Origin of the sequence: Glycomyces sp. MUSA5-2 (assembly GCF_037034145.1) — a bacterium.
Lineage (GTDB): Bacteria > Actinomycetota > Actinomycetes > Mycobacteriales > Micromonosporaceae > Glycomyces > Glycomyces artemisiae.
This window is the reverse complement of record NZ_JBAGKG010000007.1, coordinates 227353-282837: the sequence shown is the minus strand read 5'-3', so window position 1 is coordinate 282837 and position 55485 is coordinate 227353. Positions and strand designations below refer to the sequence as shown.

Genomic DNA, 55485 nt, shown 5'->3' with positions numbered 1-55485 from the left:
CTGGTCGGGCAGGACTGCCTCACCGGGGTCGCCGACGGCCTGTTCGCGGCGGTCCTGGCCGCCCGGGAGGGCCGGATCGTGCCGCCCGGCGGCGACGCCGCGTTCCTCGCCGGGAGGGACATCACCGACCTCCGCTTCACCGGCCTGGTGGAGCCGGAGGACTGCGAGACCTTGCAGCACTTGGGAGTCGACACACTCGGCGCGTTCACCGCGCTGCCCGCCGCGGCCGTCGCCGAGCGCTTCGGCTCCCAGGTGCGCCGCGCCCAGCGGCTCGCCGCCGGGGAACTCGCCCGGCCGCTGGTCCCGCTGCCGGCGGCCCCGGAGTTCAGCGTCGAAGCCGTCCCCGAGACCCCGTTCACCACGGTCGAGCAGGCCGTCGTGGCCGCCCGGCCCCTGGCCGAGCGGCTCACCGCCGTCCTGGACGCGCACCGCCTCACCTGCACCCGGCTCACCGTCACCGCCCGCACCGCCGCGGGCCTCGTCCGGGAGCGGACCTGGCAGGTCGACCCCACCGCGACCGCCGCGGACCTGGCCCGCCGCGTGCGCTGGCAGCTCGAAGGCTGGCACCTCGCCGCGGGCGACGGCAGTGCGGAGGGCGGCAGTGCAGGAGGCGACGGCGCAGAGGGCGACGCCGTCACCGTCCTGGCGCTCGCCCCCGGCGGACTCATCGGCGTCCTCGACGCCGCCCGAGGGCTGTGGGACTTCAAGGACGCGGCCACCGCCCGCGCCGAGGCCGCGCTCCGCCACGCGCAGACCCTGCTCGGCCCCGAAGCCGTCCGCATCGCCGCCCTCACCGACGGCCGCGGCCTCGACGAGCGCGCGGGCACCGCCGCCTGGGAGGCGGAGCCGCCGCCTCCGGCGCCGTCGGGACCGTGGCCGGGGGTCCTCGCCGGGCCGCCCCCGGCGGTCGTCGGCGGGGCCGAGGACGTCGAGGTGCTCGACGCGTCCGGAGCGCGGGTGCGGGCCCTGGCCCGCGGCGACCTGTCCGCCACCCCGGCGGCGGTGTCCCTGGGCGGCAGGCGCTTCCGCGTCAGCGGCTGGGCGGGCCCGTGGCCGGTGTCCGAGCGCTGGTGGGACGGGCGGGCCCGCCGGTACACGCGCCTCCAGGTCGAGCTGGCCGACGGCCGGGCCGCGCTCCTGGCCTGCGAAGGCGGGCAGTGGCGGGCGGTCGGCTGGTATGACTGACTACGCCGAGCTGCACTGCCACTCCCACTACTCCTTCGCCGACGGCGCCGACTCCCCCGCCGCCCTGGTCGGCGAGGCCGTCCGGCTCGGACTGACCGGGCTCGCGATCACCGACCACGACGGCCTCTACGCCGTTTCCCAGTTCGCCACCGCCGCAAGGGAACGACTGCCCACGGTCTTCGGGGCCGAACTCGGCGTCGAGCTGCCGCGGACCCGGCGCGGCCAGGCCGACCCGGCCGGGCGGCACCTCGTCGTCCTCGCCCGCGACGAGCAGGGCTACCGGAACCTCTCGCAGGCCATCACCGAGGCCAAGCTCAAAGGAGAGGAGAAGGATCTCCCCCGGTACGACCTCGCGCGCCTGGCCGAACATGCGGGCGGGCGCTGGCAGATCCTCACCGGCTGCCGCAAGGGCCCGCTCAACGCGGCGTTCCGGGAGGGCGGCCCCGACGCGGCCGAACGGGCCCTGCGCGAGTTGATCGGGCTCTTCGGCGCCGACAGCGTCGCCGTCGAGCTCACCAACCACGGCCTCCCGGGGAACGCCGTGCGCACCGAGGTGCTGGCGGACCTCGCGCGCCGCTGCGGGGTCCCCGTCGTCGCCACCGGCAACGTCCACTACGCCGCGCCCCGGCGCCAGGGCACCGCCGCCGCGCTGGCCGCTATCCGCGCCCGGCGGACCCTCGACGGGATCGACCCGCACCTCCCCGTCGCCGCGACCGCGCACCTGCGCAGCGGCGCCGAGATGGCCCGCCGCTTCCCCGACCACCCCGGGGCGGTCGAGCACGCCGCCGCGATCGCCGCCGAATGCGCCTTCGACCTGAAGCTGCTGGCGCCCCGGCTCCCGCGCTTCCCCGTCCCCGACGGGCACGACGACTTCTCGTACCTCCGCAAGCTGACCGAGGAGGGCGCGGACGGCCGGTACGGCCCGCGGCGCGCGGGCGCGACACGGGCCTGGGGCCAGATCGAGCACGAGCTGGGGGTCATCAGGACGCTGGGGTTCAGCGGCTACTTCCTCATCGTCGCCGATATCGTGCGCTTCTGCCGTGAACAGGGAATCCTCTGCCAGGGACGGGGATCGGCGGCCAACAGCGCGGTCTGCTACGCCCTGGGGATCACCAATGTGGACCCGATCGGGTTCGGACTGCTGTTCGAGCGGTTCCTGTCGGCCGACCGGGACGGGCCGCCGGACATCGACGTGGACATCGAGTCGGGCCGCCGGGAAGAGGTCATCCAGTACGTGTACGAACGGTACGGGCGGGACCGGGCGGCTCTGGTCGCGAACGTGGTCACGTACCGGCCCCGGTCGGCGGTGCGCGACGCGGCGAAGGCCCTCGGGTACGGGCACGACCAGGCGGTGGCGTGGTCGAAGCGGCTGCACCGGTGGGGCGGGATCGACCCCGACGAGGCCGACGGCATCCCCGCCGACGTGCAGGCCCTCGCCGGCGAACTGCGGAACATGCCGCAGCACTTGGGCATCCACCCGGGCGGGATGGTGCTCACCGAGGAGCCGGTGAGCCGGATCGTGCCGGTCGAGCCCGCGCGGATGGAGCGGCGCACGGTCCTCCAGTGGGACAAGGAGGACTGCGCTGACGCCGGGCTCGTCAAATTCGACCTGCTGGGCCTGGGGATGCTGGAGGCCCTGCACCGGATGGTGGACCTGGTGGCGGAGTTTCACAGGGCGCGCGTGGACCTCGCGCACCTGCCGCCCGCGGACAAGGCCGTGTTCAAGATGCTCCGGCGCGCCGACACCGTCGGCGTGTTCCAGGTGGAGTCGCGGGCGCAGATGGCGACGCTGCCGCGGCTGCGGCCGAAGAACTTCCGCGACCTGGTCGCAGAGGTCGCGCTCATCCGTCCCGGACCGATCCAGGGCGGCGCGGTCCACCCGTACCTGCGGCGGCGCAATGGCGAGGCGTGGCGCCACGAAGTGCCGGAGATCCTGCACTCGATCCTGGAGAAGACGTACGGGGTGCCGCTGTTCCAGGAGCAGCTCATGCAGATCGCGATCGTGGCGGCGGGGTTCAACGGCGGGGAAGCCGACCAGTTGCGGCGGGCCATGGGCGCGAAGCGGTCCGCCGAGCGCATGGAGGAGTTGAAGGCGCGCCTGTACGCGGGGATGAAAGAACGCGATATCGAAGGCGCGCAGGCGGATCAGATCTACGACCAGTTGAAGTCGTTCGCGGACTTCGGGTTCCCCGAGTCGCACGCGGCGTCGTTCGCGCACCTGGTGTACGCCTCGGCGTGGCTGAAGTGCCGGTACCCGGCCGCGTTCTACGCGGGGCTGCTGGCGAGCCAGCCGATGGGGTTCTACTCCCCCGCGTCGCTCATCGCCGACGCGCAGCGGCACGGGATCGAGGTGCTGGCCCCGGACGTGAACGCCAGCAAGGAGGTCGCGTCGCTGGTCCCGGCCGAGCGGGCGTGCGAGGCGCCGCTGTACGGGGTCGCGGATCTGCGGCTGGGGCTCGACAACGTCAAGGGGCTCGGCGCGGATGCGGGGAAGCGGATCGCGGCGGCCAGGGAGGAGGGGCCGTTCGCGTCGCTGGCGGACCTGGCGCGGCGGGCGGGGCTGGACCGGGCGCGGATGGAGAAGCTCGCGGTCGCCGGGGCGCTGGGGAGCCTGGAGGCCGACCGGCGCAAGGCCCTGTGGGCGGCGGGCACGGTGGACGAGCGGCCCGGGACGATCCCGGGCACGGGCCCGGCCGCGCCGCCGCCGACGCTGCCGGGGATGAGCGCGGCCGAGCTGGCGCGCGCCGACTACACGGGCCTGGGCCTGTCGGTGGAGACGCACCCGATGGAGCTGGTGCGGGCGGGGCTCGACGCCGACGGCGTGCTCCCGGCGCGGCGGCTCCCGCACATGAAGGACGGCAAGCGGGTCGAGATCGCCGGGATCGTCACCCACCGCCAGCGCCCCTCGACTGCGAAGGGCGTGACGTTCCTGAGTCTGGAGGACGAGACGGGCATCGCGAACGTGGTGTGCTCGCAGGGACTGTGGAAGCGGTGGCAGTCGGTCGCGACCGTGGCGAAGGCGCTGCGCATCAAGGGCACGATCGAGAAGGCCGTCGACGCGCACCGGAGCGCGATGCCGATGGTCGTGGCGTACAAGCTGGTCGAGCTGGACCTGAACAGCCCGTCGGCGCCGTCCCGCGACTTCAGGTGAAGCAGCGTCGGCAGGGGTCAGAAGTGCGTGGCGATGCCGAACCTGTCGCGGAGGCGGGCCATGTCGTGGAGGTCGCGTTCGGCGGGCTCGTACCCCTGGTGGAAGTGGGCCTGCTGCTCGGCGGAGAGGCAGGGGACGGGGGTGCCGCCGATGGCGCCGGTCGTGAAGCATACCGCGGGGTAGCGGAACGGCTCGGCTGGTTCAGGGGCGGCCTGGACAGCGGAGCCGTCGGCGGCGAAGCGGAGCGGGTGGCAGTCGATCTCGATGCCGTCCGGTCCGGTCATGACGAACCGGACCGGACGCCAGTCGAGGGTCTCGGCGTAGCCGAGGGAGCGCAGCAGGTCGAGCAGAGCGGGTTCATGCTCTGCGCGGTGCATGAGGTCGAGGTCTCGGTGGGGGCGCGTCTGCTCGTGCAGGAGGGCGTCGACGCCCCAGCCGCCGCCGATCCACACGTCGACTCCGGCGCCGCCGATCCGGTCGAGGAGGGCGAGCACCTGCTGCAGTCCGATCATGTGCGCGAGGGTACCGGTCAGCCGGCGGCGAGGCGCATGTAGTCGCTGCCGAAGGCGTCGTCGACTTCGGTGGGGTCGAGGCCGTAGCCCATGAGGGAGTGCTCGTGGCGGCGGACGCCGTCGCGGCCGCCGCCTTGGCCGGTGCGGGTGAGGTGCTCGTCGAGGCGGGCCTCGTCGTCGGGGCCCCAGGGGAGGTCGAGCTGGCGGAACAGGTCGGGGACGGCGCTGTGGGGGGAGCCGGTGAGGCGGTGGTACTTGACGTCGATGAAGCGGCCGGGGCGGGCGTTCTCGGCGCGCACGCGGCGGCACTGGTCCATGCCGGAGGCGAGCTCGTGGAGCCACTGGCGGCCGATGGCCCGGGGGTCGACGGCGCCGCGCTTGAGGTGGATGCTGTAGAGGCTCTCCACCATGGAGCACAGCGACGACATGACGGTGTTGGGGTCGCGGTGGGTGAGGACGATCTGGGCGTCGGGGAAGACGCGGAGGATCGAGTCGAGGTTGAAGAGGTTCCCGGGGTGCTTGAGGACCCAGCGCTGGCGGGGGCGCCCGGCCTGGAGGACCTGGAGGGCGTCGCGCACGAACCGGAAGTCGGTGTCGCGGTCGTACTCGGTGCGGTACCAGTCGAGGTAGCCGGGGAGGGGCGCGACGGTGGTGTGGAACGTGGCGTGGAACTTGAGCCAGTAGTCCTCTTCGGGCCATTCGGCGTTGGTGGGGTGGATGTGCTGCCAGGTCTTGGACATGAGGAGGGTCATGTCGAGGCGCTTCTGGGTCTTGCGGATGCGCCGCCGGCGCTCCTCGGCGTCGGGTTCGAGGCCGAGGTAGTACATCTCCCACAGGTACGGGGCGCGGGCGTGGTCCGATCCGGCGATGATGTGCTGGGTGAGCGTGGTGGCGGTGCGGGGCAGGCCGAGGACGAAGATGGGGCGCTCGACGACCTCGTCGCGGACCTGCGGGTGCTGGGCTTGCAGGCGGCGGACGGTGAGCAGGTTGGAGATGCGGGCCTCGACCATGTCCTTCGCGGAGCGCCAGCCGACGCCGGAGAGGGCGGGGGTGGCGGCCCAGCAGTGGAGGAGGAACCGCAGGCTCTCCATGATGGCGGCGTCCTCGTCGGACAGGACCAGATCGGTGGTGCCGGAGTCCTTGCGGGCCTTGGCGGTCAGCTTGTCGAAGACGGCGTCCACTTTGTCGTTGCCGCGGGATTCGCCGCGGCGCTGGCCTTCCATGAGGAGGTTGACGACGCCGAGCATCCTGGTGGTGCGCTGCAAGTGAGGTCTCCTTACGGGGTTCGGGGACATCTGGGCGGGGTGCGACCGGTATGGGCGGGGCGGTGGTGGTTCCTGCCGCCCCTCGGTGCGCCACACGATACGCCGCCGCCCCGGTCCCCCGCGTTCAGGTTCGCCGGGGACCGGCTGCGCCGCAATGCATCAGGAGTCGGCGGCGGCGTGCTCCAGGTCGGCGAGGGCCTGGCGGGCCTCGGCGGCGACCTGCGCGCGGAAGCCGTCGGCGCCGAGGGCGAGGACCGCTTCGAGGGCGAGGCGGTGGGCGGCGGGGAGCGCGTCGGCGGCGGCGACGGGGACGTCGGGGGCGATGCCGGTGCCTTCCCAGTTGCCGCCGGAGATGGGGCTGACGGAGCGGGCGGTGGGGATGGTGACCTCAAGGTGGGTGTCCACTTTGAAGCCCTGGCGGGGGTGGGCGCCGCCCCTGGTGCGCTCGCCGACGACGGCGGCGCGGCCGCGCTCCTGGAGGTCGAAGCTGAGGGCTTCGCCGCCGGAGAACGTGATGGCGCTGGTGAGGACCCACACGGGCTTGTCGGGGCCGAACTTCGGGCCGGGCACGTGGGAGGACCACAGCTGGTGGAGGTCGGCCGGGTCGCGGTGGGCCATGCCGGTGAGCTGCACGGGCTCGGGGCCGGTGAGGAAGCCGTAGGCCCAGGCGACCATGTTCGGGTCGCCGCCGAGGCATTCTCGCAGGTCGAGGATGAGCGCGTCGGTCGAGGCGAGGAGGTGGAAGGCGGCGGTGACCTGGTCGCCCGCGACGGCGGGCGGGAACAGGAGCGGCGCGATCTTGAGGAGGCCGACGTTGCCGGGGAGGCGCTGCGCGGCGGCGACGCCGCCGCAGGCGAGGCCGGCCCATTCGGCCATCTGCCGCAGCTGGGTCTCCTCGTCGTCGTGGGCCTCTTCGAGTTCGGCCTCGCTGTGCTTGAGGCGCAGGTGGAGGTCGCCGTTGACCGATTGCAGGTCGGCGGTGACGAGCTCGGCGAGGCGGGCCTGGCCGGCGCCCTCGTAGCGGCCTTCGGCCGCGCGGGCGGCGAGGAGGTCGCCGAGCTCGGCGGCGACCTCGGGGAACACGTAGTGCTCGTGGAGCAGTTTCGCGATCTGCGGGATGACGGCGTTCATGAGAGGGACCTCCATGCGGGGCGGGTGATACCGAGAAGTGAACCACGCCGTTGACAAAGTGTCCAGTTTTCTGGACACTTGATTTCATGGACGAAGCGCACGCCCCCGACCTGACGGTCTCGACCCCGCAGCAGTACCGCGCACTGGCGCACCCGGTCCGGCACCGGCTGCTCTTCGCCCTCGGGGAGCGGCCCGCGACGCTGAGCGGCCTCGCCGCCGACCTCGGCATCAGCAAGGGCAGCGCCGGGCACCACCTGAAGCTCCTCCGCGAGGCGGGCCTGGTGGTGCTCGACCACGAGCGGCAGGTCCGGGGCGGCACCGAGCAGTACTTCAGGCGCGCCTTCCGCAGGCTGCACTACGAGACCGGCGAGACCACGAGGATCGTCCTCGCGGCCGTCGCCGACGAGATCGTCGCCGACGCCGACGACCCGCTGGTGGTCCTGCGGGGCGTCCGCCTCACCGAGGCCCAGGCCCGGCACGTGCGGGAGACCCTCGAAGCGCTCGTCAACGGCCTTGAGGAGGCCGAGGGCGAGCCCCGCTACGGCGTCCTCGTGGGCCTCTACCGCTCCGGGCAGGCCGGATGACGAACGCCGCCGGGCCCGGCCGCGCGGTGCGGCCGGGCCCGGTGGGCGTCGTCAGGGGCTAGTGCGCGGCGAGCGCGGGCTCCTGGCCGTCGACGGCGGGCTTGCGGACCATGAACGCCGCGGCCACGGCGATCACGGCCATGCCCGCGCCCCACAGGAACGCGGTGTGGATGCCGTCGGCCGTGGCGGTGACCGCCTCGGCCCCGGACTCCAGGCTGGCCTTGGTGCCGGTGGTCATCAGGGTGATGAACACGGCGGTGCCCGCGGCGCCCGCGACCTGCTGGAGGGTGGTGAGGACGGCGCTGCCGTGCGAGTACAGCTCCATCTTCAGCGACCCGAGCGAGGACGTCATGAGCGGCGTCATGAGCAGGCTCAGGCTGAGGCTCATGAGGACGTGGATGACGACGACGAACCACACCGGGCTCGCCTGGTCGAGCAGCGTCAGCAGGGCCAGCGCCCCGAACACGCCGAACGAGCCGGGGATGACGAGCGGGCGCGGGCCGAGCTTGTCGTAGAGGCGCCCGACCGTGGGGCCGGTGAGGCCCATGGCGAGGCCGCCGGGCAGGACCACCAGGCCGGTCTGGAACGTGGTGAGCTCCAGGACGTTCTGGAGGTACATGGGCAGCAGGATGAGCGACCCGAACAGGGCGGCCATGGAGACCAGCAGCATGACGACGCCGACGGTGAACGAGCGGGAGCGGAACACGCGCAGGTCCAGCAGCGCCGAGTCGGTGCGCTGGAGGCGCAGCTGCCGGAGCACGAACAGGGCCAGCGCGACCGCGCCCGCACTGATCGCCGCGTACGGCGGGACCGGGGTGTGGGCCCCGGCCGCGGCCTCGCCGATGGAGGAGAGGCCGTAGATGAGGCCGCCGAAGGCGACCGCCGACAGCAGCGCGGAGAGCAGGTCGAACTTCACCGGGCGGGTCTCGCCGAGGTTCTGGATCTTCAGGGCGCCGAGGACGAGGCCGAGGACGGCGATCGGCAGGACCGACAGGAACATCCAGTGCCAGGTGAGCTGGGAGAGGATGAACCCGGAGAACGTCGGGCCGATCGCGGGGGCGACGGCGATGACGATGGTGATGAAGCCGATGGTGCGCCCGCGCCGGTCGGCGGGGACGAACGTCATGACGGTGGTCATGAGCAGGGGCAGCATGACGGCGGTGCCGCTGGCCTGGATGACGCGGGCGGCGACGAGGACGCCGAAGACCGGCGCCGAGGCGGCCAGGATCGTGCCGACGGTGAACAGGGTCATCGCGGCGATGAAGACGGTGCGCGTGGTGAACCGCTGGAGGATGAGCCCGGTCATGGGGATCACCACGGCCATGGTGAGCATGAACCCGGTGGTGAGCCACTGGACGGTGGCGGCGGTCAGGCTGAACTGCTCCATGAGCTCGGGGAGCGCGACGCCCATGATGGTCTCGTTGAGGATCATCACGAACGCGGCCACGAGGAGCACGCCGAGCACCAGTTTGATCTGGGCCGGGACCCCCTCCGAGGGGGCGGTTTCGGCGGGTTCGGCGGACGGCGGTGTGTCGGCCGGTCGCTGGTCAACGCTCATTGGGGGGATCATCCTTCGGGTGTTGTGGACGTGCCGGTGCCGCGCTGTGGTGACGGCGCTGACGCCCCGGAAGTGTCAGTGACTGTCAATCATTGCAGTTGCTACCATCCGACCATGAGCGCCGGTGGGAGTCTGCGAGAAGTGTCACGCCGGGCCGTGCAGTCGCGCATTGCACGGGCCGCCGAGGAGCTGTTCGTCGACAAGGGCTTCGAGGAGACGACGGTCGACGAGATCGCCGCGGCCGTCGGCATGTCGCAGCGGTCGTTCTTCCGGTACTTCGCCTCGAAGGACGAGGTCGTGCTCGACAGCCTGGAGCGGCTGGGCGAGGACCTCGCGGCCCGGCTGGCGGCGCGGCCCGCGGGCGAGCACGAATGGGACTCGCTGCGGCGCGCGTTCGACCCGGTCGTCGAGCGCTTCGGCGACCCAGTATCGCGCGAGCACGACGCCGCGATCCAGCGAATTATCGACCGGTCCCCGCGGCTGCTCGCCTCCTACCTGTGCCGCCTGGAGCTGCTCCAGCGGATGCTCACCGACGCGCTGCTGGCGCGGTCGGAGGACGCGGACCCGGTGGTGCTGCGGGCGATGGTCGGCGGGGCGTTCGCGTGCCTGCACGCGGCGGCGTTCCCCGCGTGCGACCCCGAGGAGTTCGCGCCGTCCCTGGACCGGACGATGGCGGCGCTGCGGCCGGTCGGCGCGCGCTGACCGCGTTTGCGCGAACGCCCGGTGCCGGGCCCCCGCGCGGTGGAAGATCCACTGTGACGGGTGAGGGGGCGCGGTGGGCGATCGGGCGGAACCGGAGGCAGGGCGGCTGGAGCAGTTGGCGCGCAGCGGCCCGTATCTGCGGGTGCTGCTGCTCGCGGGGCTCGTCGGCGTCCCCGTCTCGGCGGTCGCGTTCGCGTTCCTGGCGCTGCTGCACCGCCTGACGGCCCTCGTGTGGGAGGACCTCCCCGCGGATCTCGGCCTCGACCCGGTGCCGTGGTGGTGGCCGGCCCCGTGGCTGCTGCTCGGCGGCCTGCTCACGGGCGCGGCGATCAAGTGGACGCCCGGCGGCGCCGGGCACCTGCCGATCAACGGCCTCTCGGCCGAACCCGTCAAGCCCGCGTACCTGCCGGGCGTGCTGCTCGCGGCCGTCGGCGGCCTGCCGCTCGGCGTGGTCCTCGGACCCGAGGCGCCGCTCATGGCCGTGGGCGCGGCGACGGCGCTCATGCTGGCGCGCCGCACGCAGGGCACGCCCGCGGCGGGGATCGTCGGCACCTCCGGTTCGGCCGCGGCCGTCGCCGTGATCTTCGGCAGCCCCCTCGTCGCGGCCGTGTTCATCCTGGAGGCCGCCGGGTTCGCGGGGCCGAAGCTCACGAAGCTGCTGCTGCCGTGCCTGCTGTCGGCGGGCGTGGGCGCGCTCATCTTCACCGGGCTCGGCGCGTGGACGGGCCTGCCGGTGTCCTCGCTGGAGCTGCCGGGCCTGCCGGACGCGACGCTGCACGTGACGGACCTGCTGTGGACGGTCCCCGCGGCCGTGGCGATCGCGGTCGGCGTCAGGGAGGTCCACGTGCTCGGCAGGCGCCTCGCGCCGGTCGCGCAGCGGCGGCCGATGGCCATGGCGCTCACCGCGGTCGCGGTGACGGCGGTGTGCGCGGGCGCGTACGCGCTGCTCACGGGCCGCTCCCCCGTCGACGTGCTCCTGTCGGGGCAGGACTCGCTCGCGGACCTGAGCCGGGACCCGGAGGCGTTCGGGATCGGCGTGTTCGTCGCGGTCCTCGTTTTCAAAGGCGTGGCGTACGCGGTGTCGCTGGCGGCGCTGCGCGGCGGCCCGATCTTCCCGGGCGTGTTCCTCGGCGCGGCCGCGGGCGTCCTGCTCAGCGCGCTGCCCGGGTTCGGGGCGGTGCCCGCGCTGGCGGCGGGCATGGCGGCGGCGACGGTGGCGGTCCTGCCGCTGCCGGTGTCGGCGGCGATCCTGGTGACGCTGCTGCTCGGCGCCGACGCCGCGTCGATGACCCCGGTGGTGCTCATCGCCGTCGTCGTCGCATTCGTGACCGGCCGGGCCCTCGACCGGCCCCGGACCGGGGAGGCGGCGTGAAGCGGCTTCCGGCGCCGTGGCGGTACGCGGCCATGTGCCTCGCGCTCGCGGTCGCCTACGCGATCGTCCCCGTCAACGCCGGCGCCGACCCCGGTGTACTGGTCCTGCGGTGGGCCGTGACCGCGGCGATGCTGGCGACGATCGCGGTCTTCGCCTACTGGGAGGCCGAGCGCCAGCTCCGCGACCCGGACGCCCCGCTGGGCGGGCTGCTCGTGGCGATCCTCGGCGGGGTCCTCGTGTTCGCGCTCGCCGACTACGGCGTCGCGGTCCACCGGCCCGACGAGTTCGCCGGGCTCGCGACCCGCATCGACGCGCTCTACTTCGCGCTGAGCACGCTCCTGACCGTGGGCTTCGGCGACGTCCACGCCCAGGGGCAGATCGCGCGGGCGCTGCTGACGGTGCAGATGGCGTTCAACTTCACCGTGATCGCCGCGTCGGCGTCGCTCATGGCCCGCAAGCTGACCGCGCGGGCCCGCCAGCGCGGGGCCCGTCACTCCAGCCGGTAGCCCACGCCCGGGGTCGTCGCGAGGACCGCGGGCGCGCCGAGCTTGCGGCGCAGGCGGCCCACGGTGACGGCGACGGTGTTCGTGAACGGGTCGGCGTGCTCGTCCCACACCTGCTCCAGGAGCCGCTCGGCCGAGAGGAACCCGGGGCTCGCGTGCATGAGCGCCTCCAGGACCGCGAACTCCTTCACCGACAGGGACAGGACCCGGCCGTCGCGGACTACGGTGCGCCGCACCGGGTCCAGTTCGATCCCGGCGACGCGGAGCGTGCGCGGGCGGGCGTCGGGGCGGCGGCGGGCGAGGGCCTGGACGCGCAACACCAGCTCGGGGAAGTGGAACGGCTTCGGCAGGTAGTCGTCGGCGCCGAGGACCAGGCCGGAGACGCGGTCGTCGGGGGCGCCCGCGGCGGTGAGCATGAGGATCATGGGCCGGTCGGGGCGGTCGGCGACGAGGCGGCAGACCGCGTCGCCGTGCAGGCCGGGGAGGTCCCGGTCGAGGACGAGCACGTCGTAGGCGGTGCAGCCGAGCTTCTCGGCGGCGGCGAGGCCGTCGAAGGCGAGGTCGACGGCCATCCCGTTGTCGCGCAGGCCCTCGGCGACGACTTCGGCGAGGGCGCGGGCGTCTTCGACGACGAGGACCCTCATCGCGGGGCCTCCGGGAGCTCGACCGCTGCGGTGAGGCCGCCTTCGGGTGCGGCGGTGAGCGTGAGGGCGCCGCCGTGGGCGGCGGCGACGGCGTGGACGATCGCGAGGCCGAGCCCGGAGCCGCGGTCGGAGCCGGTGCGGTCGGCGCCGAGGCGGTGGAAGGGGCGGACCAGGTCGTCGACGGCGGCCTGGTCGAGGACCGGGCCGGAGGAGCGGACCGTGAGGCGGACTTTGCCGTCCGCGGGCGCGGTGGCGACGGCGATGGCGCCGTCCGGTCCGTTGTGGTCGACGGCGTTGTCGATCAGGTTGCCGGCCATGCGGGCCAGGAGCGCGGTGTCGCCGCGGACGCGCGAGCCGGGTTCGGCAGTGGTCGTGACGGTGAGGCGGGCGGCGGCGATGTCGTCGGCGCGCGCCTCGATCGCGGCGGACGCGACGGCGGCGAGGTCCACGGTGTCGTCGGCGGCGACGGCGCCGTGCTGGGCGCGGGCGAGCGCGAGGAGGCCGTCCAAGAGCCGGTCCACTTGGTCGAGCTGGGGCCGCAGGCGTTCGGCGAGCGCGGTGACGGACGCGGGTGCGGCGGGCTTGGCGGCGGCGACGTCCACGGTGGCGCGCATGGTCGCGAGCGGGGTGCGCAGCTCGTGGGAGGCGTCGGCGGCGAAGCGGCGCTGCGCCGCGAAGGACGCTTCGAGGCGGCCCAGGAGGTCGTCGACGGTGTCGGCGAGGTCGGTGACCTCGTCGCGCGGACCGGGGAGGGCGAGGCGGCGGTCCAGGTGCTCGGCGGTGATCCCGCGGGTGACGGCGGTGATGCGCCGCAGCGGCCGCAGGACCCGCTTGGCGAGGACGCGGCCGACCAGGAGCGACACGACGACCATGAGCGCGAACGCGCTCAGGCACGCGGTGAGGATCTGGCGGGAGTGCAGGTCGTCCAGTTCGGCGAGCTGCCGCTGGAGGGCCGCGACCTGATCCTCGGGGCTCGCGGTCCCCTGGCCGGGCACGGGCTGCGTGTCGGCGAGGTCGCCTCCGGAGAGCGCGAACACGAGCACGAGGAGCCCCGCCCCGCAGATCAGGAACGCGGCGCCGTACAGGACCGTGAACCGCGTCCTCGTCTTCACCATGGTCCAAGGATGCCCGCGCCGGGATAACAGGGGCCTAACGGGTTCGCTGCGGCCCGTGTCATCGACGGGCGCGTAGAACTCCCGGCATGAAGACGCAACTGCACGCCACGTGCGCGGCCGTCGGCCGCACCGTCAGGCACTGCCCGCGGGCCCTGGGGGCGCTGCGCCGCCCCGCCCGGCTCATCGCCCTCGCCGCCGCCGCGGCGGTCCTCGTCGGACTCGCGCTGCTGACGGCCGCGGGCAGCCGGTCCTCGTGCGACGGCCCCTGCCCGCAGACACCCTCCTCAAGCGACGGGACCGCCGTCGCCGACCGGTTCTGGTTCGTCCATAGGGGCCTCGGCCCGGACGGGTCGGTCACGGTGCGGCTGGCCGACATGACCGGCACCATCACCTACCCGCCGCCCGACCACGACGAGATCGTCCCGGGCCTGGTCCCGTGGGCGAAGACCGGGATCATCGTCAAGGACGGGCTCGACCAGGGCTCCGATTACGCCGCGCTCATGCTCACCGGGGAGCACGGGGTCCGGTTCCAGTACGGGTACACCGAGGACGTCGCCGGGCCCGCCGTCGAGCCGGGGACGCCGGTGTGGCTGCGGCTGGACCGGGACGGCGACCGGATCACCGCCTCCACGTCGATGGACGGGCAGGCGTGGGAGGAGGTCGGGACCGCGGTCCTCGACGGCCTCCCCGAGACCGTCCAGGCGGGCATGTTCGCCGCCTCCCCCGGCGACTTGACCGTGCGCGAGACGGCTTGGGGCGCAGGGCTTCCGGAGTCGCGGTTCACGCAGGCCGTCGGCGTGTTCGACAACGTCGCGGTCGAAGGAGGCACGGTCGAGGGCGGCGCAGGCGGGTGGGCCAGCGAGTCGGTCGGACAGATGAACCAGACCGACTGGGAGAAGCTCCACAACCCCTCCGGCGGCGTCGAGGACGGCGGCACCTGGACCGTGAGCGGCACCGGCGACATCGGGCCCGCGGGGGTCGAGGGGATCGCCACGGTGGACCGGCTCCTGGCGGGCCTGCCGTTCACGCTGGCGGTGCTGGTCGTGGCGGCGGCCCGGTTCGGGGCATCTCGGGAGGTGCTGACACGCAACGACCTCGCGGCCCGTGCGACCGTGCTCGGCACGGCGGTGTTCGTCGTCGGACTGGTCGCCGCGGGCGTCGCGATCGGGGCGGGGACCGCGGTGCTGGAGGGCAACGGGGTGCCGGTCGAGCCGCTCCCGGTGCGGGACGCGGCGCGGATCGCGGCCGGGGCCGCGGCGGCGCTCGCGCTGAGTGCGGTGCTGGCGTTCGCGATCGGCGCGTGGCTGCGCCGAAAGTGGACGGCCGCGGTGACGGCGGTGGTGCTCATCGCGGTGCCGCTCGCCGTCGGCGTGCTGCCGCTGCTACCCGACGCGGTCGCGCAGTGGCTGCTGCGGACCACTCCGGCGGCGGTGTTCGCGCTCAAGCAGGCCGTGATCGAGTACCCGCAGGTGACCGGGTACTACGTGCCCTCGGCGGGGTTCTATCCGCTGCCGGGCTGGGCCGGGACGCTCGTCATCCTAGCGTACCTGGCGGTCGCCGGGTGGCTAGCGGTGCGGCGCGCGGTACCGGTCCGCGCGCCGCAGCAGCCGTTCAGCGCCGGAGTGCTCGCACGGTGATCGCGACCGCGACCAGTCCGGCGCTCACCAGCGCCGGCCCGGTCGGCCCGGCGGCGTCGTAGGCGATCCCGGCGAGGACCGGGCCGAGCATCGCGCCGACGTTGAGCGCGGCCGTCGCGTAGGACCCGCCCATGGTGGGCGCGTCCTGCGCGGCGGCCATGATGCGTCCGATGAGCGTGGAGCCCACGGCGAACGCGAGCGCGCCGAGCGCGAACGCCAAGGGCGGCAAGGCGGCCGGGAGGAGTGCGAGCGCGAGCCACCCGGCCAGGAGCAGCGGCGCGCCCCAGGCGAGGAGGGCCCGCCAGTGGCGGTCGGCGAGGCGTCCGGCGGCGAGGACGCCGAGGAACGCGCCGATCCCGAACAGCGCCAGCACGAGCGGGACGCGGCCGGTGGCGAGCGTCCCGAGGTAGGTGTAGGCGCCGAAGGTGGCGCCGTTGACGAGGACGCCGAGCGCGAGGACGTGGAGCACGCCGGGGCGCTTCAGGACCGCCAGTTCGGTGCGCAGGGCGACCGGGCCGGTCGCGGCGGACCGGTCGGGGACGGCCAGCGCGACGGCGACGAGCGCTGGCACGGCGAGGGCCGCGACGGCCCACAGGGTCGCGCGCCAGCCGAGGGCCTCGCCGAGGACGGCCCCGGCCGGGACCCCGGCGACCAGCGCGAGCGTGGTGCCGCCCAGGAGGATCGAGAGGGCCCGGGCGCGGGAGTCGGCGGGGACGAGGAGCGCGACGGTGGCGAGGGCGACGGCGAGGAACCCGGCGTTGGCGAGCGCGGCGACCGCGCGGGTCGCGAGGAGCACCGCGAACGAGTCGGTGAGGGCCCCGGCGACGTGGGCGGCGATGAACAGGGCGAGGAACGCCGCGAGCGAGGCGCGCGGGGGCCAGCGGCGCCCGGCCGCGGCCATGAGCGGCGCGCCGGCGACCATGCCCGCGGCGAACGCGGAGGTCAGGAGCCCGGCGCGGGCGACGGTGATGTGGAGCTCGGCGGCGATGTCGGGCAGGAGCCCGGCGAGCATGAACTCCGAGGAGCCTTGCGCGAACACGGCGACGGCGAGCATGTACAGGACGAACGGCATGAGTGTGTCTCTCCGGAAGAAGCGGACGGTCGGCTGGGGACCGCCGCGGCGCCGGGCGCGCGGAGAGACGGCCCCGCTCGGCGAGCGGGGCTGGAAGTGGTCTCACACGGGCGTCAGGGCCGCCGGCGGTGCGGCGGCCCGGGTCTGGACGCTTCGGGTGAGGACATGGCGCCGAACCTATCACGGGCCCCGGACGGGCCCGCAATGCTTTTTCAGGCGAGTAGGGCGGCGTAGAGGGTGAGGCCGGGTCCGAAGGCGAGCATCACGATCGGGCCGTCCGGGGGCCCGGCCTTGCGGATCTCGTCGAGGACGAGGAGCACTGTCGCCGAGGAGCAGTTGCCGTGCTCGGCGAGGACCTTCCGGGACGGGTCGAGGGCGGTGGGGGCGAGGTCAAGCCCGGCGGCGACGGCGTCGAGGACGCGGGGCCCGCCGGGGTGGACGGCCCACCCGGCGACCTCGGACCGGTCGAGGCCGTGGCGGGCGAGGAGGTCCTTCACGAGCGGGCCGACGTGCTCGCTGAGCGCCTCGGGGACCTCCGGGGAAAGGCCCATGCGGAAGCCGAGGTCGGTGACGCGCCAGGTCATGTGGCCGCGGCGGACGGTGTCGGTGCGGGCGGCGACGTCGACGACGCGCAGGCCCGGCCCGTCCTCGGGGCGCACGACGACCGCGGCGGCGGCGTCGCTGAACAGGGCGTGGACGACCGCCTGGTCGATGTCGCGGGTCGCGGGCTGGACGTGCAGGGAGGTGAGCTCCACGCACAGCAGGACCGCGGGCCGCCGGTGGGCGGCCGTGTAGTCGGCGACGGCGCCGAGCGCGGGGATCGCGGCGTGGCATCCCATGTGCCCCACCAGGAGCCGCCGCGCGTCGGCGCGCAGCGGCAGGGTCCGGGCCAGCTCGATGTCGGTGCCGGGCGTGCCGTAGCCGGTGCAGGTGGCGACGGCGAGGAGGCCGATCTCGTCGGGTTCGGTGCCCGCGGCGGCGAGGGCCTGGCGGACGGCGCGCAGGCCGAGCGCGGGCGCGCGTTCGGCGTAGCGGCGCATCCGCTCCTCAGTGGACCAGTCGGCGGCGTCGGCGAGCTCGAACGGCGCGGTGGCGGAGTGGCGGCGGGCGACCCCGGCGGTGTCGAACATGCGCGCGGCGATGCGGCTGCCGTTACCGTGCTGTCCACTGAAATGTGCGCGGAACACGTTGTCCCACAGCCAGTCCTGCTCGTACTGGGGCGGCAGGGCCATGCCGATTCCGGCCAGGCCCGCGGTCACCATCGCGGCACCGCCGTGTCGTGGTCGGGGTCGGCGCCGAGGGCGGCGGCGCCGAGCCAGTCGGCGCACACGTCCGAGGTGGCGGGCTGGAGGGCGCCGCAGCGGGCGTCCCGGTAGAGCCGTTCGAGCGGGTGCCCGCGGCGGGACGCGGAGGTCCCGGCCGCTTCGAGGAGCGACGACGCGACCTGGAACGCGGTGTCCCCCGCGGTGAGCTTCGCGCGCCACACCCACCGGTTCGTGTCCTCCTCCCCCGGTGCGGCATCGATGCGCCGGGCCGCCTCGGCGACCACGAGTTCGGCCGCGGCGACGGCGGCGTCGGCGCGGCCGATGCGGGCCCGCACGGGCGCGAGCGCGTCGAGGCCGCGGCCCCTGATGTGGGCGGCGGCCGCGTCGACGGCGGCGTGCGCGACCCCGGTGTAGACGGCGGCGTAGGAGGCGACGAGCCACTGCGGCATCGCTTCGGCGAGGAGCAGCGCGAGGCCCTCGACGCCGCCGAGCAGCGCGTCCTCCCCGACTTCGACGTCGAAGTGGACGTCGTGGCTTCCCGTGGCGCGCATGCCGAGCGAGTCCCAGGTCTCCTCGACGCGGATGCCGTCCCCGGCGGGCACTAGGAAGTGCGAGACGAGCGGCTCCTCGGAGTCGGCGTCGCGGGCGGTCACCAGGTAGGCGTCGGCGTGCCCGGCGCCGGACACGAACGCCTTCGCACCGGTGATGCGGAAGCCGTTCGCGCTGCGGCGGTAGGCGGTCGTGGTCTTGGACAGGCGCGAGCCGCCGCCGCGCTCGCTCATCGCGACCCCGTAGAGGGCGCCGTCGGCGGCCGCGGCGAGGGCCTTGTCCCTGGCGGCGAAGAAGCTCTCGGGCGCGCCGAGGGCCCGCACCAGGTGCTCGGGGGTCTGCGCGAGCGCACCCGTGACCGAGGCGTGCATGTTGAAGATGAGCGCCGTCGAGCCCGCGCCCCGCGCCAGCGCCGCCGCGACCGCGGCGTACTCGGCGAACGAGGCCCCGGCGCCGCCGAGCCGCTCGGGCACCATGAGCCCGGTCAGGCCCGCCTCCCGCAGCTCCGCGAAGTCCGCTTCGGGGAAGCGGCCCCGCTCGTCGTGGGCCGCGGCCCGGTCGGCGAACCGCGGGGCGAGTTCGCGCGCCAGCGCCAACGCGCCGCCGCCCTTGGACTCGGTCGGTGCTGGCATGCGCTCACTCCTCAGGCCGAAGGGACCCCAGTATGGAGGAGGAGGACGACGTCGACAAGGGCAACGAGGAGCACGGCGCGGAACGCGGCGCGCGAACCGGCCTTGCGGCCGAGGGCGAGTCCGGCGGCGAGGACGAGCGCGGCGAAGGGGACGGCGGCCAGGACCAGGGCCGAGGGCGGGCCGGGCGGGCCGAACGCGAGCAGCACGGAGGCGGCGAGCACGAGCGCTGCGGCGAGGAGCCGGGTTGCCAAGGGGCCCAAGCGGTGCGGGAGGCCGCGCACGCCGGTGGCGGCGTCGTCGGCGAGGTCGGGCAGGACGTTCACGAAGTGCGCGGCGCAGCCGAGGGCCGCGGCGGCGGCCATGAGCCACAGGGGCGGCCAGGGGGAGCCGGGCTCGCCGAGGGACACGATCGCCGGGAGCATCCCGAAAGAGAACGCGAAGGGGACCACGGAGAACGGGGTGGACTTGACGCCGAGGTCGTAGGCCCACGCGGAGGCGAGGGCCGCGAGGTGTGCGAGCGCGGCGGGCACGCCGGAGACGAGGGTGAGCAGGACCGCGGCGGGCGCCGAGACGGCGATGGCGGCGGAGGCGATGGCGGGGTGGAGCTCGCCGGAGGCGAGTGGCTTCCCGGCGCGTTCGGCCTGGGCGTCGCGGGGCGCGTCGACGAGGTCGTTGAGCCAGCCGACCGACAGCTGGCCGAGGAGGATCGCGACCGCGATGGCGATGATCCCGGGGACGGACCGGCCCGCGGAGGCGGCGAGCCCGGCGGTGACGAGGGTGACGGCGAGGGCCGGAAGCGGATGGGACGCAAGGACGAGCGCTCGGAGCATCGCCGCGGCCGTTGTCATCGGCTCAGTGTGCCACCCTGGCGGTATGCCACGCCAGACCCGCATTGCGAACGACCCCGCGCTGTACGACCGGCTCGCCGGGGAGTGGTGGCGACCGCGGGGCGTGTTCGCGGTGCTGCACTGGCTCGCGGCGGCGCGCGGCGCGCTCGTGCCGGCGCCGGAGCGGCCGGGCGCGGTCCTGGTGGACCTGGGCTGCGGGGCGGGGCTGCTCGCGCCGCACGTGACGGGCTATGTGCATGTGGGCGTGGACGTCTCGCGCGAGTCGCTGGCGCTGGCGCGGGAGCACGGGGTGCTGGCGGTGCGCGCTGATGTGGCGGCGGTGCCGCTGCCCGACGAGTGCGCGGACGTGGTGGTGGCCGGGGAGATCCTGGAGCACGTCCCGGACCTGGCGGCGGTCGTCGCGGAGGCGTGCCGGCTGCTGAAGCCTGGCGGGCTGCTGGTGGTCGACACGCTCGCGGCGACGGCGCTGTGCCGGTTCCTGGCGATCGGTGTGGCCGAACGGATTCCGCGGATCGCGACGCGCGGCGTCCACGACCCGGCCCTGCTGGTGGACCGGCGGGAGCTGGTGCGCGAATGCAGGAGGCACGGCGTCGGGTTGACGCTGCGCGGGATCATGCCGCACCTGGGCGATGCGGCGCTGTGGCTGGCGCGGCGGCGCGAGGCGGTGCGGATGGCGCCGGTGCCGACGACGGCGGTGCTGTTCCAGGCGTGGGGTGTGAAAGGGGCCCGCCCGGAGGCGGGCCCCGGTCGCTAGCTCAGGGTGAAGCTGATGAACCTCGGTTTGTAGATGCTCGGGTCCTGGTAGTGGGAGCCCTCCTCGGTCATGCGGCTGTCGAAGGTGTTCACGTTGTAGGACATGACGAACCGGTTCCCGGAGCTGATCGTCGGATGCAGGTGCGCGTTGTACGCGAAGACCCGCTCGTCGCCGTAGGAGCCGAACAGGCCCGTCTCCGGCATCGAGTAGACGAGGCTCTGGTTCGTGAACGGCCCCGCCGGGGAGCAGGACGTGTACGCGAACACCTGGTTGTTGAACGCGAGCGTCGAGTCCTGGGTGACCAGCACGAACTGGTTGTTCCACTTGGTCACCGAGTACTCGTTGGCGATGCCGTTCAGGCCGATGCCGGTGTCCGACTCGTACGCGGTCCACCCGTCGGCGGTCCAGTACTGCCACTTCGCGGTCGCACCCAGGTCGGAGCCGTGGACGCGGGCGATGCGCTGCTTCTTGTTCGTCGGCGCGTCGGCGATCCCGTAGATGTACGTGTAGCCGTCCCCGGACTGGCTGGCCGGGAGCAGCGCCGAGCCCCACGCGCCCGCCTGCGAGGGCAGGGCCTCGACCCGCAAGGGGTCCTTCAGGTTCGAGAGCGAGAACGTGGCGACGACGTTCTGGTCGAACCGCCAGTCCCAGTCCCCGGTGCCGAACCGCAGGTACTCCTGGAAGATCACCTGCAGGTAGTCGGTCCCGTTCTGGCGGGAGATCATCCCGTCGCCGAGCCAGTACCAGTGGTTCGCCTCCGGCGGCGGCATGATCGCCTCCGGGTTCGCGGCCGTGCCGCCCTGGATGGTGGTCAGACCGCTCCCGTCCTGCCTGACGAACGTGGAGTTGATCAGCGGCGCGGTGACCGGTCTGGTGCCGTCGCTGTTGAGCGGCCCCAGGAACGTGTCGGAGAACAGCCACAGCACGTCCCCGTCGGGCAGGCGCACCGAGTAGGTCGAGTCGCCGCCGGTCCAGCCGTTCGGGGTGGTCGCGGCGTAGTCGAGGAACTGCTGCTCGGGCGCGACGCCGTCGTCCTGGAGGTTCGAGACGTCCAGGTTCGAGAGCGTGCAGGAGGGGTGGTCGAGCGGCACGAGGGCCCTGGCGCGGAAGCGGTACTCGCGGCCGTCGCCGTCCGCCTCCACCGAGTTCGTGTTCAGGTCGGTGCGGGTCGCGACGAGCGTGACCACCATCGGGTAGGCGAAGTCGGTGATCGTGATGACGTTGCTCGCGTCGGGGTAGACCGCCCTTGCGGCCGTTGGGTATTCAGAGAGGCTCCCCGGGCTGCCCTGCGCGGACCAGACCATCGCCACGTATTCGAGGTCGTCCCGGTCCTCAGTGGAGATCGTGAGGCGGGACCGGTAGTCGTTCGTCGGGTCGCCGGAGTTCTGGACCGCCGCGAAGTCGAAGTACGCGGACCCGCCGGGCTCCATCTCGGCCGTGTACGTCTCCTGCGTGCCCATCGGGACGGCGCGGGTGGTCCGGTTCGGCCGGTACTCGCCCAGCAGGTGGTCGTCGGTGCGCGAGTCCCCGGCCAGGTAAGAGCGCCACAGGTCGCGCTCCTCGTCGTCGTAGCCGTACCCGGCCATCGGGTTCGGCGGGGCGCCGCCCTGCTCCTCGGCGAGCCGGTAGTTCGCCACCGAGAAGCCCAGGAGCGTCGAGGGGATGTCGAGGCCGTACCCGGTGAGCACGGCCTTGAACGCGGTGATCGGCGTCGAGTCGTGGTCGCGGATGTGCTCCCAGGTCTTGCGGACCGCCGCGGTGCTCCCGGTCTGCTCGTTCAGGTAGAACGCCAGGATGAACGTGCTGTACTGCCTTGAACTCCCCAGGGCCTCGGCGGCGTTGAGGGCGCGGCCGGGGTCGCCGAGGAACTCCGGGAGCGCGCGGGCGTACATCATCGCGGCGGTGGGGTTGCGCGGGTCGTACGGCTGGAGCCGGTAGGACATGAGCGCGGCCCACTCGGCCGTGGACTCCATCCACCAGTTCATGGTCTTGAAGTCGCTGCCGCCCATCCAGTCCCGCACGTAGGCCCAGCCGATGTCGCCGGTGTCGTCCCAGTACTGGTACTGCACGACGTGGAAGAACTCGTGCCGGGGCAGGTAGTCGTAGTTGTCGTCGTCGTTCAGGCCCGGGTCGGAGGGCAGGATGATCATCGGCTGGCTGTTCGCCCCGAACGGGAGCGTGAACGCCCCGCCGTCGAACCAGCCCTCCTGGGTGTCGTTGAGCCCCACCACGACCGCCCAGGGGCCGGAGCCGGGGTCGACGTCGTAGCCCATGCTCCGGTAGGCCGACTGGGCCTCGTCGATCGCGTTGATCATGTCGACGACGGCGTAGGGGCGGCCGTTGGCGCCCGCGTCGGCCGGGACGCCGCGCGTGTCGCCGGGGCTGTCCTTGATGTCGTAGAGGAACACGAAGTCCCCGGCGAACGCCTGGCACTCGTAGTCGTGGAAGTTGTAGTTGTACGAGGAGGCGCAGTCGTCGGCCGCCGCGGTCGCGGCGTCCTCCATCGCGAACGGCTCGGCGCCGAGCGACTCGGCCGTGATCGCCTGGCGGACGGGGCTGTTGCCGGGCGCGAGCGCGGCGGCGAACCCCTCATCCGGTCCCGCGAACTCGGAGTCGCCGGGGTCGGTGAACGCGTCGAACGCGTCCTGGTCCCACGGCTCGGGCTCGGCGACGCCCTGCTGCTGCAGGTCGGGAGTCTCCTCTGGGGGTGCGGCGGCCGGCGGGGCCGCCTGGGCGGGCTGGATGACCAGCAAACTGACGAATACCGCTGCGGTGCAAGCGATCGGAAGCCTTCTCAAGACTGCCCTCCGTCCCGTTGGTATCGATACCAGCGAGTATCGACATCAGTGAGTATGGCAGTGTGGAGGGTCTTCCCGATAGACCTCAATGGAGGCGATTTCGGGACGCACGGGACCGGTCCCGCCGCGCCCCGACTACAGTGGCGGCGAACGGGAGGAGCGTGCCGTGCGCGAGCTGCGCGAACAGTCGGGGATCGTCGTCGGGCACCTGGTCGACACCAGCTTCTTCACCGTGATCGTCTACTCGCGCGAGACGAAGCGCTTCGCGACCACCCCGGTCCCCTACCGGCGGCCCGCCGCGGGCGAGGAGGTCGGCGAGGTCCGCTGCGGGACCTGCGGGGAGGAGCTGCTGCTGCGCGTCCGCAGCACCGCGGAGACGAAGCGCATTCGCAAGCGGCACTTGACGGTGGCGCTGGCGGGGCTCGCGCTGTCGGCCGTGGCGGCGGTGTTCGGGTCGCTGGTGTACCTGCCGCTGGCCGAGCCGCTGGGGAAGCTCGTGCTCGTCGCGTTCCTGGCAGGGCTGCCCGTCATGGGGATCGCGGGATGGCTGTGGTGGAAGGAGGACGGCGTGCGCCTGCACTCGGCGGGCGCGTCGACCGACCGGACGCACTGGCGCCTCGACGGGGCGCTCCCCTACCGGGCCGCTCCCTGACCGGGGTCCCACAGGCCCCGGGCGGTGCCCTCCTCGACGTGCCGCTCGTAGACGACGACCTTGCGGTGCACCACGTCGAGGCAGGCCTCCAGCTCGGCGATCTTCGCCCGCACGTCGGCCTCGTGCTGCTTGAGGAGCTTCAGCCGCTCCGCCTCGTTGCCGGGCCCGGCGCCGACGAGCGCCGCGAACTCGCGGATGCCCGCGATCGGCATCCCCGAGTCCCGCAGCCGGTTCAAGAGCACCAGCCACTCGACGTCGGCGGCGTCGAAGACCCGGCGGCCGCCGCCGGAGCGCGGGATGTCGCGCAGGAACAGGCCCTCGCGCTCGAAGTACCGGAGCGCGTGCACGCTCAGACCGGTCGCCTCCGCGACCTCGCCGATCGAGAGCCCCTCGTCCATGCGGGCCATCCTAGCGTGACCTCGGCATTCGCCGTACTTTAGCGATCCACCGGCGTTCACCTGTCGAAATGGTTTGTCGAACCGGCCGATCGGATGCAAGCTGGTCCGGTGCCCGGTCCGCCGCGGGCACCCCTGTGCCCACGATCCGATTGGACCGCCGTGACCGAGACCCCCCTGCGCGAGCGCTTCGGGCGCACCGACCCGGTGCTGGCCCACTGGCGCAACGCCGTGTTCACGATCTTCGCCCTCTCGGGCTTCGTGTTCGCGAACTGGGCGGCCCGGGTGCCGAACATCCGCGACATCCTCGGCGCCTCCACGCAGGAGATGGGCTTCCTCATCCTCGGCATGGCGGGCGGCGCGATCCTCGGGCTCGTCGCCTCCAGCCACGTCATCACCCACGTCGGCGTCAACCGGGCGATCCGCTGGTTCCTCGCCGCCGCCGCGGTCGGCCTCATCGCCGCCGGGCTCATCGCCGGGTTCGTCCCCGGCTTCTGGCTCCTGTTCGCGGCCCTGATGGTCGCAGGCGCGGGCAACTCGGTCCTCGACGTGGCGATGAACGTCGCCGGGGCCGCCAACGAGCGGCGCATCGGCAAGACCCTGATGCCGATGTTCCACGCCGGGTTCAGCGTCGGCACCATGCTCGGCGCCGGGTGCGGCGCGCTCACCGAGCAGCTCGGCGTCCCCGTCGCCGCCCACCTCGGCGTCGTCGGCGCGCTCGTCATCGCCGTCGACCTGTGGGTGGTGCGCTACCTCCAGCCCGCCGAGGAGCCGCACGAGACCGAAGGGGAGCCCGCGGGCTGGCGGACCCGCCTGTCCGCGTGGACCGACCCGCGGATCATCCTCATCGGCCTCATCATCCTCGGCATGGCCTTCACCGAGGGCACCGCGAACGACTGGCTCGGCCTCGCGATGGTCGACGGCTACGGCCTGACCAACCCCGGCGGCGCCGCGGTCTTCGCCGTCTTCGTCACCGCCATGACGGCCGGGCGCCTCTTCGGCGGCGCCGCCCTCGACCGATTCGGCCGCGTCCCGGTCCTGGCCGGGTCCGCGCTCCTCGCGTTCGCCGGGCTCCTCCTCGTCATCATCGGCCCCACCGCCCCGATCGCCATCGCCGGAGCCGTCCTGTGGGGCGTCGGCGCCTCCCTCGGCTTCCCCGTCGGCATGTCGGCCGCCGCCGACGACCCCCGCCGCGCCACCGCCAACGTCGCCGCCGTCGCCACCATCGGCTACATGGCCTTCCTCGTCGGCCCGCCCCTCATCGGCCTCCTCGGCGACGAAGTGGGCCTGCGCAACGCCTTCCTCGTCGTCCTCGTCCTCGTCGCAGTGGCCCTCATCTGCTCCCCCGCCGCCCGCAAACCCAAGCACCTCACCGAGAACTGACCGAGAACTGACAATGCATTGAACAGGCGGACGAATCGAATCGTCCGCATCTGCCGCCCCACTCTGCTCACGCATGTGAGAAAGAGTCCGATCAGCGTGCGTTTATGATTCCGGAACGAGTTCCTTTCCGCGGGACTGGAAGCTCGGGTCCACACGTTCCGCCGAAACGTGGGAATATCGATTTGTCCCTTCGGCGTGTTCTATGCGAATACGCAAGCACGAACACAAGGAACACCAGTCATGAAGCGCCCCGATGCTCCGTTCATTCCTCCCCGCCAACGCCGGTCGCCGGAGTCGATGCCGATCACGTGCGACGTGGTGGTGATCGGCGCCGGACCGGCCGGACTCGCCGCCGCTGCTCTGGGGCCCACCGGATCCCGCACAGTGGTCCTCGATCAGGGAAGACCGCTGCATGAGCGGGATCCGGCGGAGCCGGACGACCTGACTTCGGGAGCGGGCGGCGCCGGGCTCTATTCGGACGGGAAATTCTCGTTCTTTCCCTCTGCCACGGCGCTGTGGAACCTCGGCCCCGAATCCGCGCTCCGCACCGCTTATCTCGCATTCGCCGAGGCGCTGGCGTCGCTCGGCATCGGGACGCCCGGATTCCCGACGCTGACGGACAGGAATCGCCACCGAACCGTCGCGCGGAGTGAATTCAAGAAGGCGTATCCGTCATTCTATGTCTCACCGGAACACCGGGCATCACTGGTCGAATCGCTGCAATCGCGCAGCGGAGCGGAATTCCGGTTCGGCACCAAAGTGAATCGGATCTCGGTGCTGCCCGACGATGCCGTCGAGGTCGCGGCGAGGGACCGCGGCAGGGCCGAAACGGTGCTGCGCGCGAAGTTCGCGGTCCTCGCGACGGGGCGGTTCGGGTCGCTGTCCTGCGCGTTCGACGCCCCCGGGCACCGGCCGGTGTTCAGACGAGTCGAGCTGGGATTCCGCATCGAGCAGCCCGCCGACCGGTTCTTCCTCCGCCACGAGAACGGACTCGACCCCAAGCACATCATCCACGGCGCCCCCGGATACAGCTGGCGGACCTTCTGCTGCTGCCGCGACGGCGCGGTGGTGACCACGAGGTTCGACCGCATCACCTCCGTGTCCGGCCGCGCCGACTGCCCGCCGACCGGGAGCTCCAGCGTGGGGTTCAACCTCAGGATCCACGACCGCGCCAAGGCGGAAGCGGCACTGGAGCTCGTCCACGGCAGGGCCGGGCACCTGGACGCGGTCCGTTCGAGCCCCGTCGAGGAGTTCACCGCGAACCGCGGGCCGCTCGCCGAGTTCTACGGCGGCGACCTGAACGGCCTCCTCACCGAGGGCCTCGGCCGCCTGAGCGACGCGGTCCGGCCGCACTCGCTGGAAGGCGCGACGCTCACCGGACCCACGGTGGAAGGCGTCGGGTTCTACCCGTTAGTGAACGGGCGGCTCAACATCCCGTCGTTCCCGGTCTGGGTCGCAGGCGACCATACCGGGATCTTCAGAGGGATCACCGCGGCCCTGGTGAGCGGCGCGTTCGTCGGCTCCCAGATAGCGGAGGCCCTGCCGTCCCAACGCCGATCGATCCAAGGACAACGAACATGGACCTAGTCTCGCAGCTTCCCGTCGTCTACACGGCGCACTCGAAGCTGAGCTTCTACTGCCGCGACGTCATCTGCGAATTCGTCCTGCGCAGCGGCGCCGTTCCGCTCAACCCGTTCCGCATGTTCGAGTACTTCCTGAACGACCGCGTCGAACGCGACCTCGTCAGGCGGGGCAACAACAACATCGTGCGGATCGCCGACGAGACCTGGGTGTTCGGCGATATCTCGGACGGCGTCCTCTTCGAGATCGAGTACGCCCTCCGGCTGGAGAAGCCCGTCAGGTACTTCAGCCTGGGCACCGAACTGCGGGACATCAAGGAGATCGACGTGGACGAAGCCGCATTCGAGGCGGGCGCCCTGGAGGGCGGCCGCAGGTCCGAGGACGAGCTGCGGCGGATGATGCGGTCGGCATCGCATCCGCAGACCTGCCTCGCCGAATTACCCCCGAGCAGAGCGGAGGAGCGTTCCATGATCGGCCGGATGGTGGAGCGACCGGTGTACCTGAACTTCCTGGACCGCGAACTCGGCGAGGCCGTGCGGTTCCGGCTCAGCCACCCGGTCATGGAGCACGCTCTGAAATGCCTGCTGCTCGGCACCGCGTCCCCGCTCTACTGCGGCATATCGCTGGTCTGGGAGAACACCGGCCTCGCCGAGTCCTCCAGGCGGATCCTCGCGTCCGCCACCCAGGCCGGGGCCCTGCACCCGGTGAGCTACAAGGCGAGCGTCGAGGAGTTCTACGAGTCCCGCAGGCTCCTCTACGCCCACGACGAGGACCGCTACCCCATGTACTTCCGGGGGAACCTCCAGGCGCTGGACGCGATCCGGCCCGCCGTCATCAAGGAGGACGGCACGACTGAGAAGATCTCAGAGCAGATGCTGCTCTGGTCGATGAACAGGGGGCAGGCCGCCGACGAGGCGGAGCGGATCGCGAAGGAGTCGTCGCTCCAGTCGCTGCTCACCCGCGAGGAGGAGGCGATCACCATCGCCTACTTCAACCGGCACCTCCGGCGCATCTCGGCGCCGCCCACCGCGGCGGCGGTGGTCCGCAGGCAGATCTCCACGGCGTACTCGACGCACTACCTCGACTTCTACAACGGGGTCGTCCCCACCGGGCTCCGCGGCCTGGAGGTCTTCGACATGATGCTCTCCGAGGACTTCCCCTTATACGACGTCCAGCTCCTCGAACTGCTCCTCGCCAAGTTCGGGCTCGGCGCCCTCGTCAGCGCTCCTTGGGAGGCCGCCGAGGACGACTGGGACGCCTTCCTGGCGATGCGCGGCAGCGAATCGCACCTGCGGCTCTGCGGTCTCATCCGCCTCATCCTGCGGACCCTCGCCACGACCGCGCAGGGCTTCGGCGGCTCGCAGTTCAGCCTGCGGTCGTACGTCCAGTCGGTGATCCGGAGGATCGACGTCGAACCGGACCCCCGGCCCGAGCGTCCCGACCTCCGGATCGCCTCCGCGGAGATCGCGGCCGAGGCGATGGCGCAGACGATCGAGCACAACCCCTACTACGGAGCGATCATGGCGCAGCACCGACGCGAGCTGATGGACGAGCGGGCCGACATCCTCCTGGTCACCGCGACCCGGACAGAGACGCGGGCCGTCCTGGACGCCTTCGGCATCCGCTCGGGCGACCGGCTGCGGCGCCGCTTCATCGGCGACAACACCTATCTCGACCTCAACATCCTCTCCGGCGCCCACGTCTACCTGGTCGAGACCGAGATGGGCAGCGGCGGCGCCTCCGGGTCGGCCCTCACGATCGCGGAGGGCATCCAGGCGCTGCGCCCCAAGTCCCTGGTCATGGTCGGCATCGCGTTCGGGCTCGATCCGGCCCGCCAGCGCATCGGCGACGTGCTCGTGTCGAAGCAGGTCCTGTCGTACGAGCTCCAGCGGCGCTCGGGGTCGCAGGACCGCCGGACGGTGCTGCGGGGCGACCGGATCAGCGCCTCGCCGAGGCTGCTCGGCAGGTGCCGGTCCGCGGCCGTGGACTGGGACCAGGGGTCGGTCGACTTCGGGCTGGTCATGTCCGGGGACAAGCTCGTGGACGACGTCGACTTCCGGGACGAGCTCGCAGCGCTGACCGACGGCCAGGCGATCGGCGGCGAGATGGAGGGGGCCGGGTTGTGCGCCGCCGCGTACCGGGGCAAGACCGACTGGATCCTCATCAAGGCGGTCTGCGACTGGGCGGACGGGAGGAAGGGGTATCGCAAGGAGAGCCGGCAGAAGGAGGCCGCTCGCAAGGCGGCCTCGTTCGCGCATCACATGATCGAGGCCGGCGGCATGGTCTAGACCCGCGAATCCTGGACGGCGGCCGCGGAGACGACCATCTGGTACGCCTCCCAGAGGTCGCCGCCCTCGTAGCGGTGGGAGGCGAACTCCTGGATGTGGAGGTCGCCGTTGACGGAGACGGAGGTCCGCGCCTCTCTGAACATGGCGATGTCGGACCGGGAGTCCCCATAGGCCACGACCTGTTCGAATTCGATGGCGTGGTCCATGCAGAATTCACGGGCGAGTCGGGGTTTGTCCTCCGGCGAGAGGATGGATTCGATGTCGAGGAGTTCCCGGTGGTCCCGCGGGAAGTCGGAGGCGCAGATCGCATCGAAGCCGTATTCCTCGAATAGTTCGGCGAAGAACCGCGGCGCCATGGTGATGAGCATGGCCTTGTGGTTGCGCCGGTGGATGTCCTGGACGGTCTCTTTGATGCGCTTGAGCTTCGGGGCGGCTTCGAACGCTTCGCGGATGGTGCTGTACTCAAGGACCTTCCACAAGCCTCTGAGTCGCAAGGCGTATTCCTGTGTGGACATGTCACTGGTGGCGAACTCGTGGTCGAGCATGCGGACTTCGTGATGGATGTCGAGGCGCCTGCCGATTTCGGCATTGGCGGTAGTGGATCGCAGCAGTGTCCCGTCCATGTCAAACACGTGAAGCATTCTTCTACCCCATAGCCGAAGTCATTCGGGCCAGTCTAACTCGACACAGGGAGAATGGGATCCGACACGCATGACACGGTAGTGGGGTCCGCTGTTGAGCCGGGTGATCCGGACGGGACTGAGCGGATCAGGGAGCCAGAGGCGCACAGCGCCTTCCGTGCGCCCGGAAGGCGTGGCACTATCGCCTGATGCTGAAACTCACCGACTTCATCATCGACTGTCCGGACCCGATGGCGCTTGCGGCGTTCTATGCGGGGGTGACGGGCAGGGAGGTGGCGGCTTCGAGCCATGAGAGCTGGGCGAGTCTCGTGTTCGGCGAGATCGAGCTGGCGTTCTACAAGGTGGACGACTACACGGCGCCGAGCTGGCCCGGGGACGAGCACCCGAAGCAGTTCCACCTGGACTTCGAGGTGGACGAGTTCGCGCCCGAGCGGGCGCGGATCGAGGGGCTCGGGGCGGTGCACCTGAAGGACTTCGTCAACGACGAGGGCTACGGCTGGCAGGTGTACACCGACCCGGTCGGCCACCCGTTCTGCCTGTGCCGCAACCCCGGGTACGACTGGTCCGAGTGACAGGGCGGGCGATTCGCTCCTGATCGTCCCGCTCGTCCCTAGAATAGGCCCGGTGCACGGGTCGGGACGGGTGGGACGAGGCACACCGACCCCCATTTAGACTCTGTCTAAACTAGGAGTAGGTTTAGGGCCTGTGGGGGCCGCCCTGGCAGGGGTACGGGGCTCCCCGGCGATACAGGAGGGATAGCCATGTCTGACGACCACGAAGCCATCATTCACGACCCGGAGGCCGGAGCCGAGTCGAAGTGCCCGGTCGCGCACGGCCGCGCACCCGTCCCGGCGCAGGGCGGCGGCAACCGCGGCTGGTGGCCCGACCGGCTCAACCTGCGGCTCCTGGCGAAGAACCCGGCCGAGACCAACCCGCTCGGCGAGGACTTCGACTACGGGAAGGCGTTCCTGACCCTGGACCTCCCCGCGGTCAAGCGCGACATCGAGCAGGTCCTGACGACCTCCCAGGACTGGTGGCCCGCCGACTTCGGCCACTACGGCCCGCTCATCATCCGCATGGCCTGGCACTCCGCGGGCACCTACCGCATCCACGACGGCCGCGGCGGCGCCGGCGCGGGCCAGCAGCGCTTCGCGCCCCTGAACTCCTGGCCCGACAACGGCAACCTCGACAAGGCCCGCCGCCTGCTGTGGCCGGTCAAGCAGAAGTACGGCCAGAGCCTGTCCTGGGCCGACCTGATGATCCTCGCCGGGAACGTGGCGCTGGAGTCCATGGGCTTCCGGACGTTCGGGTTCGCGGGCGGCCGCGCCGACGTGTGGGAGCCGGACGAGGACGTCTACTGGGGCCCCGAGACCACCTGGCTGGGCGACGCCCGCTACTCCGGCGACCGCGAGCTGGAGAACCCGCTCGCCGCCGTGCAGATGGGCCTGATCTACGTGAACCCGGAGGGCCCCAACGGGAACCCGGACCCGATCGCCGCGGCCCGCGACATCCGCGAGACGTTCGCGCGCATGGCGATGAACGACGAGGAGACCGTGGCGCTCATCGCGGGCGGCCACACCTTCGGCAAGACCCACGGCGCCGGCCCGGCCGAGAACGTCGGCCCCGAGCCCGAGGGCGCCCCGATCGAGGAGCTGGGCCTGGGCTGGAAGAACGCCTACGGCACAGGCAAGGGCGGCGACGCCATCACCTCGGGCCTCGAAGGCATCTGGACCGACACGCCGACCCAGTGGGACAACAGCTTCTTCCAGATCCTGTTCGGCTACGAGTGGGAGCTGTTCCAGTCCCCCGCGGGCGCGCACCAGTGGCGGCCGAAGGACGGCGCGGGCGCCGGGACCGTCCCCGACGCGCACGACCCGTCGAAGACCCACCAGCCGACCATGCTCACCACGGACCTGTCGCTGCGCTTCGACCCGGTCTACGAGCCGATCTCGCGCCGCTTCGCCGAGAACCCGCAGGAGTTCGCCGACGCGTTCGCCCGCGCCTGGTTCAAGCTGACGCACCGCGACATGGGCCCGAAGGTCCGCTACCTGGGCCCCGAGGTCCCCGCCGAGGACCTCATCTGGCAGGACCCGCTCCCGCAGGCCGAGGGCGAGCCGCTCACCGACGCCGACGTCGCCGACCTCGAAGCGCGCATCCTCGACTCAGGGCTCACGGTGCAGCAGCTCGTGTCGACCGCGTGGGCCTCCGCGTCCACCTTCCGCGGCAGCGACAAGCGCGGCGGCGCCAACGGCGCCCGCATCCGCCTCCAGCCGCAGCGCGGCTGGACCGTGAACGAGCCCGACAAGCTCGGGGTCGTCCTCGACAGGCTCGAAGCGGTCAAGGACGCGTTCAACGCGGGCGGCAAGCACGTCTCGCTGGCCGACGTGATCGTCCTCGGCGGCACCGCCGCGGTGAAGAAGGCCGCGAAGGACGCCGGGTTCGACGTCGAGGCGCCGTTCGCGCCCGGCCGCGTCGACGCGACCGAGGAGCAGACCGACGCCGACTCGTTCGCGCCGCTGGAGCCCACGGCCGACGGCTTCCGCAACTACCTCGGGAAGGGCCACCGCATCCCCGCGGAGTTCCTCCTGGTGGACAAGGCGAACCTGCTGACGCTGACCGCCCCGGAGATGACCGTCCTCGTCGGCGGCCTGCGCGTCCTCGGCGCGAACTTCGAGGACGCCAAGCACGGCGTGTTCACCGACCGCCCCGGGCAGCTGACCAACGACTTCTTCCGGAACCTCCTGGCGCCGGGCGTCACGTGGAAGGCCGGCGACGACTCGGCCACGTACGAGGCCCACGACGACGCCACCGGCGAGGTCAAGTGGACCGGTACCCGAGTGGACCTGCTGTTCGGCTCCAACTCCGAGCTGCGGGCCCTCGCCGAGGTCTACGGCAGCGACGACGCCGCCGAGAAGTTCGCGAAGGACTTCGCGGCCGCGTGGGTGAAGGTCATGAACCTCGACCGGTTCGACCTGCGCTAAGACGCAAGCGACGGGAGAGCCGCCGGGCCCAGGGCCCGGCGGCTTTCGCGTCGCCTCACATGGATTCGCAGCGCTCCCGGAGGATCGGGACGCCGTCGCCTTCGAGTTCGTCGCAGTAGGCGCCGCGGCCGGTCATCGCCATGATGAGGGCGATGGTGCGGCCCTTGACGAGTGGGCCCGCTCCGGCCGTGAACGGGCCGTCGGACGCTTCGAGGCGCAGGCCCTTGGCGCGCTTGCCCGCGACGACGACGAAGTTCGAGCGCCGGTAGTACTCGGCCAGCGCGGTGACCGTGGCGACGGCGTAGTCGTGCCGGATGCCGAGGGGGCGCCGGATGTCCTCGCCGTGGACGACGGTCTCGCCGAGCAGCGCTTTCAACGGGATCGGCTTGGTCGTGCTGCCGTCGACGCGGTCGAACCCCTCCAGGGTCTCCTCCCAGGTCGCCCCGAGGTGCCGGCGCAGTTGCAGGTGGACCTGCGCGTCGAAGTCGAAGCGGCATTCGATGACGCCGCGCATCCACTGCCGCAGGTTGAGGCTCGCGCCGGCGGTGAGGTGGGCGAGCACCTCGCGCACCGTGAGGCCCTCGCACAGCGAGGGCGTCTCCCACGCCTCGGGGGCGATGCGGGCGAGGTCCGCGGCCAGGGCCATGCGTTCGAAGAAGATCATGTTCCAGATCCTCGTGCGCGGCAGCCGGTCGTATCGTTCGGTCATCTCCGGGGCTCCGTTCTCTCCGTCCGGTGGTGACTCGTCGGCGCTCCGGGATTCATCGGTCTCAGCCGAATTCGGCGAACGGCGGCGCGTACGCGAACGTGCCTTTCAGGCTGTCGTCCCAAGCGGTGAGGGTGCGGATCTGGAAGTAGTAGCCCCATTCGGGGTGCTCGGGCTCGATGCCGTGGTCGGCGGCGGGGACGAAGCCGAAGCGGCCGTAGAAGCCGGGGTCGCCGAGGAGGATGACGGCGGGCTCGTCGCGGGCGTCGGCGGCGGCGAGCGCGGCGTGCATGAGCGCGGAGCCGATGCCCTGGCCGTGGCGGTCGGGGTGGACGCCGATGGGGCCGAGGCCGAGGACGCGGGTTCCGGCGACGGTCCCGTAGCTGGAGACGACGTGGCCGACGACCGCGCCGTCGATCTCGGCGACGAGGGAGTGGGGCGGGGCCCACGCGTCGGTGCCGCGGAGGGCGTCGACGAGGTCGGCCTCGTGGCCGGAGGCGTGGGCGGCGCCCTTGAAGGCGGCGTCCTGGACGGCGTGGACGGCGGCGTGGTCGCGATCGGTCTCGCGTCGGATGAGTGTCACCGCACGAGTATGCCTGCTATTTCCCGAGAATGCTCCGGGCGCGGCCGAGCATGGCGGGGTCGACCATCTCGCCGCCGGGGAGGGTCGCCACTCCTCCGTGCTCCAGGGCGGCCACCACCGCTTCGGCCCAGGCGGTCTCCTCGGGGGTGGGGGCGAAGACCTCGCGGATGACCGGGATCTGCTTGGGGTGGACGGCGGTGCGGCCGCGCAGGCCGAGGGCCTTGCCGCGCTCGGTGTCGGCGCGCAGGCCGTCGAGGTCCTGGATGCGCGGGTAGACCGAGAGCATCGGGGCGGGCAGTCCGGCGGCGCGGGCGGCGACGAGGACCTGGATGCGGGCGTGGTCGAGGACGGCTTCGGCGGTGGCGCCGAGGTCGGAGCGCAGGTCGGCCTCGCCGAGGGCGAGGGCGGCGACGGCGGGGTGGGCGGCGATGGCGGCGGCGTTCTGGAGGCCGCGCGCGGACTCGATGAGCGCGGTCAGCGGCAGGCCCTGCGCGAGGTGGGCGATGACGCCGAGGTCTTCGGGCGCTTCGACTTTGGGGATGCGCAGGCCGACGCGGGCGCCCGTGGCGCGGACGGCGCGGATCTCGTGGTCGGCGCCCCAATTGACTCGGACCTGCACGTCGACGGTGCCGCTTTCGGTCCCGGGTTCGCGGTCGGCGAGCCAGGCGGTGACGTGGTCGAGGGCGGCGGCCTTCGCGGCGTCGGCGACGGCGTCCTCCAGGTCGAGGATGACGGTGTCGGCGCCGGAGGCGGCGGCCTTGCCGAAGCGGTCCGGGCGGTCGCCCGGGACGTACAGCGCGCTGACCGGGTTCATACGATCCCCTTCTCCCGCAGTCGTTCCAGTTGCTCACGGGTCACGCCGACCTCGGCGAGGACCTCGTCGGTGTCCTGGCCGTGGCGGCGGCCGGGGAAGCGGATCGCGCCGGGGGTCTCGGAGAGGCGGAACAGGACGTTCTGCATCTTGACGGGGCCGAGCTCCTCGTCCTGGACGGTCTGGACGGTGCCGATCGCCCGGTACTGCGGGTCGGCGAGGACGCCGCGTACATCGTAGACCGGGGCGACGGCCGCTTGGGCCTCCTCGAACGCGGCGACGACCTCGGCGGTGGGGCGCGCCTTGATCCAGGCTCCGACGGCGTCGTCGAGTTCGTCGGCGTGCTCGGCGCGGGTGTGGCCGGAGGCGAACCAGGGTTCGGCGACGAGGTCGCCGCGGCCGACGAGGCGCATGACGCGTTCGGCGATGGACTGGGAGGAGGTGGAGACGGCGACCCATTCGCCGTCGCCGGTCCTGTAGACGTTGCGGGGCGCGTTGTTGACCGAGCGGTTCCCGCTGCGGGCCTGGAGGGTCCCGAGCTGGTCGTAGGCGGTGATCTGGCCGCCGAGGAGCATGAGGATCGGTTCGATGATGGCGAGGTCGATGACCTGGCCGCGGCCGTCGCGGCCTGCGGCGCGGAGGGCGACCATGACGGCGTAGGCGGTGGCGAGCGCGGCGATGCCGTCGGCGAGGCCGAACGGCGGGAGCGTCGGGGGCCCGTCGGGCTGGCCGGTGAGGGCCGCGAAGCCGCTCATGGCCTCGGCGAGGCTGCCGAAGCCGGGGCGCTTCGCGTAGGGGCCGGTCTGGCCGAACGCGGTGACGCGGGCGATGACGAGCCGCGGGTTGGCCTCGCGGAGGCGCTCGGGGGCGAGGCCCCAGCGTTCGAGGGTGCCGGGCCGGAAGTTCTCGATGAGCACGTCGGCGTCGGCGGCGAGGCGCAGCAGCAGGTCGGCGCCTTCGGGCGTGCCGAGGTTGACGGTGGCGGTCCGCTTGTTGCGGCCCAGGGTCTTCCACCACAGGTTGACGCCGTCCTTGGAGGGCCCGTGGCCGCGGGAGGCGTCCGGTTTCGCCGGGTGCTCGATCTTGACGACGTCGGCGCCGAAGTCGCCGAGGAAGGTGGCGGCGATGGGCCCGGCGAACAGGGTCGAGACGTCGAGGACGCGCAGGCCCTCCAGCGGCGCGGTCATGCGGTCTCCTCTCGGGTCAGGTCCCAGGCGATGCGGAAGCCGATGCTGCTGGACCGCTCCAGGCCCAGGCCCGGGAGCAGGAACTTGAGGCTGAACGACGGGTCCCGGAGGCCGCCGTCGGTGTACCAGTCGGAGCCTTCGGAGCGGTGGGCGCTGCCGCCCTTGAGCATCGCGAAGCGGGTGATCCCGTCGGTGTGCTCGCTCTCGGTCCAGTTCCACACGGCCGGTTCGCGGCGGGTGAAGCCTGGTTCGGCGGCGGCGAGCTGCCATTCGAACTCGTCGGGCAGGCGGGCCCCGGCCCACGCGGCGTAGGCGCGGGCGTCGGCGAGGGAGACGCCGGTGACGGGCGCGGCCGGGTCGGCGTCCTCGGTGCCGCACAGGAACCGGTGGGGCGTCGGCGGCCGGTAGCCGGAGCGTTCGAGGAACTGGCGGTACTGGCGGACGCTGACCTCGTTGGCGGCCACGGCGACCGGGCCGGTCTCGCACGAGACGACCTCTTCGCGGGGGTCGTGGAGGCGCGGGGGCAGCGGCTTCCACTCCTCGACGTAGGGCGCGCCCTGGTAGAAGCCGGTCTCGCGGCGCCGGAACGTGACGGTGAGGCGGTGGGTCCCGGGGGCGGGCCGGACGGCGGTGTTCGGCGGCAGGTGGAGCGCGGACCGGCCCGGGCGCACGCGGACCGCTTCGCGGGCGGGGAAGCGGGCGTCCCCGGAGCCGGGGTCGGCGGCGGCCGTGGCGAGGAGCCCGTCGAGCCATGCGGGGGCCTCGGCGCCGGGGGCGAGGTCGAGGATGCCGGCGATGCCGCGGCCGGGGACCTTGACGGCGCCGGTGACCTCGGTCCCGGCGGTCAGGTCGAAGCGGCGGCCCGCGGCGGGCGCGGCGAGCGGGGTGCCGATCCAGTCGATGTCGCGGCGGTTCACGACCGTCCACAGTGTGAGGTCGCCGCGGGTCCAGCGGGAGGCGTACACCCCGGCGGTGACCGCTTCGGGGGTGGCGCCGTCGAGCGGGGCCCATTCGCCTTCGGCGAGGACGTCGGCGAGGGCGCGCTGGACGCGGAGCATCCGGCGCAGCGTGGCCTCGTCGCGGCGGTTCCAGCCGACCCACACGCCGAAGACGGCGTCCCACACGAGGATCCCGGTGCCGTTCATCCACGCGGACTGGAGCTCCCCGGAGTGGTCGCGGTTCCAGCGGCGGATCGAGTGCATCATGTGGCGGCGCTCGTACCAGTGCGCGCGCTGCACGCCGGGCGCCTCGGAGTCGGCGAACCACTGGGCCCACGACAGGAGGTGGTCCTCGATGCGCGCGTTGGGGACCCGGGACTCGCCTTCGAGGACCTGCGGCGGGTCGGTCGCGGTGAGCGCGCGGGTGAGGTCCGCGTTCCCTTCCTTGAGGGTGTCGAGGAAGACGCCGTCGGCGCCGATGCCCTCGCAGAGGTCGGCGAGTTCTTCGGCGTCGGTGCGGCCGGTGCGGCGGGTGCCGGTGTCCCACGGGTTGTAGTCGACGAACACGCGCAGGCCGCGGTCGTGGAACTCGCGCACGAGCGCTTCGAGGCCGGGCACGTCGCGGTAGAAGTCGAACTGGTTGCGGTCGTCGATGCCGATCACGGGGTAGGCGTGCCACAGGACGAGCCCGTCGAGGCCGCCTTGGCCCGCGATCGACTCCAGGAACCGGTCGACGGTGAACCGCTGCTCGGCGTGGTCGAACAGCCGCTCGTCCCACAGCCACACCTGGGCGACGGCGAACGCGCGGGACGCCCACGCGGTGCGCGGGTCCTCATACGCTTTGCCGCTGTAGGCGAGGCGGGCGCGGGCCTCGTCGCGCCAGGCGGCGAGGTCGTCTCGCCAGGCGGGCCAGTCGGCGGGGTCGTCGGGTGCGGCGAAGATCTTCGCGATGTCCCCCGCCTCGGGGTCGATCTTCCCTCCGGCCGGCAGGACGGTGGACCGGTCGATGGGCCGGGGCACCAGCGGGTCGAACGTGTTGGTGGCGGCCTCGTCGGGATCAGCGTGCGTCACGGAACTCCCGCACCTCCTCCAGGGTCGGAATGGACGGGACGGCGCCCTTGCGCTGCACGGCGAGCGCCGCGGCGGCGGTCGCGAAGCCGGTGGCGGCCACGAGCGCTTCGAGGCCGGTCCCGGAGGGATCGCCGCCGAGCGCGGCGGCGAACGAGCCGACGAACGTGTCGCCCGCGCCGGTGGTGTCGACGGCGTCCACGGTGTAGCTGGGCACCCGGACGGGCTCCTCGCCGGGGACGCCGACGAGGGCGCCTTCGGCGCCGAGGGTGACGATGACGGCGCAGCCGCGGGCGGTCAGGACCGCCGCGGCGTCGCCGGGCCCGGCGAGTTCGGCGGCCTCGTGCTCGTTGACGACGAGGACGTCCACGTCGTCGAGGAGATCGAGCGGCACGGCGCCGCTGGGCGCGGCGTTGAGGACCACGCGGGTCCCGGCGGCCTTCGCGGCGGCGACCGCCGCGGCCACCGTGGGCACGGGCGTCTCCAGCTGGAGGACGAGCACGTCGGCGGTACCAATCGCTTCTTGTTCGGCCGCGGTCAGGTCGGTGAGGAGCGCGTTCGCCCCGGAGTCGACGACGATGGAGTTCTCCCCGCGCCGGTCCACGAAGATCGCCGCGGTCCCGGTGGGGGCGTCGACGCGCCGGTCGAGGAGGTCGATCCCGGCGTCGCGGGCCTCGGCGGCGAGCCGGTCGCCGGAGGCGTCCGCGCCGAGGGCGCACACGAACCGGGTGGGGGCGCCGGCGCGGGCGGCGGCGACGGCCTGGTTGTTGCCCTTGCCGCCCGCGAAGGACGCGAAGCCGCGCGACAGGACGGTCTCCCCGGGGGAGGGGATGCGGTCGACCTCGTAGACGAGGTCGAGGTTGGCGGAGCCGAGCACGAGCACGGTCATCGGGACGCCTCCAGGGTGCGGGCGGCGAGGGCGGTGAACCGGGCGCCGGCGAAGCCGGGCACGGAGGTCGCGTAGCGGTCGTCGAGCGGTGCGATCCATTCGGCGGGAAGGGCTTTCGCGCCGGTCAGGGCCCCGGTGAGGGCCCCGGCGGTGGCGCCGACGGAGTCGGTGTCCCAGCCGCCGGAGACGGCGAGGGTGATGGTGCGGTGGAAGTCGCCGCCGCCGCGGGCCAGCGCGAACGCCAGGAGCGCGGCGTTGGGGAGCACGTGGACCCAGTGCAGGTGGCCGTATTCGGCGTGGAGCGCGTCGATCGCGGCCTCGTCGGACAGGTCGTCGTCGGCGAGGGCGATGCCGCGCGCGATCGCGGCGAAGTAGCGGCTGCGGGGCGGCACGACCGAGAGCCCTGCCGCGAGGACCGCGTCCACTCCGGCGCCGGTGACGGCGGCGGCGCTGGCTGCGGCGGCGAACATGGCGCCGTAGATCCCGTTGCGGCCGTGGGAGAGCCGGGCGTCGGTCCAGGCGAGCAGGGCGGCGTCGACGGGCAGGCCGGGGCGGGTCCAGCCGTACAGGTCGGTGCGGATCTGCGCGCCGATCCAGTCGCGGAAGGGGTTGCGGACCGCGGCGGCGCGCTCGGGTTCGACGCCGTCGAGGAGGTTGCGGTAGGCGATGCGCTCGGCGGTGAAGACGCGGCCGCCGGGGAGCAGGTCGAGCCAGGCCTGGGCGACGTGGTCTGTGGTGAAGCCGGGACCGTGCCGCTCAAGGAGGGTGAGGGCGATGAGCGGGAAGTTGAGGTCGTCGTCCTCGGGCATGCCGTCGATGTGCTCGGCGAGGCTGGTGGGCCGCGAGCGCCGGTTCCACGGGTACTTCGCGGCGATGTCCGGGTCGAGGCCCTGCTCGGTGAAGTAGCCGTTCAGGGGCCAGTTGCCGGTGGAGCGGGCGATGGCGCGGATGCCGTCGAGGCTGATCTTCTCGACGGGTTTGCCGAGGAGGCATCCGGCGGCGCGGCCGAGCCAGGCGCCGAGGACGCGGTCCTGGATGTCGGCGGGTTCGGGGAGCTCCGGGGGCGTGGCGCGCGCGAGGACGGGGCCGAGGTCGTCGGGTTCGACGTCGGCGAGGCCCGGCGGGTCGGGGAGGCGGTCGAGCTCGTCGAGGAGCTCGCGGGCCAAGGCGCGCAGGGCTTCCGGGGCGGGCTCGGGGGTCGCGCCGGAGACGGGCGCGGCAGTCGAGCCGCCCGCGGCGGTCCAGCGGTCGCGGATCGCGGCGGCGGCGCGGCCGTCGAGGCGGGCCGCTTCGAGCGCGTGCGGGACGAGGTCCTCGGGCTGGGTCCAGGAGAGCCGGATCATTCTGCGGCCCCGGCGTAGGCGGTCCGGGCGGCGGCGACTTCGGCGGCGCGCTCGGCGTCGCGGGCCCACACGTCGCGGGCGACGGCTGCCATGGCGGGGCCGGTGGCGGTGACGTCGATGCGGCTGGCGTCGGAGACGTCCGCGATCCAGTCGGCGGGGACGGCGGTGAGGCCGCCGAGGGCCCCGGCGATCGACCCGGCCATGACGGCGATCGAGTCGGAGTCGCGGCCGTAGTTGACGGATCCGAGGACGGCCCCGCGGTAGTCGCCGCGGGCGGCGACGAGCATGCCGAGGGCGATCGGGAGCTCCTCGATGGCCTTGGTGCGGCTGGGGATGCGCGCGTCCATCGCGGGGGCGCGGTAGTCGGGGCCGACGGTGTCGAACGGCTCGACGGCGCGGCGCAGGTCGGCGAGGCCGCCTCGCCAGTCCGTGATCCCTTGGGCGGCTTCGGTGACCGCGGCGATGGCGTTCCGGGTGCCGTCCTTCGCGAGGCGCAGCGCGGTGGCGACGACCGAATCCACGGACGCGCCGGGGCGCATGGCCTCGGCGACGGCGGCGGCGTAGACCCCGGCGGCCTCGCGCCCGTAGGAGGACTGGTGGGCCCCGGCCACGTCGATGGCCTCGGCGTAGGCGCCGTCGGGGCTCCCGGCGTTGACGATCCCGATCGGCGCGGCGTACATGGTCGCGCCGCAGTTGACGATGTTGCCGACCCCGGCTTCACGCGGGTCGATGTGCCCGTAGTGGAGGCGCGCGACGAGCCACTTCTCGGCGAGGAAGATCCGGTGCAGCAGCAGCGCCTCGGACTCGAACTCGGGGATCCACCGCTTCTCCCCCATGAGCAGCGGCACCAGGTGGGCCGCGACGTCGTGGGCGGTGAGGTGGTCGCGGACGGTCCCGTAGACGTCGACGAGCGCGCAGGTCATGAGCGTGTCGTCGGTGATGTGCCCGTCGCCCTTGTGGTACGGGGCGATCGGGCGGGCGTTGCGCCAGTCCGCGTTGAAGGGCGGCACGATCCCCTCGATGAAGCCGCCGTACCGCCGCTGGATCGCCTCGGGCGTGTTCCCTTCGGCGGCGCCGCCGAGCGCGTCGCCCACCGCGGCGCCCGCGAGCGCGCCGGTCGCCTTGTCGGTCAGGACGTCGTGCAGCGGTGCGGTGGCCTGGGTCATCGTGTCTCCTTGATCGGTTCGGGTGCCCGCCGGGGCCGGGGCCCCGGCGGGACGGGGTGGTGCGGGCGGGCGCTAGCCGAGGCTGTTCCAGCCGTCGGTCAGCTGCGTCGTGAGCTGCTCGGCGGTGATCTCGTCGGCCAGGTACTGCTGGAGGGCCGGGGTGGCGTACTGGTCCTTCCACTGCGGGTAGTTCACGGCCGACTGGAACGGCGCGGCCGACAGGCCCTCGCCGGAGGCGAGGATCGCGTCCCAGCCGTTCTCGCCCGCGGTCTGCTCGGCGACGAGGTCGCGCGCGGCCGTGGAGGACGGGATGAGCCAGTCGCCCTGGGCGAGCGCGGCCTGGTGGTCGGCCTGCATGAAGAAGTCGATGAACGCGGCCGACTCCTCGACGTGCTCGGACTCGGCGGCCACGGACATGGTCTGCGGGTTCGCGGCCTGCACGGCCCCGGCGGTGCCCGCGAGCGGGGGCAGGACCGCCCAGTTGAAGCCCTCGGGCGCGGACTCGGTGATCTGCTGGGCGATGTAGTTGCCCGCCACGTACATCGGGTACTTGCCGTCGAAGAAGCCCGGCAGGACGTCGGAGCCGGACTGGGTCAGCGAGACCGGGTCGAGCGAGCCGTCCTCGTAGGCCATGGCGTGGATGCGCTCGGGCACGGCGAGCTCGTTCGCGCCCACGTTGATGGCGTCGCCGTCGAAGTAGGTGCCGTCGAAGCCGAGCGAGAGGTTCATGACCGCGGCGGTGGGCTGCTGGAGGCCCCAGCCGAGGCCGAAGCCGTCCCCGGCGACCTGGCCGGCGAGGGCCTGGAAGTCGTCCCAGGCGAGGCTGTCGCCGGTGGGGAGCTCCACGCCCGCGTCGGCGAACGCGTCGGTGTTCGCGAAGACCACGTAGGACTGGAGCAGGGTCGGGGCCGCGACGATCGAGCCGTCGGAGGCGGTGACGGTGCCCCAGATGTCGTCCGAGACCGCGGACTTCGTGTCGTCCGAGAGGTAGCCGCTCAGGTCGGCGAGGTAGCCCTGCTCGGCGAAGCCCATGATGTCGGCGGACTCGTCGTGGATGATGTCCGGGGCGGTGCCGCCCTGGAACTGGGTCACGAGCTGGTCGTGGACGTTGTCCCACGAGCCCTGGACGAGCTCGACCTGGACGTCGGGGTTGGCCTCGTTCCAGGCGTCGACGATCTCCTGGGTGGCGGCGATCGTGGTGTCCTGGTAGGCGAGGGACTGGAAGGTCAGGGTGACCTTCCCGCCGTCGTCCCCGTCGTCCCCGACGCCGAAGGCCGAGCATCCGGTCAGCGCGAGGGGCAGGGCGAGCAGCCCGGCAACCGCGGCGACGCTGGCGCTGGTGCGAGTTCGCATGTCGTTCTCTCTTTCCATAGTGGTCGGCCCGGTCAGCCTTTGACCGCGCCGCTGAGGAGTCCGGCGGTGAGCCGTTTCTGAATGAGCATGAAGAAGACGAGGCTGGGCAGGCACGCGATGAGCGCGGCCGCGGCCAGCGGCCCGAGCTGGACCTGCCCCTCGGCGCCGACGAAGCGGGCGAGGGCGAGCGGCAGGGTCTGCATGTCGGGGTCCTGGATGAGCACGAGCGCGAAGAAGAACTCGTTCCAGGAGTTGATGAACGTGAACAGGCTGGTCGCGACCAGTCCCGGCGCCAGCAGCGGCAGGACGATCCTGACGAGGGTCTTGAAGCGCCCGGCGCCGTCGACGGCGCTGGCCTCTTCGAGTTCGACGGGGATCGCGGAGACGTAGCCCTGGAGCATCCACAGCGCGAACGGCAGCGCCCACACCGCGTACACCAGGACCAGGCCCAGCAGCGTGTTCACCAGGCCGATGTTCTTGAGCAGCAGGAACAGCGGGATGATGATGAGGATGAACGGGAACACCTGCGACAGCAGGATCCACCCGGTGGCGACGGCGCGCAGCTTCGTGCGGAACCGCACGAGGGCGTAGGCCGCCGGGAGCGACACGGCCGTGACGATCACCGTGGTGGTGACCGCGGTCAGGAGGCTGTTCCCGGCCGCGCGGAACAGGTCCGCGCGTTCGATCGCGGCCGTGAAGTTGTCGAAGTTCAGCGACTGCGGCAGGAAGCTCGGGTCGGGAGAGCGGATCTCGCGGTCGGTCTTGAACGCGGTGGTGAGCAGGAAGACCAGCGGGAACGCCAGGAAGCACATGTACGCGAGCAGCGCCACGTACTGGAGCGGGCGGGCGACGGGGTTGCGCATCGACTTGGTGGTCATGAGGTCCGGCTCCGCATCTGGGCGCGCAGGTACAGGAACAGGAACGCGCCGATGAGGATCACCATGACGTTGCCCATCGCGGCGGCGTAGCCGAAGTTGCCGTACCGGAACGCCTCGTTGTAGGCGAACAGGCTCGGCAGCATCGTGGTCCCGCCGGGGCCGCCCGCGGTCAGGACGAACACGAGCGCGAACGAGTTGAAGTTCCAGATCAGGTCGAGCGTGGTGATCGCGGTGATGATCGGGCGCAGCGCCGGGAGCGTCACGTGCCAGAACCGGCGCCAGGTGGTGGCGCCGTCGATCGCGGCGGCCTCGTTCAGCTCGGCGGGGACCGACTGGAGCCCGGCCAGGAGCGTGATCGTGGTCTGCGGCATCCCGGCCCACACGCCGACGACGATGACGACGGGGAGGGCGATCGCCGACTCGCCGAGCCAGTTGATCGAGGACGGCAGGCCCAGCGACTCCAGGGTCCGGTTGACCGGCCCGTAGTTCGGGTTGAGCATGAGCTGCCACATGATCGCGATGATCACCGGCGGCATCGCCCACGGGATGAGCGCGAGCGTGCGGGCGAGCCAGCGCAGCCGCAGGTTCAGGTTGAGCAGCAGCGCGAGTCCGAGGGAGGCGAGGAACTGGAGGATCGTCACCGAGAACGCCCAGATGAGGCCGATCTTGAACGAGTTCCAGAACAGCTCGTTGCCCGCGAGCGCGGTGTAGTTGTCGAGGCCGTTGAAGTGCGTCTCGACGTTGAGCCCGGCCTCGGCATCGGTGAAGCCGAGGAGCACGCCGTACACGAGCGGGTAGACGCTGAACAGCATCACCGGCAGCAGCGCGGGCAGGACCAGCAGCCACGCGTCGCGGCCCTCGGTCGAGCGGCGGCGCCGGCGCGGCGGTGCGGGTGCGGCGAGGGCGGTCATGCCGGACCTCCGGTGGATTCGCGGACCGACAGGGCCGGGGGGATGACGATGCGGCTGACGGGGGCGCCGGGTTCGGCGATGCGGCGGATGAGGAGCTTCGCGGCGGCCTTGGCGCGCTTCGCCGAGCCGAGGTCCACCGAGGTCAGGGACGGGGTGGCGAGTTCGGCGGCGTCGGTGTCGTCCATGCCGACGACGGCGACGTCCTCGGGGACGCGGCGGCCGGCGGCGGCGAGCTCTTTGAGGGCGGCGACGCCGAGGAGGTCGTTGGCGCCGATGATCGCGTCGGGGCTGGCCTGGGCCAGGAGCGCGGCGGTGGCCTTGCGCCCGGCCTTGTACGTGAACGCCGAGGCGGTGACCTGGAGTTCCGCGGAGGTGGCGAGTCCGAAGCGCTCGATCGCGGAGAGGTACCCGGCGAGGCGGGCCGAGCCGGGGACGGTGTCGACGGGGCCGTTGACGAGCGCGATGCGCCTGCGGCCCTGGGCCACGAGGTGCTCGACGGCGAGGCCGATGCCGGTGGCGGAGTCGGCGCGCACGTTGTCGAGGGCGACGTCGGCGGGGAGGGTGCCGATGACGACGATCGGGAGGCGGCTGGACTTCATGGCCTCGACGAGGTCCTCGGTGATGCGCAGGGGGCTCATGAGCAGCCCGTCGGCGTAGCCGCGGTTGAGGCTGGTGACCAGGTCGATCTGCGACTGCGGGTCGGCGCCGGTGGAGGAGACGACGAGCCGGTACCCGGCCTTGGCGACGATCCCGGTGACGGTGCGCATCATCTGCACGTAGACGGGGTTGCCGACGTCGGCGACGGCGAGGGTGATCTGGTCGGTGCGGCCGGTGCGCATGGTGCGGGCGCTGGCGTGGGGGACGTAGCCGAGTTCGGCGGCGGCCTCGCGGACTTTCCGTGCGAGTTCCTCGGAGGCGGAGCCGCCGTTGAGGACCCGCGACACGGAGGACACGGACACGCCGGCCTTGGCGGCGACGAGCTGGAGGTTGGACTTCTGCGTCTCAGCCATCCTGATCCTTGCGGGTAGGAGGGGTTTGGGAACGTTCTTAAGAACGTTTCCAGGAACGATACCAAAGATTCTCGGGAACGCAACAGCAGTCACACCGGTATCGCGGCGGCAATCGTTTTCGCAGGCAGGACGAGAACAGCGCGTCCACGGAGGATGCCGTGGACGCGCTGGGGAGGCGTGCGGGTCTAGGCGGGCTGGACCGCGCGCTCGGCGGCGAGGAAGTCCTCGCGCTTGCGGTGGTGGAACCAGAACGGGGCGAGGGGCACGACGGCGCAGACGAGCGCGAGGAGCGTGGTGCCGAAGCCCCAGCCGAGGCGGCGGCGGATGACGAGGGTGGAGCCGACCAGGAGCACGAACAGGGCGCCGTGGAGCGCGCCGAGCGGCATCACCAGGTCGATCTCGGAGACGCGGCTGAGCACGGACCCGAAGACGAGGAGGAGCACGAAGGACCAGCCTTCGGCGAGGGTGAGCATCCGGTACAGGAAGACGGGGTTCTTTGCCACCGCGGGCCCCTTTCAGAGTGGTTCCGCGCCGAACCTAGCACCGGCCCCGCGGGGGCGGCCCCGCGTGGAGTGCGCCTGCGCCGCAGGCCACCCGCGGCGGCCGGTCCGGGGCTCGCGACCTGCCCGCCGGACCGCGGGATCCCAGGTTCGCCAGCGCCCGCGCCGGTGCGCGGCGACGCTGGAAGGAGCCGCTGCACGAGGAGGAACGATGTCCGATCCCGAGATGCTCGCCGACCGCGGCCGGCCGGCCGTCAGGGTCGAGCGGCGCTACGACCACCCGATCGACCGCGTCTGGCGCGCGGTGACCGAGCCCGCACAGCTCGCGCAGTGGTTCCCGTTCGGCGCCGAACTGGAGCTGCGCGCGGGAGGGAGGGCCGACTTCGGCGAGGGCGGCGAGGGCGAGGTCCTCGCCGCGGACCCGCCGCGGCGCCTCGCGTTCACGTGGGGCGGCGACAGGCTGGAGTTCACGCTGACCGAGGAGGACGGCGGGACCCGGTTCACGCTGCTGCACGGCTTCGACGACCGCGGCGGGGCGGCGAGCTTCGCGACGGGGTGGGAGCAGTGCATGGCGGGCCTGGACGAGGTCCTCGCCGGCCGGACGCCGGGCGACCCGGGCCGCGGCGAGGCTCGCCACGAGGAGCTGGCGGCGCGCTTCGGGCTCGGCGAGCCGCAGGTGGATCAGAGCCCTGACGGGTGGACCGCGCGGTTCGAGCGGCAGCTCGTGTGCCCGGCGCAGGCCGCGTGGGACCTGTTCTTCGGCGGGAAGCGGGCCCCGGGGGTGGGCGCGGAGTTCCGGGCGCCGCAGGCCCCGCATGTGCTGCTGGGGACCGTGACCGAGTGCGAGAAGCCGGAGTCGTTCGCGTTCGTCGTCGCTCACGGCGAGCCGGGCGGGGAGGTGCGGCTGCGCCTGGGCGAGGGCACCGGGCACGGCGCGCGGCTGTTCCTGGAGGTGCGCGGGACCGATCCCGCGGAGCTCGACGCGGCCGTCGAGCAGTGGGGCGCCGGCGCGGTGGAGCACGTCGCCGCCGAGGCCGCGCGGCTCGCGGCGGCATAGCGGAGGGCCCCGCCGGAGACCGGCGGGGCCCTGTTCGTTCCGTTAGAGCGCGCGGCTCTTGAAGGAGCGCAGGCGCAGGCTGTTGCCGACCACGAACACGCTGGAGAAGGCCATGGCCGCACCGGCGAGCATCGGGTTGAGCAGGCCGAGGGCCGCGAGCGGGATCGCCGCGACGTTGTAGGCGAACGCCCAGAACAGGTTGCCCTTGATGGTGCCGAGCGTGCGCCGCGACAGGCGGATGGCGTCCGCCGCGCCGCGCAGGTCGCCGCGGACCAGCGTCAGGTCGGCGGCCTCGATCGCGACGTCGGTGCCGGTGCCCATCGCCAGGCCCAGGTCGGCCTTGGCGAGCGCCGCGGCGTCGTTGACGCCGTCGCCGACCATCGCCACCACCTTGCCCTCGGCCTGGAGCTTCGCGACGGCCGCGACCTTGTCCGCGGGAAGCACCTCGGCGATGACCTCGTCGATCCCGACCTCGGCGCCGATGCGCTCGGCGACGGCCTTGTTGTCGCCCGTCAGCAGGACCGGGGTCAGCCCGAGGGCCTTGAACTGGGCGACCGCTTCGACGCTGGTCGGCTTCACCGTGTCGGCGACGACCAGGACCCCGCGGGCCTCGCCGTCCCAGGCGACCGCCACGGCGGTCTTGCCGCCGCGCTCGGCCTCGGCCTTCGCCTCGGCGAGCGCCGGGTCCAATTCCAGCTTCCAGTCCGCGAGGAGGCTGTCGCGGCCGACGACGACGTAGTGCCCGTCGACGACGCCCTGGACGCCCTTGCCCTCGACGTTCTGGAAGTCCTCGACCACCGGGAGTTCGACCTCGGCGGCCGCGCCCTTCGCGATCGCCTGCGCCACCGGGTGCTCCGAGGCGTGCTCGATCGCCCCGGCGAGCCGCAGCAGCTCGGCGCGGTCGGTGCCTTCGGCGGCGACCGCGTCCACGAGGGTCATCTTCCCGGTGGTGACGGTGCCGGTCTTGTCGAGGACGATCGTGTCCACTTTGCGTGTGGACTCCAGGATCTCCGGGCCCTTGATGAGCACGCCCATCTGGGCGCCGCGGCCGGTGCCGACGAGCAGCGCGGTCGGCGTCGCCAGGCCCAGGGCGCACGGGCACGCGATGATGAGGACCGCGACGGCGGCGGTGAACGCCGAGGCCGCGGGGAACCCGGCGCCGAGCCAGAACCCGAGCGTGCCGACCGCGATCGCGATGACCACGGGCACGAAGATCCCCGAGACCCGGTCGGCGAGGCGCTGGACCTCGGCCTTCCCGGACTGGGCCTCTTCGACCAGGCGCGCCATCTGCGCGAGCTGCGTGTCCGAGCCGACGCGGGTGGCCTTGACGACGAGGCGGCCCCCGGCGTTGACGGTGGCGCCGGTGACCGGGTCGCCCTCGGCGACCTCCACGGGCACCGACTCGCCGGTGAGCATCGACGCGTCGATCGCGGAGGTGCCGGAGACGATCACGCCGTCGGCGGCGATCTTCTCCCCCGGCCGGACCACGAACTCGTCGCCGACCGCGAGCTGCGCGATCGGCACTCGCGTCTCGGCGCCGCCGCGGAGCACCGCGACGTCCTTGGCGCCCATTTCGAGCAGCGCCCGCAGGGCCGCGCCGGCCTTGCGCTTCGAGCGCTTCTCGAAGTACCGCCCGGCGAGGATGAACATGGTGACGCCCGCGGCCACTTCGAGGTACAGGTTCGAGGCGCCGTCGCTGGGCTCGACGGTGAACTCGAACGGGTGCTTCATGCCCGGCGTCCCGGCCGTCCCCCAGAACAGCGCGTAGACCGACCACGCGAACGCGGCGAGGGTGCCCACGGACACGAGCGTGTCCATGGTGGCCGCGCCGTGGCGGAGGTTCGTCCAGGCGGCCTTGTGGAACGGCCAGGCGCCCCACAGGATCACCGGCCACGCCAGCGCGAGCGAGAGCCACTGCCAGTACTCGAACTGGAGGGCCGGGGCCATCGACATGGCGATGACCGGGACCGACAGGACGATCGAGGCGATGAGGCGGCCTCGCAGCGAGGTCAGCTCGGGGTCGGGGCGGTCGGCCTCGTCGGCCTCCGGCTCGGGGGCCTTGGGGACGGCGGCGGTGTAGCCGGTCTTCTCGACCACGGCGATGAGCTCGGCCGGGTCGGTGCCCGCGGGGGCCTCGATCTGGGCCTTCTCGGTGGCGTAGTTGACGCTGGCGGTGACGCCGTCGAGCTTGTTGAGCTTCTTCTCGATCCGCATGGCGCAGGAGGCGCAGGTCATGCCGCCGATTTCGAGTTCGATGCGGTTCGCGGCGGCGGGGGCCGATGCCATGGTCGTCCTTCCTTCTGCTCGTGCGGCTTAATTGTCGTCGTGCGAGGGCTCGTCGGCGTCGTGGCCGTGGGGCTCCTCGCCCGTCGCGTCCCCGGCGGGCTCGGTGCCGTCGGTGTCGAGGACGAAGGGCGCGGTGTGGACCTGGCCGTCGACCTGGAAGTCCAGGTAGAGCAGGTACCGGCCCTCGGTGGGTGCGGCAGTGGCGAACACGATCTGCGGTCCCGAGGTGGTGCCGGGCTCGGGCTCGTCGCCTTCGGGGTGGACGTGCAGGTAGCCGAGGTCGCCTTCGCGGAGGGCCACGAGGTGGCCCCAGGCGCCGAGGTACGGCTCCAGGGCGGTGACGGGCGCGCCGTCCTTCGCGACCTCGACGGTGAGTTCGGTGGTCGTCCCTGCGGCGAGGTCGCCGGTGAGGGTGACGTCGAAGCCGTCGACGCTGGCGGTGCGGGTGACCGGGTTCTCGGCGCGGGGCGTGTAGTCGCCCGCGACTTCGACGGTGCGCGTGAGGGTCACGTCGAGTTCCTCGCCGGTGTCGCCGGGGACGAAGTCGGCGAAGACGCGGTAGGTGCCGGGCTGGTTCCAGGACCAGGGCAGGGACCAGGTCTCGCCGTCGAACTCGGGGTGGACGTGCCGGAACTCGGCGCCGTCGGCGCGCACGACGATGAGGTGCAGGTCCTTCTCGTGGGACTCGGTGTACTGCTTGAGCGGCTCCCCGTCGGGGGCGGTGATGCCGAAGGAGAGGACGCCGTCGGCGCCGGCTTCGGCGGGGGCGGCGACCTCGCTGAGGACGTAGCCGTCCTGCTCGATCGAGAGGCCGCGGACCGGGTCGGCCTCGTGGCCGCCGTGGTCTTCCATGTCGGTCTCCGTTCCCATGTCCATGTCGTGCTCGGTGTCGGTGTCTTCGAGGCGCTGGTCGACGGCGCTGTCGGGGACGACGTTCGCGGCGACCGCGTACGCGCCCCCGAACAGCGCGGCGAGTCCGAGCCCGAAGGCGCCGAGTCGGACGGGGGTCTTCATCAGATCCGCACCGCCTTGTAGCCGGCCTCGTCGACGGCGGCGATGACCGCGGCGTCGTCGACGGCGCCGTCCGTGGTGAGGACCAGCTTGCCGGTGGCGGCGCTGACGTCGATCTTGCCAACGGGGCCGATCTTGCCGACCTCTTCGCGGACCGACATCTCGCAGTGGCCGCAGGTCATTCCGGTGACCTGGTACTCGATGACGCTCATGGCGGCTTCCTCTCTCGCTCGATCATACCCCTGGAGGGTATCTCCTTGATCTGAATTTATACCCCCTGGGGGTATAGAGTCAACAGGCGGGTCCCAGTTTTTCAAGAAACCCTCGGATTGCGCCTTCAGCGGAACCGGTGGAAAACCCCGCGCGCGGCGGAATACGGTGGGGCATGGCTGAGACTTCCCCGAACCCGGTCACCGCGCCGGAACAGCACCGACCGACGGCCCCGAGCACCGCGCCGGGCCCGGCGCCGAGCGAGCCCCTGTGGCGCGACGCCCTCGGCGAGCAGCTCCGCTCCGCCCGCCGCGACCGCGGCGAGACCCTGAGCGAGACCGCCGACCGCGCGGGCATCTCCCCCCAGTACCTCTCCGAGATCGAACGCGGCGTCAAAGAACCGTCGAGCGAGATGATCGCCGCCGTCGCCGGAGCCCTGGAGACGACGCTCGGCGACCTGGTCCTCCAGGTCGCCGAACGCATCCTCCTCGACCGCTCCACCGTCGACCGCGCGGGCACCGGGAACGGGCCCGTGTGCCGGGCGGCCTACGCGCTGGCGGCCTAGCCGCTACTTGGCCGCTTCCTGCACCTCCAGGATGTTGTCGACCAGGCCGTAGGCCTTGGCGGCCTCGGGGGTGAAGACGCGGTCCCGGTCGGTGTCGATGCGCAGCTGCTCGGCGGTCTGGCCGGTGTGACGCGCGAGGATCTGCTCCATGCTGTCGCGCACGCGCACCAGCTCGTCGGCCTGGATGATGAGGTCCGGGATCGGGCCGCGCCCCTGGCCGCCGGGCTGGTCGAGGACGATGCGCGCGTGCGGCAGCGCCGACCGCATCCCCTCGGACCCGGCCGCGAGCAGGACCGCGCCGACGCCCACGGCCTGGCCGACGCAGAGCGTGGCGACCTTCGGCCGGATGTAGCGGAGCGTGTCGTAGACGGCGAGCATCGCGCTGGGGTCGCCGCCCTCGCAGTTGATGTAGAGGTTGACGTCCTTGTCGGGGTTCGCCTCCTCCAGGTGCAGGAGCTGGGCGACGAGCGCGTTCGCCACCCCTGCGTCGATCGCGGTGCCCAGGTAGATGATCCGGCCCGACAGCAGGTGCGAGTAGACGTCCATGACGCGCTCGCCGCGGCCCTGGTCGACGATCACGTTCGGGATCATGTAGCTGCTCACTTGGCGCCCCTCTCGGCCGCGACGCGCAGGCCGATGCCCGGTCGCTCTTTCGGCGTGATCTCCTCGAAGGAGGTGACGGTCCCGTCGACGAACCCGTACTCGCGGGCCTCGTCGGCGGTGTACCAGCGGTCGCGCAGCGAGTCCTCGAAGATCCGCTCCACGGTCTGGCCGGTGTCCTCGGCGATGAGCTTGAGGACGGTGTCCCTGGTGTAGCGCAGGTCATTGGCCTGCAACTCGATGTCGACGGCGCCGCCGCCGATCCCGGCCGAGCCCTGGTGCATGAGGATGCGCGCGTGCGGGAGGACCTTCCGCTTGCCCTTGGTGCCAGCCGAGAGCAGGAACTGCCCTGCGCTGCATGCGATCCCGAGGGCCAGCGTCGCGACGTCGCACGGCACCAGCCGCATCGTGTCGCGGATCGCGAGCATCGCCGGGACCGAGCCGCCGGGCGAATGTATCCACAGTGAGATATCGCTATTGGGGTCGTCGATCGCCAGCGACAGCATCTGCGTCGCCAGCAGCGTCCCGTTGTCGTCGTCGAGCACTCCGTCGAGCACGAGCACGCGCTGCTGGTACAGCTCGCGCCGCACGCGCTCGGAGAACTGCTGCGGCCTGTTGTCTTCGCTCATGCCCCAACGATCGCCACCCGCGCCCCTCCCCCGCAATCGAATCCGCCCTGAGCGGATCTGCTCTGAGCAGCGCGGCCGCCGCGGGAGCCCTGAGGGCTCCCGCGGCGCGGCGGTTCGGATCGGAGTGCGGCTAGCCGTTGACCGCCTCGGTGATCTTGCGGGTCATCTCGGCCATGACGGGGCTCGGCGCGCCCTTGTGGGCGCGGTTCGCGGCCTCGACGGCCACGCCGACGACCGTGCGGAAGTTCTCCGCCTCGGCCGGGTCCTGGGCCTTGAGGATTCGCACGGACTCGGCCAGCGCGGGCAGGACCTGCTCGGCGAGCGACGCCGCGGACTTGGCCTTGAGCTTGAAGTCGCCCTTCTTCGAGGCGAGCACGTGCCCGACCTCGCCGGTGGCGGAGGCGTACGCGAGGGTCCCGTCGGTGGCAACTCGGTGGGCCGATCCGGCGATCCCGGCGTAGGAGAGGAGGGTGACGGCGCCGAAGGCGGCGGTGCGGATGACGGTCTTGTCCTGGGCGGTCAGGTTGACGCTCATTGTTCTTGCTCCTTGTGTGTCTCACCGGGCGTTTCCCGTTGATGGAGCAACTATCGGGGGGCACCCTGACGCGGAGCTGACGCGAGCCTGACACCGGTTCGGGCCTGCGGGCCGCGTCTGTCAGCCGATCGGGATTTTTCACCCGTTGTCCGTCATGAACGACATCCGGGTGCGTTCTTCTTAGAAGCGGGCCGGCCCGACGTCCACCAGCGGAGGGCCGGCCCGCGATCCGCGGGCATGGTTGCGATGAGTCCGGACGGCGCGCGTCGTCTCTACAGACGACACGTCAACGACCGCAAGCGGGGAGCACGCCATGACCGCCCTCTACACCTGGGACGTCTTCACCACCCTCGACGGATTCGGCTCGTTCGGCCCTGACGCCGACTGGGGCGGCTACTGGGGCAAGCACGGGCCGGAGTTCCTCGAAGGGCGCCGGGCCGCGCTCGGCGACGAGCAGCGGATGGTGCTCGGGGCCAACACGTTCCGGGAGTTCGTGGAGCTGCTGGGCCCGATCCCGGAGGCCGACCTCGACCCGGTGAACGCCCGGATGCGCAGCATGCCGACCACGGTGGTGTCCTCCACGCTGGACGGCACGCTCGGCTGGCCGGACGCGACCGTCGTGCCCGGCGACGCGGTCGAGGTCGTCGCGCGGCTCAAGGAGGAGTCGGCGGTGCCGCTGCGCTCGCACGGGAGCCTGTCGATGAACCGGGCGCTCATGGCCGCGGGGCTCGTCGACCGCGTGCAGGTGACGGTCTTCCCGGTCATCAGCGGCCGCACCGGGACCGACGCGATCTTCGCGGGCGCGGAGGACTTCGACCTCGACCTGATCGGGACCCGCACGTTCGACGGCCGCACCCAGGAGCTGGTGTACCGGCCGACCCTGCACCGCTGAAAGACGGGACGGTCCGCCTGCGGGCGTTCGCTTCAAGTCGTTTAATGGAGCCACCTACCCGAGCGAGAGGGGCCCCGATGAAGGCCGTCACCGTCACCGACCCGAACGCCGGCACCGCCGGCATGACCCTCGGCGAGCGGCCCGAGCCGCACGCCGCCGAGAACGACGTGGTCGTCCGCGTCCGCGCCTCCGGGTTCACGCCCGGCGAGCTGACCTGGCCGGGCACCTGGACCGACCGGGCCGGGCGGGACCGCACCCCGAGCATTCCGGGGCACGAGCTGGCCGGGGTCGTCGCGTCGCTCGGGTACGGGACGACCGGGCTCACGGTGGGGCAGCGGGTGTTCGGGCTCGCCGACTGGACCAGGGACGGCACGCTCGCCGAGCTGGTCGCCGTCGAGGCCCGCAACCTCGCGCCGCTCCCGGCCGACGTCGACTTCACGATCGGCGCGAGCCTACCGATCTCCGGGCTCACCGCGTGGCAGGGCCTGTTCGACCACGGCCGCCTCCACACCGGGCAGAGCGTCCTCGTCCACGGCGCGGCGGGCGGCGTCGGGTCCGTGGTCTCCCAGCTCGCCCGCGAGGCGGGCGCGCACATCGTGGGCACCGGCCGCACCGCGGACCGGGCGGCGGCGCTCGAATTCGGGGCCCACGAGTTCCTGGACCTCGAAGCCGACGACCTCGGCGACGTCGGCCAGGTGGACCTCGTGTTCGACGTCATCGGCGGCGACATCGGCGCACGCTCGGCCGCGCTGGTGCGCCCCGGCGGCGTCCTGGTCACCATCGCGGCCCCGCCGGAGGTGCGGCCCGCGGAGGGCCGTGCGGTGTTCTTCGTCGTCGAGGCCGACCGTGCCCAGCTCGCCGAGCTCGCCGCCCGCGTCCGAGACGGCCGCCTGCGCACCCGCATCGGCGCCGTTCATCCGCTGGAGGACGCCGTCAAGGCGTTCAACCCGACGGCGCGTCCGACCGGGAAGACCATCATCACGATCGGGTGAGGCACCCTCAGAGGTTGGTCATCTTCTCCATCGCCTCGGAGTAGCGCCCTCCCTGGATGCGGACCTGGGACGCGGCCCGTTCGATCGCGTCGAGGTCGTCCTTCGTGAGGTCGACCGACGCGGCGCCGAGGTTCTCGGCGAGGCGCTCGGGCCTGCGGGTGCCCGGG

The 55485-nt window shown here is 72.5% G+C and carries 51 protein-coding genes (2 of these 51 cut by a window edge); 18 read left to right on the top strand and 33 right to left on the bottom strand.

Annotation, left to right across the window (positions count from 1 at the left end):
• Both WA640_RS22290 and WA640_RS22285 read left to right on the top strand, forming a co-directional pair.
• On the top strand, window positions 1-1185 hold the 3' portion of the coding sequence (locus tag WA640_RS22290; protein ID WP_335990640.1) for a DNA polymerase Y family protein. 213 nt of this gene lie to the left of the window's left edge; 1185 of the gene's 1398 nt are visible here — the last part of the coding sequence; its start codon lies beyond the left edge, outside the window; it ends in the stop codon at window positions 1183-1185.
• Window positions 1178-4336 (top strand): error-prone DNA polymerase, encoded by a 3159-nt coding sequence (locus WA640_RS22285; RefSeq protein WP_335990638.1) that lies wholly within the window; start codon window positions 1178-1180, stop codon window positions 4334-4336. Before WA640_RS22290 ends, WA640_RS22285 begins: the two co-directional genes overlap by 8 nt.
• Window positions 4337-4353: 17 nt before the next feature.
• Here the strand turns inward: WA640_RS22285 and WA640_RS22280 are convergent, their stop codons facing one another.
• The 3 genes from WA640_RS22280 to WA640_RS22270 form a co-directional block, all read right to left on the bottom strand.
• Entirely contained in the window at window positions 4354-4848 is a 495-nt protein-coding gene (locus WA640_RS22280; RefSeq protein WP_335990636.1) for a nucleotidyltransferase domain-containing protein, read from the bottom strand.
• 17 nt (window positions 4849-4865) lie between these two features.
• A complete protein-coding gene (locus WA640_RS22275; protein WP_335990633.1) occupies window positions 4866-6113 on the bottom strand; it encodes a sulfotransferase family protein in 1248 nt (415 codons plus the stop codon).
• 159 nt (window positions 6114-6272) lie between these two features.
• Window positions 6273-7244: a S41 family peptidase gene (locus tag WA640_RS22270; RefSeq protein WP_335990631.1), complete on the bottom strand. Its 972-nt coding sequence runs from the start codon at window positions 7242-7244 to the stop codon at window positions 6273-6275.
• Window positions 7245-7330: 86 nt separating this feature from the next.
• Here WA640_RS22270 and WA640_RS22265 point away from each other — a divergent pair, with 86 nt between their 5' ends.
• Window positions 7331-7828: an ArsR/SmtB family transcription factor gene (locus WA640_RS22265; RefSeq protein WP_335990629.1), complete on the top strand. Its 498-nt coding sequence runs from the start codon at window positions 7331-7333 to the stop codon at window positions 7826-7828.
• A gap of 58 nt (window positions 7829-7886) precedes the next feature.
• Here WA640_RS22265 and WA640_RS22260 read toward each other — a convergent pair whose 3' ends face one another.
• Entirely contained in the window at window positions 7887-9386 is a 1500-nt protein-coding gene (locus WA640_RS22260) for an MDR family MFS transporter (protein ID WP_106365571.1), read from the bottom strand.
• Window positions 9387-9500: 114 nt separating this feature from the next.
• Here WA640_RS22260 and WA640_RS22255 point away from each other — a divergent pair, with 114 nt between their 5' ends.
• From WA640_RS22255 to WA640_RS22245, 3 genes are all read left to right on the top strand, one after another.
• Window positions 9501-10088 (top strand): TetR/AcrR family transcriptional regulator, encoded by a 588-nt coding sequence (locus tag WA640_RS22255; protein WP_335990627.1) that lies wholly within the window; start codon window positions 9501-9503, stop codon window positions 10086-10088.
• Window positions 10089-10161: 73 nt separating this feature from the next.
• Complete coding sequence (locus WA640_RS22250; protein WP_335990625.1) at window positions 10162-11460, top strand: chloride channel protein; 1299 nt, start codon at window positions 10162-10164, stop codon at window positions 11458-11460.
• Window positions 11457-11966, top strand: coding sequence for a potassium channel family protein (locus tag WA640_RS22245; RefSeq protein ID WP_219926874.1), 510 nt, complete (start codon window positions 11457-11459; stop codon window positions 11964-11966). The genes WA640_RS22250 and WA640_RS22245 overlap by 4 nt, the downstream gene beginning before the upstream one ends.
• On the opposite strand, the gene WA640_RS22240 is transcribed toward WA640_RS22245, so the two are convergent.
• The gene (locus WA640_RS22240; RefSeq protein ID WP_335990624.1) at window positions 11951-12607 is read right to left on the bottom strand and encodes a response regulator transcription factor; all 657 of its coding nucleotides are present in this window, start codon (window positions 12605-12607) and stop codon (window positions 11951-11953) included. The two genes, WA640_RS22245 and WA640_RS22240, sit on opposite strands and share 16 nt — an antisense overlap.
• Window positions 12604-13722, bottom strand: a complete 1119-nt coding sequence (locus WA640_RS22235; RefSeq protein ID WP_335990622.1) for a sensor histidine kinase — start codon at window positions 13720-13722, stop codon at window positions 12604-12606. The genes WA640_RS22240 and WA640_RS22235 overlap by 4 nt, the downstream gene beginning before the upstream one ends.
• Before the next feature lie 86 nt (window positions 13723-13808).
• Between WA640_RS22235 and WA640_RS22230 the strand changes: the two genes are divergently transcribed.
• Window positions 13809-15359 carry a hypothetical protein gene (locus tag WA640_RS22230; RefSeq protein ID WP_335990620.1) on the top strand — a complete coding sequence of 517 codons (1551 nt, stop codon included), beginning with the start codon at window positions 13809-13811 and terminating at the stop codon, window positions 15357-15359.
• Here the strand turns inward: WA640_RS22230 and WA640_RS22225 are convergent.
• The 4 genes from WA640_RS22225 to WA640_RS22210 all read right to left on the bottom strand — a co-directional run bounded on the left by WA640_RS22225 (window position 15334) and on the right by WA640_RS22210 (window position 19725).
• Window positions 15334-16431: a Cmx/CmrA family chloramphenicol efflux MFS transporter gene (locus tag WA640_RS22225; protein WP_335990618.1), complete on the bottom strand. Its 1098-nt coding sequence runs from the start codon at window positions 16429-16431 to the stop codon at window positions 15334-15336. The genes WA640_RS22230 and WA640_RS22225 overlap by 26 nt on opposite strands.
• 212 nt (window positions 16432-16643) lie before the next feature.
• Complete coding sequence (locus tag WA640_RS22220) at window positions 16644-17693, bottom strand: type III polyketide synthase (protein ID WP_335990616.1); 1050 nt, start codon at window positions 17691-17693, stop codon at window positions 16644-16646.
• Window positions 17687-18877, bottom strand: coding sequence for an acyl-CoA dehydrogenase family protein (locus tag WA640_RS22215; protein ID WP_335990615.1), 1191 nt, complete (start codon window positions 18875-18877; stop codon window positions 17687-17689). The genes WA640_RS22220 and WA640_RS22215 overlap by 7 nt, the downstream gene beginning before the upstream one ends.
• An 11-nt stretch (window positions 18878-18888) precedes the next feature.
• Window positions 18889-19725 (bottom strand): UbiA family prenyltransferase, encoded by an 837-nt coding sequence (locus WA640_RS22210; RefSeq protein ID WP_335990613.1) that lies wholly within the window; start codon window positions 19723-19725, stop codon window positions 18889-18891.
• Between the two features lie 25 nt (window positions 19726-19750).
• Here WA640_RS22210 and WA640_RS22205 point away from each other — a divergent pair, with 25 nt between their 5' ends.
• Window positions 19751-20479, top strand: a complete 729-nt coding sequence (locus WA640_RS22205; RefSeq protein ID WP_335990612.1) for a methyltransferase domain-containing protein — start codon at window positions 19751-19753, stop codon at window positions 20477-20479.
• Here WA640_RS22205 and WA640_RS22200 read toward each other — a convergent pair.
• Complete coding sequence (locus WA640_RS22200) at window positions 20476-23277, bottom strand: hypothetical protein (RefSeq protein ID WP_335990610.1); 2802 nt, start codon at window positions 23275-23277, stop codon at window positions 20476-20478. The two genes, WA640_RS22205 and WA640_RS22200, sit on opposite strands and share 4 nt — an antisense overlap.
• Window positions 23278-23443: 166 nt before the next feature.
• On the opposite strand from WA640_RS22200, the gene WA640_RS22195 reads away from it, so the two are divergent.
• A complete protein-coding gene (locus WA640_RS22195; RefSeq protein WP_335990608.1) occupies window positions 23444-23929 on the top strand; it encodes a hypothetical protein in 486 nt (161 codons plus the stop codon).
• Here WA640_RS22195 and WA640_RS22190 read toward each other — a convergent pair.
• The gene (locus WA640_RS22190) at window positions 23911-24327 is read right to left on the bottom strand and encodes a MerR family transcriptional regulator (protein WP_335990605.1); all 417 of its coding nucleotides are present in this window, start codon (window positions 24325-24327) and stop codon (window positions 23911-23913) included. The genes WA640_RS22195 and WA640_RS22190 overlap by 19 nt on opposite strands.
• 159 nt (window positions 24328-24486) lie before the next feature.
• On the opposite strand from WA640_RS22190, the gene WA640_RS22185 reads away from it, so the two are divergent.
• The 3 genes from WA640_RS22185 (at window position 24487) to WA640_RS22175 (ending at window position 29576) form a co-directional block, all read left to right on the top strand.
• The gene (locus WA640_RS22185) at window positions 24487-25707 is read left to right on the top strand and encodes an MFS transporter (RefSeq protein WP_219926871.1); all 1221 of its coding nucleotides are present in this window, start codon (window positions 24487-24489) and stop codon (window positions 25705-25707) included.
• 774 nt (window positions 25708-26481) lie between these two features.
• The gene (locus WA640_RS22180) at window positions 26482-27294 is read left to right on the top strand and encodes a hypothetical protein (RefSeq protein ID WP_335990604.1); all 813 of its coding nucleotides are present in this window, start codon (window positions 26482-26484) and stop codon (window positions 27292-27294) included.
• Window positions 27285-29576 carry a 5'-methylthioadenosine/S-adenosylhomocysteine nucleosidase family protein gene (locus tag WA640_RS22175; protein ID WP_335990603.1) on the top strand — a complete coding sequence of 764 codons (2292 nt, stop codon included), beginning with the start codon at window positions 27285-27287 and terminating at the stop codon, window positions 29574-29576. The genes WA640_RS22180 and WA640_RS22175 overlap by 10 nt, the downstream gene beginning before the upstream one ends.
• Here WA640_RS22175 and WA640_RS22170 read toward each other — a convergent pair.
• Window positions 29573-30199, bottom strand: a complete 627-nt coding sequence (locus tag WA640_RS22170) for an HAD family hydrolase (protein WP_219926870.1) — start codon at window positions 30197-30199, stop codon at window positions 29573-29575. The genes WA640_RS22175 and WA640_RS22170 overlap by 4 nt on opposite strands.
• A gap of 206 nt (window positions 30200-30405) precedes the next feature.
• On the opposite strand from WA640_RS22170, the gene WA640_RS22165 reads away from it, so the two are divergent.
• Together WA640_RS22165 and katG are read left to right on the top strand one after the other, a co-directional pair.
• Window positions 30406-30789, top strand: a complete 384-nt coding sequence (locus WA640_RS22165; RefSeq protein ID WP_335990602.1) for a VOC family protein — start codon at window positions 30406-30408, stop codon at window positions 30787-30789.
• A gap of 189 nt (window positions 30790-30978) precedes the next feature.
• A complete protein-coding gene (katG, locus tag WA640_RS22160) occupies window positions 30979-33198 on the top strand; it encodes a catalase/peroxidase HPI (protein WP_335990600.1) in 2220 nt (739 codons plus the stop codon).
• 55 nt (window positions 33199-33253) lie between these two features.
• Here katG and WA640_RS22155 read toward each other — a convergent pair whose 3' ends face one another.
• From WA640_RS22155 to WA640_RS22095, 13 genes are all read right to left on the bottom strand, one after another.
• Window positions 33254-33907, bottom strand: a complete 654-nt coding sequence (locus WA640_RS22155; RefSeq protein ID WP_335990598.1) for a maleylpyruvate isomerase family mycothiol-dependent enzyme — start codon at window positions 33905-33907, stop codon at window positions 33254-33256.
• A 61-nt stretch (window positions 33908-33968) separates the two neighbouring features.
• Window positions 33969-34487 (bottom strand): GNAT family N-acetyltransferase, encoded by a 519-nt coding sequence (locus WA640_RS22150; protein ID WP_335990596.1) that lies wholly within the window; start codon window positions 34485-34487, stop codon window positions 33969-33971.
• Between the two features lie 16 nt (window positions 34488-34503).
• On the bottom strand, window positions 34504-35301 hold the full coding sequence (locus WA640_RS22145; protein ID WP_335990594.1) for an HpcH/HpaI aldolase/citrate lyase family protein: 798 nt from the start codon (window positions 35299-35301) through the stop codon (window positions 34504-34506).
• Window positions 35298-36485, bottom strand: coding sequence for a CaiB/BaiF CoA transferase family protein (locus tag WA640_RS22140; RefSeq protein WP_335990593.1), 1188 nt, complete (start codon window positions 36483-36485; stop codon window positions 35298-35300). Before WA640_RS22140 ends, WA640_RS22145 begins: the two co-directional genes overlap by 4 nt.
• Window positions 36482-38494: an SUMF1/EgtB/PvdO family nonheme iron enzyme gene (locus WA640_RS22135; RefSeq protein WP_335990592.1), complete on the bottom strand. Its 2013-nt coding sequence runs from the start codon at window positions 38492-38494 to the stop codon at window positions 36482-36484. Before WA640_RS22135 ends, WA640_RS22140 begins: the two co-directional genes overlap by 4 nt.
• Window positions 38481-39380, bottom strand: coding sequence for a ribokinase (locus WA640_RS22130; protein WP_335990591.1), 900 nt, complete (start codon window positions 39378-39380; stop codon window positions 38481-38483). The genes WA640_RS22135 and WA640_RS22130 overlap by 14 nt, the downstream gene beginning before the upstream one ends.
• Entirely contained in the window at window positions 39377-40723 is a 1347-nt protein-coding gene (locus WA640_RS22125) for an ADP-ribosylglycohydrolase family protein (RefSeq protein WP_335990590.1), read from the bottom strand. The genes WA640_RS22130 and WA640_RS22125 overlap by 4 nt, the downstream gene beginning before the upstream one ends.
• Complete coding sequence (locus WA640_RS22120) at window positions 40720-41889, bottom strand: ADP-ribosylglycohydrolase family protein (protein ID WP_335990589.1); 1170 nt, start codon at window positions 41887-41889, stop codon at window positions 40720-40722. Before WA640_RS22120 ends, WA640_RS22125 begins: the two co-directional genes overlap by 4 nt.
• A 72-nt stretch (window positions 41890-41961) precedes the next feature.
• Window positions 41962-43242 carry an extracellular solute-binding protein gene (locus WA640_RS22115; RefSeq protein ID WP_335990588.1) on the bottom strand — a complete coding sequence of 427 codons (1281 nt, stop codon included), beginning with the start codon at window positions 43240-43242 and terminating at the stop codon, window positions 41962-41964.
• Between the two features lie 32 nt (window positions 43243-43274).
• On the bottom strand, window positions 43275-44120 hold the full coding sequence (locus WA640_RS22110; protein ID WP_335990587.1) for a carbohydrate ABC transporter permease: 846 nt from the start codon (window positions 44118-44120) through the stop codon (window positions 43275-43277).
• Window positions 44117-45031, bottom strand: coding sequence for a carbohydrate ABC transporter permease (locus WA640_RS22105; RefSeq protein WP_106365543.1), 915 nt, complete (start codon window positions 45029-45031; stop codon window positions 44117-44119). The genes WA640_RS22110 and WA640_RS22105 overlap by 4 nt, the downstream gene beginning before the upstream one ends.
• On the bottom strand, window positions 45028-46041 hold the full coding sequence (locus WA640_RS22100; RefSeq protein WP_106365542.1) for a LacI family DNA-binding transcriptional regulator: 1014 nt from the start codon (window positions 46039-46041) through the stop codon (window positions 45028-45030). Before WA640_RS22100 ends, WA640_RS22105 begins: the two co-directional genes overlap by 4 nt.
• Before the next feature lie 185 nt (window positions 46042-46226).
• A complete protein-coding gene (locus WA640_RS22095) occupies window positions 46227-46544 on the bottom strand; it encodes a DUF3817 domain-containing protein (protein ID WP_219926868.1) in 318 nt (105 codons plus the stop codon).
• Between the two features lie 208 nt (window positions 46545-46752).
• Here WA640_RS22095 and WA640_RS22090 point away from each other — a divergent pair, with 208 nt between their 5' ends.
• A complete protein-coding gene (locus WA640_RS22090; protein ID WP_335990586.1) occupies window positions 46753-47598 on the top strand; it encodes an SRPBCC family protein in 846 nt (281 codons plus the stop codon).
• Window positions 47599-47640: 42 nt separating this feature from the next.
• Here the strand turns inward: WA640_RS22090 and WA640_RS22085 are convergent, their stop codons facing one another.
• From WA640_RS22085 to WA640_RS22075, 3 genes are read right to left on the bottom strand one after another with little or no spacing between them, the layout of a single operon-like run.
• Window positions 47641-49884: a heavy metal translocating P-type ATPase gene (locus WA640_RS22085; RefSeq protein ID WP_335990584.1), complete on the bottom strand. Its 2244-nt coding sequence runs from the start codon at window positions 49882-49884 to the stop codon at window positions 47641-47643.
• Window positions 49885-49911: 27 nt separating this feature from the next.
• Complete coding sequence (locus WA640_RS22080; RefSeq protein ID WP_335990582.1) at window positions 49912-50898, bottom strand: heavy-metal-associated domain-containing protein; 987 nt, start codon at window positions 50896-50898, stop codon at window positions 49912-49914.
• Window positions 50898-51107, bottom strand: a complete 210-nt coding sequence (locus WA640_RS22075; RefSeq protein WP_335990580.1) for a heavy-metal-associated domain-containing protein — start codon at window positions 51105-51107, stop codon at window positions 50898-50900. The genes WA640_RS22080 and WA640_RS22075 overlap by 1 nt, the downstream gene beginning before the upstream one ends.
• A 173-nt stretch (window positions 51108-51280) precedes the next feature.
• Between WA640_RS22075 and WA640_RS22070 the strand changes: the two genes are divergently transcribed.
• Window positions 51281-51670 (top strand): helix-turn-helix domain-containing protein, encoded by a 390-nt coding sequence (locus tag WA640_RS22070; RefSeq protein WP_335990578.1) that lies wholly within the window; start codon window positions 51281-51283, stop codon window positions 51668-51670.
• A 3-nt stretch (window positions 51671-51673) separates the two neighbouring features.
• Here the strand turns inward: WA640_RS22070 and WA640_RS22065 are convergent, their stop codons facing one another.
• The 3 genes from WA640_RS22065 to WA640_RS22055 form a co-directional block, all read right to left on the bottom strand.
• Entirely contained in the window at window positions 51674-52273 is a 600-nt protein-coding gene (locus WA640_RS22065; protein ID WP_106365536.1) for a ClpP family protease, read from the bottom strand.
• Window positions 52270-52899: a ClpP family protease gene (locus WA640_RS22060; protein WP_106365535.1), complete on the bottom strand. Its 630-nt coding sequence runs from the start codon at window positions 52897-52899 to the stop codon at window positions 52270-52272. The genes WA640_RS22065 and WA640_RS22060 overlap by 4 nt, the downstream gene beginning before the upstream one ends.
• A 130-nt stretch (window positions 52900-53029) precedes the next feature.
• The gene (locus WA640_RS22055) at window positions 53030-53434 is read right to left on the bottom strand and encodes a hypothetical protein (protein WP_335990576.1); all 405 of its coding nucleotides are present in this window, start codon (window positions 53432-53434) and stop codon (window positions 53030-53032) included.
• Between the two features lie 313 nt (window positions 53435-53747).
• On the opposite strand from WA640_RS22055, the gene WA640_RS22050 reads away from it, so the two are divergent.
• Both WA640_RS22050 and WA640_RS22045 read left to right on the top strand, forming a co-directional pair.
• Window positions 53748-54326: a dihydrofolate reductase family protein gene (locus tag WA640_RS22050; protein ID WP_335990575.1), complete on the top strand. Its 579-nt coding sequence runs from the start codon at window positions 53748-53750 to the stop codon at window positions 54324-54326.
• Between the two features lie 77 nt (window positions 54327-54403).
• A complete protein-coding gene (locus WA640_RS22045) occupies window positions 54404-55318 on the top strand; it encodes an NADP-dependent oxidoreductase (RefSeq protein ID WP_335990574.1) in 915 nt (304 codons plus the stop codon).
• A 7-nt stretch (window positions 55319-55325) separates the two neighbouring features.
• Here the strand turns inward: WA640_RS22045 and WA640_RS22040 are convergent, their stop codons facing one another.
• Window positions 55326-55485, bottom strand: partial view of an aldo/keto reductase gene (locus WA640_RS22040; protein WP_335990573.1) — the 3' end only. The gene runs 827 nt beyond the window's last position; only the last 160 of its 987 coding nucleotides appear in the window; the start codon falls outside the window, past its right edge; the stop codon is at window positions 55326-55328.

Excerpts from the sequence above, each read along its gene's own strand:
- WA640_RS22285 (WP_335990638.1), top strand. The coding sequence starts at position 1,178 with ATGACTGACTACGCCGAGCTGCACTGCCACTCCCACTACTCCTTCGCC.
- WA640_RS22280 (WP_335990636.1), bottom strand. The coding sequence starts at position 4,848 with ATGATCGGACTGCAGCAGGTGCTCGCCCTCCTCGACCGGATCGGCGGC.
- WA640_RS22270 (WP_335990631.1), bottom strand. The coding sequence starts at position 7,244 with ATGAACGCCGTCATCCCGCAGATCGCGAAACTGCTCCACGAGCACTAC.
- WA640_RS22265 (WP_335990629.1), top strand. The coding sequence starts at position 7,331 with ATGGACGAAGCGCACGCCCCCGACCTGACGGTCTCGACCCCGCAGCAG.
- WA640_RS22260 (WP_106365571.1), bottom strand. The coding sequence starts at position 9,386 with ATGAGCGTTGACCAGCGACCGGCCGACACACCGCCGTCCGCCGAACCC.
- WA640_RS22255 (WP_335990627.1), top strand. The coding sequence starts at position 9,501 with ATGAGCGCCGGTGGGAGTCTGCGAGAAGTGTCACGCCGGGCCGTGCAG.
- WA640_RS22240 (WP_335990624.1), bottom strand. The coding sequence starts at position 12,607 with ATGAGGGTCCTCGTCGTCGAAGACGCCCGCGCCCTCGCCGAAGTCGTC.
- WA640_RS22235 (WP_335990622.1), bottom strand. The coding sequence starts at position 13,722 with ATGGTGAAGACGAGGACGCGGTTCACGGTCCTGTACGGCGCCGCGTTC.
- WA640_RS22230 (WP_335990620.1), top strand. The coding sequence starts at position 13,809 with ATGAAGACGCAACTGCACGCCACGTGCGCGGCCGTCGGCCGCACCGTC.
- WA640_RS22225 (WP_335990618.1), bottom strand. The coding sequence starts at position 16,431 with ATGCCGTTCGTCCTGTACATGCTCGCCGTCGCCGTGTTCGCGCAAGGC.
- WA640_RS22220 (WP_335990616.1), bottom strand. The coding sequence starts at position 17,693 with ATGGTGACCGCGGGCCTGGCCGGAATCGGCATGGCCCTGCCGCCCCAG.
- WA640_RS22215 (WP_335990615.1), bottom strand. The coding sequence starts at position 18,877 with ATGCCAGCACCGACCGAGTCCAAGGGCGGCGGCGCGTTGGCGCTGGCG.
- WA640_RS22210 (WP_335990613.1), bottom strand. The coding sequence starts at position 19,725 with ATGACAACGGCCGCGGCGATGCTCCGAGCGCTCGTCCTTGCGTCCCAT.
- WA640_RS22205 (WP_335990612.1), top strand. The coding sequence starts at position 19,751 with ATGCCACGCCAGACCCGCATTGCGAACGACCCCGCGCTGTACGACCGG.
- WA640_RS22190 (WP_335990605.1), bottom strand. The coding sequence starts at position 24,327 with ATGGACGAGGGGCTCTCGATCGGCGAGGTCGCGGAGGCGACCGGTCTG.
- WA640_RS22175 (WP_335990603.1), top strand. The coding sequence starts at position 27,285 with ATGGACCTAGTCTCGCAGCTTCCCGTCGTCTACACGGCGCACTCGAAG.
- WA640_RS22170 (WP_219926870.1), bottom strand. The coding sequence starts at position 30,199 with ATGGACGGGACACTGCTGCGATCCACTACCGCCAATGCCGAAATCGGC.
- WA640_RS22165 (WP_335990602.1), top strand. The coding sequence starts at position 30,406 with ATGCTGAAACTCACCGACTTCATCATCGACTGTCCGGACCCGATGGCG.
- katG (WP_335990600.1), top strand. The coding sequence starts at position 30,979 with ATGTCTGACGACCACGAAGCCATCATTCACGACCCGGAGGCCGGAGCC.
- WA640_RS22155 (WP_335990598.1), bottom strand. The coding sequence starts at position 33,907 with ATGACCGAACGATACGACCGGCTGCCGCGCACGAGGATCTGGAACATG.
- WA640_RS22145 (WP_335990594.1), bottom strand. The coding sequence starts at position 35,301 with ATGAACCCGGTCAGCGCGCTGTACGTCCCGGGCGACCGCCCGGACCGC.
- WA640_RS22140 (WP_335990593.1), bottom strand. The coding sequence starts at position 36,485 with ATGACCGCGCCGCTGGAGGGCCTGCGCGTCCTCGACGTCTCGACCCTG.
- WA640_RS22130 (WP_335990591.1), bottom strand. The coding sequence starts at position 39,380 with ATGACCGTGCTCGTGCTCGGCTCCGCCAACCTCGACCTCGTCTACGAG.
- WA640_RS22125 (WP_335990590.1), bottom strand. The coding sequence starts at position 40,723 with ATGATCCGGCTCTCCTGGACCCAGCCCGAGGACCTCGTCCCGCACGCG.
- WA640_RS22120 (WP_335990589.1), bottom strand. The coding sequence starts at position 41,889 with ATGACCCAGGCCACCGCACCGCTGCACGACGTCCTGACCGACAAGGCG.
- WA640_RS22115 (WP_335990588.1), bottom strand. The coding sequence starts at position 43,242 with ATGCGAACTCGCACCAGCGCCAGCGTCGCCGCGGTTGCCGGGCTGCTC.
- WA640_RS22110 (WP_335990587.1), bottom strand. The coding sequence starts at position 44,120 with ATGACCACCAAGTCGATGCGCAACCCCGTCGCCCGCCCGCTCCAGTAC.
- WA640_RS22105 (WP_106365543.1), bottom strand. The coding sequence starts at position 45,031 with ATGACCGCCCTCGCCGCACCCGCACCGCCGCGCCGGCGCCGCCGCTCG.
- WA640_RS22100 (WP_106365542.1), bottom strand. The coding sequence starts at position 46,041 with ATGGCTGAGACGCAGAAGTCCAACCTCCAGCTCGTCGCCGCCAAGGCC.
- WA640_RS22090 (WP_335990586.1), top strand. The coding sequence starts at position 46,753 with ATGTCCGATCCCGAGATGCTCGCCGACCGCGGCCGGCCGGCCGTCAGG.
- WA640_RS22085 (WP_335990584.1), bottom strand. The coding sequence starts at position 49,884 with ATGGCATCGGCCCCCGCCGCCGCGAACCGCATCGAACTCGAAATCGGC.
- WA640_RS22080 (WP_335990582.1), bottom strand. The coding sequence starts at position 50,898 with ATGAAGACCCCCGTCCGACTCGGCGCCTTCGGGCTCGGACTCGCCGCG.
- WA640_RS22075 (WP_335990580.1), bottom strand. The coding sequence starts at position 51,107 with ATGAGCGTCATCGAGTACCAGGTCACCGGAATGACCTGCGGCCACTGC.
- WA640_RS22070 (WP_335990578.1), top strand. The coding sequence starts at position 51,281 with ATGGCTGAGACTTCCCCGAACCCGGTCACCGCGCCGGAACAGCACCGA.
- WA640_RS22060 (WP_106365535.1), bottom strand. The coding sequence starts at position 52,899 with ATGAGCGAAGACAACAGGCCGCAGCAGTTCTCCGAGCGCGTGCGGCGC.
- WA640_RS22055 (WP_335990576.1), bottom strand. The coding sequence starts at position 53,434 with ATGAGCGTCAACCTGACCGCCCAGGACAAGACCGTCATCCGCACCGCC.
- WA640_RS22050 (WP_335990575.1), top strand. The coding sequence starts at position 53,748 with ATGACCGCCCTCTACACCTGGGACGTCTTCACCACCCTCGACGGATTC.
- WA640_RS22045 (WP_335990574.1), top strand. The coding sequence starts at position 54,404 with ATGAAGGCCGTCACCGTCACCGACCCGAACGCCGGCACCGCCGGCATG.